The 49,430-nt window shown below is 64.2% G+C and carries 53 protein-coding genes and 1 pseudogene; 36 read left to right on the top strand and 18 right to left on the bottom strand.

From position 1 onward, the window contains the following. Nucleotides 1-349 precede the first annotated feature (349 nt). From ACLV8F_RS19245 to ACLV8F_RS19235, 3 genes are all read left to right on the top strand, one after another. Nucleotides 350-901, top strand: a complete 552-nt coding sequence (locus ACLV8F_RS19245; RefSeq protein WP_411885810.1) for a DUF3455 domain-containing protein — start codon at nucleotides 350-352, stop codon at nucleotides 899-901. Between the two features lie 380 nt (nucleotides 902-1,281). Next, complete coding sequence (locus ACLV8F_RS19240; RefSeq protein ID WP_411885808.1) at nucleotides 1,282-1,872, top strand: DUF3455 domain-containing protein; 591 nt, start codon at nucleotides 1,282-1,284, stop codon at nucleotides 1,870-1,872. 513 nt (nucleotides 1,873-2,385) lie between these two features. After that, nucleotides 2,386-2,988 (top strand): DUF3455 domain-containing protein, encoded by a 603-nt coding sequence (locus ACLV8F_RS19235; protein ID WP_411885807.1) that lies wholly within the window; start codon nucleotides 2,386-2,388, stop codon nucleotides 2,986-2,988. Between the two features lie 160 nt (nucleotides 2,989-3,148). On the opposite strand, the gene ACLV8F_RS19230 is transcribed toward ACLV8F_RS19235, so the two are convergent. After that, nucleotides 3,149-3,571, bottom strand: a complete 423-nt coding sequence (locus tag ACLV8F_RS19230) for a hypothetical protein (RefSeq protein ID WP_411885806.1) — start codon at nucleotides 3,569-3,571, stop codon at nucleotides 3,149-3,151. A 137-nt stretch (nucleotides 3,572-3,708) separates the two neighbouring features. Here ACLV8F_RS19230 and ACLV8F_RS19225 point away from each other — a divergent pair, with 137 nt between their 5' ends. From ACLV8F_RS19225 to ACLV8F_RS19200, 6 genes are all read left to right on the top strand, one after another. Then, nucleotides 3,709-5,601, top strand: a complete 1,893-nt coding sequence (locus tag ACLV8F_RS19225; RefSeq protein ID WP_411885805.1) for a glutamine--tRNA ligase/YqeY domain fusion protein — start codon at nucleotides 3,709-3,711, stop codon at nucleotides 5,599-5,601. A 19-nt stretch (nucleotides 5,602-5,620) separates the two neighbouring features. Continuing rightward, entirely contained in the window at nucleotides 5,621-5,920 is a 300-nt protein-coding gene (locus tag ACLV8F_RS19220; RefSeq protein ID WP_411885804.1) for a hypothetical protein, read from the top strand. Nucleotides 5,921-6,161: 241 nt separating this feature from the next. Further along, the gene (locus tag ACLV8F_RS19215) at nucleotides 6,162-7,718 is read left to right on the top strand and encodes a hypothetical protein (protein ID WP_411885803.1); all 1,557 of its coding nucleotides are present in this window, start codon (nucleotides 6,162-6,164) and stop codon (nucleotides 7,716-7,718) included. Nucleotides 7,719-7,803: 85 nt separating this feature from the next. Continuing rightward, nucleotides 7,804-8,151 carry a DUF938 domain-containing protein gene (locus ACLV8F_RS19210; protein WP_411885802.1) on the top strand — a complete coding sequence of 116 codons (348 nt, stop codon included), beginning with the start codon at nucleotides 7,804-7,806 and terminating at the stop codon, nucleotides 8,149-8,151. Between the two features lie 7 nt (nucleotides 8,152-8,158). Next, the gene (locus ACLV8F_RS19205) at nucleotides 8,159-8,494 is read left to right on the top strand and encodes a hypothetical protein (RefSeq protein WP_411885801.1); all 336 of its coding nucleotides are present in this window, start codon (nucleotides 8,159-8,161) and stop codon (nucleotides 8,492-8,494) included. Beyond that, nucleotides 8,443-10,314 carry a M48 family metalloprotease gene (locus ACLV8F_RS19200; RefSeq protein ID WP_411885800.1) on the top strand — a complete coding sequence of 624 codons (1,872 nt, stop codon included), beginning with the start codon at nucleotides 8,443-8,445 and terminating at the stop codon, nucleotides 10,312-10,314. Before ACLV8F_RS19205 ends, ACLV8F_RS19200 begins: the two co-directional genes overlap by 52 nt. A 9-nt stretch (nucleotides 10,315-10,323) precedes the next feature. Here the strand turns inward: ACLV8F_RS19200 and ACLV8F_RS19195 are convergent, their stop codons facing one another. After that, nucleotides 10,324-11,052 (bottom strand): SOS response-associated peptidase, encoded by a 729-nt coding sequence (locus ACLV8F_RS19195; protein ID WP_411885799.1) that lies wholly within the window; start codon nucleotides 11,050-11,052, stop codon nucleotides 10,324-10,326. 192 nt (nucleotides 11,053-11,244) lie between these two features. On the opposite strand from ACLV8F_RS19195, the gene ACLV8F_RS19190 reads away from it, so the two are divergent. Then, nucleotides 11,245-11,841 carry a pseudouridine synthase gene (locus ACLV8F_RS19190; protein WP_411885798.1) on the top strand — a complete coding sequence of 199 codons (597 nt, stop codon included), beginning with the start codon at nucleotides 11,245-11,247 and terminating at the stop codon, nucleotides 11,839-11,841. Nucleotides 11,842-11,846: 5 nt separating this feature from the next. Here ACLV8F_RS19190 and ACLV8F_RS19185 read toward each other — a convergent pair whose 3' ends face one another. After that, complete coding sequence (locus ACLV8F_RS19185) at nucleotides 11,847-12,740, bottom strand: helix-turn-helix transcriptional regulator (protein ID WP_411885797.1); 894 nt, start codon at nucleotides 12,738-12,740, stop codon at nucleotides 11,847-11,849. Between the two features lie 79 nt (nucleotides 12,741-12,819). Here ACLV8F_RS19185 and ACLV8F_RS19180 point away from each other — a divergent pair, with 79 nt between their 5' ends. The 4 genes from ACLV8F_RS19180 (at nucleotide 12,820) to ACLV8F_RS19165 (ending at nucleotide 16,170) form a co-directional block, all read left to right on the top strand. After that, nucleotides 12,820-13,710 (top strand): SDR family oxidoreductase, encoded by an 891-nt coding sequence (locus tag ACLV8F_RS19180; RefSeq protein ID WP_411885796.1) that lies wholly within the window; start codon nucleotides 12,820-12,822, stop codon nucleotides 13,708-13,710. Between the two features lie 288 nt (nucleotides 13,711-13,998). After that, nucleotides 13,999-14,409, top strand: a complete 411-nt coding sequence (locus tag ACLV8F_RS19175; RefSeq protein ID WP_411885795.1) for a GreA/GreB family elongation factor — start codon at nucleotides 13,999-14,001, stop codon at nucleotides 14,407-14,409. Nucleotides 14,410-14,444: 35 nt separating this feature from the next. Beyond that, complete coding sequence (locus ACLV8F_RS19170) at nucleotides 14,445-15,419, top strand: universal stress protein (protein ID WP_411885794.1); 975 nt, start codon at nucleotides 14,445-14,447, stop codon at nucleotides 15,417-15,419. Nucleotides 15,420-15,552: 133 nt separating this feature from the next. Continuing rightward, nucleotides 15,553-16,170, top strand: a complete 618-nt coding sequence (locus tag ACLV8F_RS19165; RefSeq protein WP_411885793.1) for a DUF938 domain-containing protein — start codon at nucleotides 15,553-15,555, stop codon at nucleotides 16,168-16,170. 132 nt (nucleotides 16,171-16,302) lie between these two features. Here the strand turns inward: ACLV8F_RS19165 and ACLV8F_RS19160 are convergent, their stop codons facing one another. Beyond that, a complete protein-coding gene (locus ACLV8F_RS19160; RefSeq protein ID WP_411885792.1) occupies nucleotides 16,303-16,653 on the bottom strand; it encodes a DUF2200 domain-containing protein in 351 nt (116 codons plus the stop codon). A 211-nt stretch (nucleotides 16,654-16,864) separates the two neighbouring features. Here ACLV8F_RS19160 and ACLV8F_RS19155 point away from each other — a divergent pair, with 211 nt between their 5' ends. The 3 genes from ACLV8F_RS19155 to ACLV8F_RS19145 all read left to right on the top strand — a co-directional run bounded on the left by ACLV8F_RS19155 (nucleotide 16,865) and on the right by ACLV8F_RS19145 (nucleotide 19,437). Beyond that, complete coding sequence (locus tag ACLV8F_RS19155) at nucleotides 16,865-17,083, top strand: hypothetical protein (protein ID WP_411882104.1); 219 nt, start codon at nucleotides 16,865-16,867, stop codon at nucleotides 17,081-17,083. A 7-nt stretch (nucleotides 17,084-17,090) separates the two neighbouring features. Then, nucleotides 17,091-17,975: a peptidoglycan DD-metalloendopeptidase family protein gene (locus ACLV8F_RS19150; protein ID WP_411885791.1), complete on the top strand. Its 885-nt coding sequence runs from the start codon at nucleotides 17,091-17,093 to the stop codon at nucleotides 17,973-17,975. A gap of 943 nt (nucleotides 17,976-18,918) precedes the next feature. Next, nucleotides 18,919-19,437, top strand: a complete 519-nt coding sequence (locus ACLV8F_RS19145; protein ID WP_411885790.1) for a hypothetical protein — start codon at nucleotides 18,919-18,921, stop codon at nucleotides 19,435-19,437. Between the two features lie 101 nt (nucleotides 19,438-19,538). Here the strand turns inward: ACLV8F_RS19145 and ACLV8F_RS19140 are convergent, their stop codons facing one another. The 3 genes from ACLV8F_RS19140 to ACLV8F_RS19130 all read right to left on the bottom strand — a co-directional run bounded on the left by ACLV8F_RS19140 (nucleotide 19,539) and on the right by ACLV8F_RS19130 (nucleotide 21,427). Then, entirely contained in the window at nucleotides 19,539-20,174 is a 636-nt protein-coding gene (locus tag ACLV8F_RS19140; protein ID WP_411885789.1) for a hypothetical protein, read from the bottom strand. 235 nt (nucleotides 20,175-20,409) lie between these two features. Next, complete coding sequence (locus ACLV8F_RS19135; RefSeq protein WP_411885788.1) at nucleotides 20,410-20,988, bottom strand: DUF2242 domain-containing protein; 579 nt, start codon at nucleotides 20,986-20,988, stop codon at nucleotides 20,410-20,412. Nucleotides 20,989-21,046: 58 nt separating this feature from the next. Next, nucleotides 21,047-21,427, bottom strand: coding sequence for an RcnB family protein (locus tag ACLV8F_RS19130; RefSeq protein ID WP_411885787.1), 381 nt, complete (start codon nucleotides 21,425-21,427; stop codon nucleotides 21,047-21,049). 155 nt (nucleotides 21,428-21,582) lie between these two features. On the opposite strand from ACLV8F_RS19130, the gene trxC reads away from it, so the two are divergent. Then, a complete protein-coding gene (gene trxC, locus ACLV8F_RS19125) occupies nucleotides 21,583-22,020 on the top strand; it encodes a thioredoxin TrxC (protein ID WP_411885786.1) in 438 nt (145 codons plus the stop codon). Here trxC and ACLV8F_RS19120 read toward each other — a convergent pair. Continuing rightward, entirely contained in the window at nucleotides 22,017-22,829 is an 813-nt protein-coding gene (locus tag ACLV8F_RS19120; protein WP_411885785.1) for an MBL fold metallo-hydrolase, read from the bottom strand. The genes trxC and ACLV8F_RS19120 overlap by 4 nt on opposite strands. 139 nt (nucleotides 22,830-22,968) lie before the next feature. Between ACLV8F_RS19120 and ACLV8F_RS19115 the strand changes: the two genes are divergently transcribed. From ACLV8F_RS19115 to ACLV8F_RS19105, 3 genes are all read left to right on the top strand, one after another. Beyond that, nucleotides 22,969-23,628, top strand: coding sequence for a GDSL-type esterase/lipase family protein (locus ACLV8F_RS19115; RefSeq protein ID WP_411885784.1), 660 nt, complete (start codon nucleotides 22,969-22,971; stop codon nucleotides 23,626-23,628). A gap of 92 nt (nucleotides 23,629-23,720) precedes the next feature. Next, on the top strand, nucleotides 23,721-24,386 hold the full coding sequence (locus tag ACLV8F_RS19110) for a transcriptional regulator (RefSeq protein WP_411885783.1): 666 nt from the start codon (nucleotides 23,721-23,723) through the stop codon (nucleotides 24,384-24,386). After that, nucleotides 24,361-24,777: a hypothetical protein gene (locus ACLV8F_RS19105; RefSeq protein ID WP_411885782.1), complete on the top strand. Its 417-nt coding sequence runs from the start codon at nucleotides 24,361-24,363 to the stop codon at nucleotides 24,775-24,777. Before ACLV8F_RS19110 ends, ACLV8F_RS19105 begins: the two co-directional genes overlap by 26 nt. A 51-nt stretch (nucleotides 24,778-24,828) precedes the next feature. Here the strand turns inward: ACLV8F_RS19105 and ACLV8F_RS19100 are convergent, their stop codons facing one another. Both ACLV8F_RS19100 and ylqF read right to left on the bottom strand, forming a co-directional pair. After that, nucleotides 24,829-25,398 carry a hemerythrin domain-containing protein gene (locus ACLV8F_RS19100; RefSeq protein ID WP_411885781.1) on the bottom strand — a complete coding sequence of 190 codons (570 nt, stop codon included), beginning with the start codon at nucleotides 25,396-25,398 and terminating at the stop codon, nucleotides 24,829-24,831. Between the two features lie 450 nt (nucleotides 25,399-25,848). After that, nucleotides 25,849-26,826 (bottom strand): ribosome biogenesis GTPase YlqF, encoded by a 978-nt coding sequence (ylqF, locus tag ACLV8F_RS19095; protein WP_411885780.1) that lies wholly within the window; start codon nucleotides 26,824-26,826, stop codon nucleotides 25,849-25,851. A 322-nt stretch (nucleotides 26,827-27,148) separates the two neighbouring features. Here ylqF and ACLV8F_RS19090 point away from each other — a divergent pair, with 322 nt between their 5' ends. Together ACLV8F_RS19090 and ACLV8F_RS19085 are read left to right on the top strand one after the other, a co-directional pair. Next, entirely contained in the window at nucleotides 27,149-27,814 is a 666-nt protein-coding gene (locus ACLV8F_RS19090; RefSeq protein ID WP_411885779.1) for a response regulator transcription factor, read from the top strand. Then, the gene (locus ACLV8F_RS19085) at nucleotides 27,811-29,229 is read left to right on the top strand and encodes an ATP-binding protein (RefSeq protein WP_411885778.1); all 1,419 of its coding nucleotides are present in this window, start codon (nucleotides 27,811-27,813) and stop codon (nucleotides 29,227-29,229) included. Before ACLV8F_RS19090 ends, ACLV8F_RS19085 begins: the two co-directional genes overlap by 4 nt. 146 nt (nucleotides 29,230-29,375) lie before the next feature. Here the strand turns inward: ACLV8F_RS19085 and ACLV8F_RS19080 are convergent, their stop codons facing one another. Both ACLV8F_RS19080 and ACLV8F_RS19075 read right to left on the bottom strand, forming a co-directional pair. Continuing rightward, complete coding sequence (locus tag ACLV8F_RS19080) at nucleotides 29,376-30,236, bottom strand: MipA/OmpV family protein (RefSeq protein WP_411885777.1); 861 nt, start codon at nucleotides 30,234-30,236, stop codon at nucleotides 29,376-29,378. Between the two features lie 82 nt (nucleotides 30,237-30,318). Further along, nucleotides 30,319-31,287: an alpha/beta hydrolase family esterase gene (locus ACLV8F_RS19075; RefSeq protein WP_411885776.1), complete on the bottom strand. Its 969-nt coding sequence runs from the start codon at nucleotides 31,285-31,287 to the stop codon at nucleotides 30,319-30,321. Nucleotides 31,288-31,562: 275 nt separating this feature from the next. On the opposite strand from ACLV8F_RS19075, the gene ACLV8F_RS19070 reads away from it, so the two are divergent. Next, a complete protein-coding gene (locus tag ACLV8F_RS19070) occupies nucleotides 31,563-31,838 on the top strand; it encodes a hypothetical protein (RefSeq protein WP_411885775.1) in 276 nt (91 codons plus the stop codon). 15 nt (nucleotides 31,839-31,853) lie between these two features. Then, nucleotides 31,854-32,060 carry an oxidoreductase-like domain-containing protein gene (locus ACLV8F_RS19065; RefSeq protein ID WP_411885774.1) on the top strand — a complete coding sequence of 69 codons (207 nt, stop codon included), beginning with the start codon at nucleotides 31,854-31,856 and terminating at the stop codon, nucleotides 32,058-32,060. Here ACLV8F_RS19065 and ACLV8F_RS19060 read toward each other — a convergent pair. Both ACLV8F_RS19060 and gshA read right to left on the bottom strand, forming a co-directional pair. Beyond that, a complete protein-coding gene (locus ACLV8F_RS19060) occupies nucleotides 32,057-32,638 on the bottom strand; it encodes a chalcone isomerase family protein (protein WP_411885773.1) in 582 nt (193 codons plus the stop codon). The two genes, ACLV8F_RS19065 and ACLV8F_RS19060, sit on opposite strands and share 4 nt — an antisense overlap. Before the next feature lie 236 nt (nucleotides 32,639-32,874). Then, nucleotides 32,875-34,446 (bottom strand): glutamate--cysteine ligase, encoded by a 1,572-nt coding sequence (gene gshA, locus ACLV8F_RS19055; protein WP_411885772.1) that lies wholly within the window; start codon nucleotides 34,444-34,446, stop codon nucleotides 32,875-32,877. Between the two features lie 365 nt (nucleotides 34,447-34,811). Here gshA and ACLV8F_RS19050 point away from each other — a divergent pair, with 365 nt between their 5' ends. The 8 genes from ACLV8F_RS19050 to ACLV8F_RS19015 all read left to right on the top strand — a co-directional run bounded on the left by ACLV8F_RS19050 (nucleotide 34,812) and on the right by ACLV8F_RS19015 (nucleotide 44,422). After that, a complete protein-coding gene (locus ACLV8F_RS19050; protein ID WP_411885771.1) occupies nucleotides 34,812-35,630 on the top strand; it encodes a hypothetical protein in 819 nt (272 codons plus the stop codon). A 560-nt stretch (nucleotides 35,631-36,190) separates the two neighbouring features. Beyond that, on the top strand, nucleotides 36,191-36,775 hold the full coding sequence (locus ACLV8F_RS19045; RefSeq protein WP_411885770.1) for a GspH/FimT family pseudopilin: 585 nt from the start codon (nucleotides 36,191-36,193) through the stop codon (nucleotides 36,773-36,775). Next, a complete protein-coding gene (gene pilV, locus ACLV8F_RS19040; RefSeq protein ID WP_411885769.1) occupies nucleotides 36,766-37,353 on the top strand; it encodes a type IV pilus modification protein PilV in 588 nt (195 codons plus the stop codon). The genes ACLV8F_RS19045 and pilV overlap by 10 nt, the downstream gene beginning before the upstream one ends. Then, a complete protein-coding gene (locus ACLV8F_RS19035; protein ID WP_411885768.1) occupies nucleotides 37,350-38,261 on the top strand; it encodes a PilW family protein in 912 nt (303 codons plus the stop codon). The genes pilV and ACLV8F_RS19035 overlap by 4 nt, the downstream gene beginning before the upstream one ends. Continuing rightward, nucleotides 38,258-38,833 carry a PilX N-terminal domain-containing pilus assembly protein gene (locus ACLV8F_RS19030; protein WP_411885767.1) on the top strand — a complete coding sequence of 192 codons (576 nt, stop codon included), beginning with the start codon at nucleotides 38,258-38,260 and terminating at the stop codon, nucleotides 38,831-38,833. Before ACLV8F_RS19035 ends, ACLV8F_RS19030 begins: the two co-directional genes overlap by 4 nt. Nucleotides 38,834-38,850: 17 nt before the next feature. Then, a complete protein-coding gene (locus ACLV8F_RS19025) occupies nucleotides 38,851-42,528 on the top strand; it encodes a pilus assembly protein (RefSeq protein WP_411885809.1) in 3,678 nt (1,225 codons plus the stop codon). A gap of 93 nt (nucleotides 42,529-42,621) precedes the next feature. Continuing rightward, a complete protein-coding gene (locus ACLV8F_RS19020; RefSeq protein ID WP_411885766.1) occupies nucleotides 42,622-43,044 on the top strand; it encodes a type IV pilin protein in 423 nt (140 codons plus the stop codon). A 97-nt stretch (nucleotides 43,045-43,141) separates the two neighbouring features. Continuing rightward, nucleotides 43,142-44,422, top strand: coding sequence for an MFS transporter (locus tag ACLV8F_RS19015; RefSeq protein WP_411885765.1), 1,281 nt, complete (start codon nucleotides 43,142-43,144; stop codon nucleotides 44,420-44,422). 13 nt (nucleotides 44,423-44,435) lie between these two features. On the opposite strand, the gene ACLV8F_RS19010 is transcribed toward ACLV8F_RS19015, so the two are convergent. From ACLV8F_RS19010 to ACLV8F_RS19000, 3 genes are all read right to left on the bottom strand, one after another. Beyond that, nucleotides 44,436-45,098, bottom strand: a complete 663-nt coding sequence (locus ACLV8F_RS19010) for an alpha/beta hydrolase (RefSeq protein ID WP_411885764.1) — start codon at nucleotides 45,096-45,098, stop codon at nucleotides 44,436-44,438. 81 nt (nucleotides 45,099-45,179) lie between these two features. Further along, entirely contained in the window at nucleotides 45,180-45,926 is a 747-nt protein-coding gene (locus ACLV8F_RS19005) for an SGNH/GDSL hydrolase family protein (RefSeq protein WP_411885763.1), read from the bottom strand. A gap of 18 nt (nucleotides 45,927-45,944) precedes the next feature. Next, entirely contained in the window at nucleotides 45,945-46,361 is a 417-nt protein-coding gene (locus tag ACLV8F_RS19000; RefSeq protein ID WP_411885762.1) for a TspO/MBR family protein, read from the bottom strand. A 108-nt stretch (nucleotides 46,362-46,469) separates the two neighbouring features. Between ACLV8F_RS19000 and ACLV8F_RS18995 the strand changes: the two genes are divergently transcribed. From ACLV8F_RS18995 to ACLV8F_RS18985, 3 genes are all read left to right on the top strand, one after another. Continuing rightward, nucleotides 46,470-47,351: a PhzF family phenazine biosynthesis protein gene (locus ACLV8F_RS18995; RefSeq protein ID WP_411885761.1), complete on the top strand. Its 882-nt coding sequence runs from the start codon at nucleotides 46,470-46,472 to the stop codon at nucleotides 47,349-47,351. Nucleotides 47,352-47,454: 103 nt separating this feature from the next. Beyond that, the gene (locus tag ACLV8F_RS18990) at nucleotides 47,455-47,919 is read left to right on the top strand and encodes a DUF4864 domain-containing protein (protein ID WP_411885760.1); all 465 of its coding nucleotides are present in this window, start codon (nucleotides 47,455-47,457) and stop codon (nucleotides 47,917-47,919) included. A 120-nt stretch (nucleotides 47,920-48,039) separates the two neighbouring features. Further along, nucleotides 48,040-49,080 carry a class I SAM-dependent methyltransferase gene (locus ACLV8F_RS18985; protein ID WP_411885759.1) on the top strand — a complete coding sequence of 347 codons (1,041 nt, stop codon included), beginning with the start codon at nucleotides 48,040-48,042 and terminating at the stop codon, nucleotides 49,078-49,080. A gap of 10 nt (nucleotides 49,081-49,090) precedes the next feature. Here ACLV8F_RS18985 and ACLV8F_RS18980 read toward each other — a convergent pair. Beyond that, a pseudogene (locus tag ACLV8F_RS18980) lies at nucleotides 49,091-49,430 on the bottom strand (nitric oxide reductase transcription regulator); the annotation flags it as partial.

The raw sequence follows: 49,430 nt of genomic DNA, 5'->3' as shown, positions 1-49,430 counted from the left end.
CTCCTCGAAGGTTGTGGACCGGCCCAGGCGGGCCGGCGTTGGTGAGACGACCGGCCTTTGTTGTGAGCGGTATGGCGGCGCGTCCTGATGGAGATACGCGGCGGAAACGGGAGTGGATTCAAAAAAAATTCCCCCTCGAGGGGGCGGCGCCTGGGGCCGGCAAAGCCGGACCCTCGGCCCCCGCTGATGAATATCCCTGGCCATGACGCCGCTTTTTTTGAATCCATCCTCAATTCCGCCGCGTATCCCCATCAGGACGCGCCGCCATACCGCTCACAACAAAGGCCGGTCGTCTCACCAACGCCGGCCCGCCTGGGCCGGTCCACAACCTTCGAGGAGTTCAAAAATGATGCTGCGTCCCTTCACAATTTCCGCTTCCCTGCTCGCCGTCTCCCTGCTCGCCGCCTGCGGCAGCATGTCGCCCATGAAACCCATGTACTCGCAGGCCAGCCTGCCCGCCGCCGTCCAGGTGCCCGCCGGCAACAAGGTCGCCATGGAAACCGTGGGCGTGGGCGAGATCACCTACCAGTGCAGCCCCAAGAAAGACATGGCCGGCCAGTTTGAGTGGGTCTTCGTCGGCCCCGACGCCAAACTGAACGACCGCGCCGGCAAACAGGTCGGCAAGTACTACGGCCCGCCCGCCACCTGGGAAAGCATGGACGGCTCCAAACTGACCGCCACGCAAATCGCCGTCGCACCCAACGGCACAGGCAACATCCCGTCCCAGCTCGTCAAGGCCAACCCGGCCATGGGCAGCGGCGCCATGAGCGGCGTCAGCTACATCCAGCGCGTGGACACCCGGGGCGGCGTCGCCCCCGCCATGGCCTGCGCCGCCGGCAATGCGGGCGCCAAACAGGTCGTGCAATACCAGGCCGACTACATCTTCTACAAGGCGATGTAAGCCACGCTTCGTTTTCTCTTAAGGGTGAGCGGCCAGTCCCGGTCAGGCGGGCTGGCTTTCAGGCCCACAGGCTGCCGCAAGGCGGCCTGTGGGCTTTTTTGCGTCTGGCCCCAGCGAGTTGTTTTAAGGCCGCAGGCCCCCATCCCAAACTTCCCCCAGCGGGGGAAGGCGTACATCCGGCGCTCATCTTCGAACCGCTTTTGCTCCCTCCCCCGCTGGGGGAGGGCAGGGGTGGGGGCCAGCGGCGGTTGATCCGAGGCCGCGCATAGAGAAGCACTGGCAGCAAGCCTGCGCGGCGTCCTACAGCAGTTCCACACCACCCGGGGTTTACTGGTTAGCGACAAACAACGACACCAACAAGCCACCGAGGAAACCCAATCATGAAAAGCACGCACAACACCCTGTGGGCCTATACCAAGAGCGCGGCGGTCACCATCGCCATGGTCACCGGCACCGCCACCCTGATGGTCGCCTGCTCGGGCGTCGCCCCGCTGCCCAAGGAATACACCCAGGACCAGCTCGACGCCACCATCACCGTGCCGCCCGGCAACGTTGTCGCGCTTGAAACCACCGCCAGCGGCCTGCTGCACTACGAGTGCAAGGCGAATGCCACCACCGCCGGCACCATAGGCTGGGTGCTGGTGCGCCCCGAAGCCGAACTGCTGGACCGCACCGGCAAGACGGTTGCGCGCTATTCCGGCCCACCCGCCACCTGGACGCACATCGACGGCTCCAGCGTAGTCGGCACCCAGGTCGCCCTGGCCCCGCGTGTGGGTGCCACCAACCTGCCGCAGCAACTCTCCACCGGCGCATCGGGTGCTACGCCCGGCGTGCTGCAAAACGTCACCTACATCCAGCGCATCAAGACCAAGGGCGGCCAGGACCTGAGCAAGGCCTGCACCCAGGCCGACCTCGGCGACAAGCTGACCACCTCTTACCAGGCTGATTACATTTTCTGGAAAGCTGCTTAAGGCAGCCGATCCGGCGCGCCCCTAGAGCCTGTTCAATGCCTAAACGGGGCCGCGTTGGGGTGCAATCGGGATGAGTGGGCCGACCAGGAACGCCGCATGGGCTAATGCCCATGCAAGGGCTTGGGCGGCTCAATCGCCCGATTTCACCCCAACCCGGAGGGCAAGCCCCTTCTCGGGCGGTCTGCGGCGTTGCGGCGCTAACCCATAGCGGTGCTATGGGCGGCGCACCGCGCCTAGCATCCCATCCCGAGAAGGGGCTTGCGCGGCCCCGTTTAGACATTGAACAGGCTCTTAAGCGCGTCTCTCCATGGTTGCCGGAGCAGCCATGGAACCAAAGCCCGCGGGACTCGTTCCGCGGGCTTTTCTCTTGGCTTTACGCGTTGCGCTTAAGCTGTGCCAGCCGCGTTACCGGTATTTCCCCGCATCCTGTCCCTCCGGCCGCCTACAGGCCGGCCCCCACGGCGCTGTTGTACTGGGCAATTGCCCCTTGCCTTCCATCCTTTGAAAGCCGCCGTGAACACCCCACAAGCCAACGCCTTTCGCCCTTCCCGTTCAGCCCTGCTGCGAAACGCCGTGCTGCTGGCCGGCGCCGTGGCCGCGCTCAGCGCCTGCGGCCTGCGCCAGCCCAGCCTCCAGCAAGCCCACCAGGCCCAGCAAACCCTGCCTGGCTCCCTGCATGTGCCCGCGGGCTACACGCCGCTGCTCGAAGCGCAAGGCCGGGGCGACCTGCTTTATGAATGCCAGGCCGTCAAACGCGCGCCTTATGAATACGCCTGGCTACTGCTGTCCCCCGGCATACGGCTCACAGACGGCGCCGGCAACCCCCTCACCTACTTCCCCGGCGCCCGCGCGCGCTGGGTGCACAGCGACGGCTCCCGCGTCAGCGCCCAGGAACTGGTCGAAGCAACCGACGCCCCGCAAAACCTGCCCCTGCTGCGCGCCATGGTCGGCCCCTCCGACACACCGGGCGCCCTCGCCAACGTCCGCTACATCCAGGCCCGCCGCACCGTGGGCGGCGTGGTCGCCAACCCGCCCTGCACCGCCTCCACCCTGGGCATGCGCGTCTCCGTGCCCTATGAGGCCGAATACGTCTTCTGGGGCGCCGCTCCCCAGTAATACATGACCAATCCTCACTACCGTTCGCCCTGAGCTTGTCGAAGGGCTTCGACAAGCTCAGCCCGAACGGTGTATGGACTGAAGTTACCCAAACATCAATAGCTTGCGCCATCAAAAAAGCCCGCATGAAGCGGGCTTTTTGCTGGCTGGGCCGGTTGGCTTAGCGCTGGTAGTACACCGGCGCTGCGCGGTAGCCGGGGCCATAACCGTTGCCGGGGCGCGGCGCCTGCACATAGTGACCGTGCGGCCTGTGGCCATGGCGAGGCGGGGCGTAGTACACAGGACGCGGCGCGTAATACACGGGCGCTGGCCTCACATACACAGGGCGCGGGTAGTACACCGGCGCAGGCTGGTAATACACGGGCGCGGGTTGCACATAGACAGGTTGCTGGTACACAGGCTGCTGGTACACGGGGTAGGCATTCGTCACGCCCACCGCCACGCCCGGAACGCCTATGCCCACGGAAAACGACACGTTGTCGCGGGCCTGGGCGGCGCCCGCAAAGCCCATGGCGGCCACGGCCAGCGTGGCGGCGGCGCCTGCCAGTGCGAGGGAGCGGTTTGCTTTGATGGCTGTCTTCATAAGATTTCTCCTTGGGAGTGAAGGGCGCGAAATGCCCATGTGTTGATTAAACGCAGCACTCTGGTAACCGCGTACCGTATGCCCCGTGAAGAGCGTAGCCAAACGTAAGTGCTTCGGGTAAGCCCTAAAATCGGTCAATGACCTCTCCCGCCTCCCCCAAAGCTGCCCCATCCCCCGCCTCCACGCCCGCCGACAAAGAAATCCACAAGCCCAGCAACTTCCTGCGCCAGATCATTGAAAAAGACCTGGCCGAGGGCACTTACGCCGAGCGCCGCTGGGGCGGCAGCCCCGGGGACGCCGCCCACCACGCGGCCGGCCAGCCCGACCCCGCCAGGGTGCGCCTGCGCTTTCCGCCCGAACCGAACGGCTATTTACATGTGGGCCACGCCAAAAGCATCTGCCTGAATTTCGGCCTGGCGCGCGACTACGGCGGCGTCTGCCACCTGCGCTTTGACGACACCAACCCCGAAAAAGAAGACACCGAATACGTCGACAGCATCATCGACGCCGTCAAATGGCTGGGTTACGACTGGGCACAGATTGGCAATGGCAAGGGCGACGACAAGCCCTACCAGGCCAGCGACTACTTCGACTTCATGTACCGCGCCGCCGAATACCTGGTTGAAAGCGGCAACGCCTACGTCGACGAACAAAGCGCCGAAGAAATGCGCCTGAACCGCGGCGACTTCGGCAAGCCCGGCACCGACAGCCCCTTCCGCGGCCGCACACCGGCAGAGAACCTGGCGCGCTTTCGCGAAATGCGCGACGGCCAACTGGCCGACGGCGCCGCCGTGCTGCGCGCCAAAATCGACATGGCCTCGCCCAACATCAACATGCGCGACCCGGCCATCTACCGCATACGCCGCGCCCACCACCACAACACCGGCGACAAATGGTGCATCTACCCCATGTACACCTTCGCCCACCCGGTCGAGGACGCGCTCGAGCAGATCACCCACAGCATCTGCACCCTGGAGTTTGAAGACCAGCGCCCCTTCTACGACTGGCTGCTGGACCGCCTCGCGGAAGGCAAACTCATCGCCACGCCCCACCCGCGCCAGTACGAGTTCGCCCGCCTGAACCTGAGCTACGTGCTCACCAGCAAACGCAAGCTCGCCCAGCTCGTCAATGAAAAGCGCGTCAGCGGCTGGGACGACCCCCGCATGCCCACCATCGTCGGCCTGCGCCGCCGCGGCTACACGCCCGAGGCCCTGCAACTGTTCGCCGAACGCATAGGCGTCACCAAAAGCGACAGCTGGATCGACTACAGCACCCTCGAAGGCGCGCTGCGCGACACCCTGGACCCCATCGCCCCGCGCGCCATGGCGGTGCTGGACCCCGTCAAGCTCGTGCTCACCAACTGGGAGGAAGTGATGGGAAAACCGGAGGACAGCAGTCAAGCTGCTGTCGGCAAGCTCGACGATTGCAGCGCCCCCGTGCACCCGCACCACGAAGAAATGGGCAAACGCCACTTCAAGATCGGCAAGGAAGTCTGGATCGAACGCACCGACTACGAAGAAACCCCACCCAAAGGTTTCTTCCGCCTCTTCCCGCCGCACGTCAACGCCAGCAAACAGGCGATAGCCGGCAGCAAGGTCCGCCTCAAATACGGCCACGTCATTGAATGCACAGGCGCTGTCAAAGACGCAGACGGCAAAGTGACGGAAGTGCACGCCACCCTGATCCCCGACACCAAGAGCGGCACCCCCGGCTCGGACAACATCAAGGTCAAGGGCGTCATCACCTGGGTAGGCGTCAACGATGCGGTCGAAGCTGAAGTGCGCCTCTACGACCGCCTGTTCACCGCCGAACACCCCGGCACCGGCGACAAGGACTTCCTCGATGAGCTGAACCCCAACAGCCTCAAGACCGTGACGGCCTATGTCGAGCCCTCACTGGCAAAGGTGCCCGCCGGCACGCGCTTCCAGTTTGAGCGGCATGGGTACTTTGTCACAGACATTGTTGACCACAAGGACGGCAAAGTCGTGTTCAATCGGGTGACGGGGATGAAAGACTCGTTCAGCAAATAAAAGCGCACAAACCTCACACATGCATCAGTTCTTTAGCCCCAAGGGTTTTAACAAGGTTCTGGTGACGTGGGGCTTGGCGTCAGCCCTGTTCGCACCGGCCGCCGGCCACGCCCGGTTCGGCCGCGCCGAATTCAGCGACGCCGGTGATTTTTCAGAATCGACCGTCATGCGCGGCGTCAAGGCCACACAGGCCCAATGCGCAACCGCCGCCAACACCGTCTGGGCCGCCACGGCCAGTTCCGCTGAATGCATCAAATACTGGAAGGCAGGCTTCCATTACGCATTGTGGCCGGGTGGTGCGCGAAAGATGTGGGACTGAGGAGATGGTGAGGCGGGCGGGTAAGGGGCTTAAGGGGTAACCATAGGTGCAGCCGTGCAAGGACAGGCTAGGCTGACACTCTTAAATCAGCGTGTGATTGCCAGCAATGGAGACGGGCTCCTCAGCACTACATACATGACGTGTCGTAAACCAGTAAAGCTGATTCCGATCAAGTCATAGTGAGAAAACCTTTTCGTGCAAGCTAGAGCCATGTCCCGTTTTTCAATAACAAGGGTGCGCAATGAGTTCGATTCAGAAGAATAGCAACAGCAATGGCACGTCTCCCATACGTGAAGTCAAAGTTTCCATTCCAAGAATTGTTCTTGAGCAACCAGATGCGCACCCATTAGGCAAGGCAATAGAAACGTTTGTATCTCGGTCAATGGACATCGCCTGGGCATGCTCAATTGCGGTTCCTAACGCTCAGACGGCTCAACTGCGTCTCCTCCGGAAAATTGCGCGCCAGCAGAAAAATCTACTAGAGCAAATAACCTCCTCGTCCGGAACTAAGCAGGCTGAAGCTACGGCTGCAATGCTCGACAACGACCGCAATATCGATTTGATTGCAAACTCCAAAATGCCATCTACGATTGTGGCGGGTCTGTTTATAGGACTTTTCTGCGAGTTCGATAATTTTGTGGGAGAGTTCATCCGCGGCGTCGCGCACTTAGATGAAACTCGGTTCTATCACTTAAAGCGCGAGGTAACTATTGGGGAGCTTAAGGGGCTAGCGACTATTGATGAACTTCGTGACGACCTGCTTGAAAAGGATATCGAATCTCTGCGAAGAGAAAGTTATCCAAAACAGTTCCAGCAACTTGAGAAAGATTACGACCTTCAACTAACCAAGTTCGACGAATGGCCAAGCTTTGTTGAAGCTAGTCAACGAAGAAATCTCTTCACTCACGCAGGAGGAGTGACAAGTGATCAGTATCGACAGGTTTGTCTTGCAAATGGCAATTTGGAAAAAGACATTCCACCCAAAGGAACGCTACTACCGCTTGATCCAACATATTTTTTTGCCGCTCACAAAGCCGTGGAACGTACTGGGGTCATGCTTGGATACACGCTCTGGCGAAAAATATTTCCTCGTGACCCAGACATCGCAGATCGGCATCTAAACGAGCTTATCTACAACAGACTAAGGCTTGAAGACTTCGCTACCGCTCTAAGGTTTTCCAACTTTGGACTTTCTCAACCCTTCGTAAAGCCAACGTCTGGGGTGATGCGGCGAATGCGAATAGTAAACAAAGCTATCGCACTTAAACGTCTGAATCGAGGAGCAGAAGCAATAAGTACGTTAGACGGAGAGGATTGGTCTGGAACTGTTCGAGATTTCAGCCTAGCTCAAGCGGTGCTTCGCGACAATTACGCTGAAGCAGCAGCGCTCATGAGAAAAATAGGAAAAGAGGGAGAGTTTGTGACCGATGGCGGGTATAGAAATTGGCCGTTGTTTTGGCATTTCAGAAAGTCAGAGGAATTCTTAAAAGCCTATAAAGACGTTTTTGGCTATTCCTTTAGCGAAACGGTGACATCTGAAGTGCGCGACAGCGAAGCTGGCACTACATCACCAAAACCAGCGGCAAAGAAAGCCCAAGGCAAGCATCAACCCGTAGCAAGAACAGGCAAAAAGGAGCCTGGCGTTACTAAAACGACAACGCGAAAAAAGACAACCGTGAGGAAGGACGCGATAGTAGAGAAGAAGAAATCACATGAGACCAAGGGGCGAACCGCAACTCCCGACAAGAAGCGGATTCATCGCCCCGTACGCGACAAGCGCTCCCGAAGTACTAGCTAACGCTTGTGCCAATAAACCGAAGAAAAAGAACGCAATTTTCTAGCTGCTTCGACAACAGGACAACCAATGCGATGGAACTCGCCTGATGACTATTCGTCTCGGCCGCAGCCGCTTGCGTCATGTCTCGCCCCATGAAAACCCCAACTTCAGCCCCGCAGCAGACCGCAACAAGCAGCCCATCCTCTATGTCCTGCTGAAGGTATTACCCAAGCAACAAGGCAGCGCACTCGAAATCGCCTCAGGCAAAGGCCTGCACGTCGCCTGGTTTGCCGCGGGCCTGCCGCAATGGGAATGGCAACCCACGGATTGCAGACCGGGCGCGCTGTCCTCGATTGCCGCCTGGGTAGCTGAGCAGGGATTACTGAATGTGCGCCCCGCCTTGGTGCTCGACGTCATGGCGCCCAGGTGGCTGCCGGGCGAGCGTGCGATCTGATCACCCCATGCCAAGCCCGAACTCCAGCGCAGCAACACCTCGCCTCATCTGCCTCAACAAGCCCTACGGCGTGCCGAGCCAGTTCACGCCCGAAGGCCTATGGCGCGGTACCAAGGGTTTCATTGACCTGCCCGGCGTCTATGTGGCGGGGCGGCTGGATGCCGACAGTGAAGGCCTGTTGCTGATCAGCGACCCGCGCTGCAAGACGCTCAAGACCTACTGGGGCTTAGCTCAATGCACGGCCACAAAGCGCCGCTATCATGGATCGATTCAATCCACAGGACCTTTCACATGGCCTCTGCACGCACGATCCACGCCGACCTCTGGCGGGTCTTTCTGCTGACCCTGGCGTCGCTCTTTCTCATTCCGGCGGCCACGCTGGTTTTCACGCACTATGTGCTGCAGACGGAGGACCGCGATTTCATCCAGCGCGTCGATGAACGCATCAACGCCGCGCGGGAGCTGACACCGGCGCAAAAGGCCGAGGAAATCGCGTTTTACGACACGCACAAGCTCTCGATGGCGTGCGGCGCGACTTCCCCCGAAGACCGGGTCTTCCACGACAAGGTGTGCAGCCCTTATTCCATGCATTGGTGGTTCCACTGGGCCGATCGTGCCGCTTTCTGGACATTGATCCTGGGCGCGGCGCTGCTGGCGGCAGCAGGCGTGCTGGGGGCGTTGGCGTTTGCCAACCGCGGCCTGCGTTATGCCAGCTTTGTGGCGGGCTGGCGGCTGATGACGGTTTCCAGCGCGGTGGAGGTCACGCTGCAAAGCGCCATGCTGGTGTTCCTCTCGTTCTGGCTCACGGCCTACTTCTGGCACAACTATTACATCAAGCTGGTGGGCCTGGCCGGCATTATGGCGGCCCTGGCGGTCTTCTATGCGATCTACACCCTGTTCAAGAAGCTGCCTTCGGGTTATGCCATTGAAGGCGAGCTGCTGAGCCAAGCCGATGCGCCCCGCCTGTGGGACCGCATTCGCCAGCTGGCCGCCCGCGTCGACACGGCGCCGCCGGACCAGATCATTGCCGGCATCGACACCAACTTCTTTGTGACCGAGGCGCCCTGCTCCGTCGCCGGACAGGCGCTGACGGGCCGCACGCTGTTTGTGAGCATTCCGCTGCTGCGCGTGCTGGACACCGCCGAGGCGGACGCCGTGCTGGCGCATGAGCTGGCCCACCTGGGCGGCGGCGACACGCGCAGCAGCGCCGCGCTGGGCCCCAAGCTCAACCAGTTCGACCTCTACACCTGGCAGATGCGCAGCGGCGGGCTGACCATCGTGGCGCACTACCTGCTGCGCCTGTACCGCATGGTGTTTGAGTTCGCGCTGGCGCGCGACAGCCGTGAGCGCGAATACACCGCGGACCGCGTGGCCGCCAAGCTCACGGCGCCGCAGTCCATCGTGCAGTCGCTGATCAAGATCTCGGCCTATTCCAGCTACCGCAACACGGTGGAACGCAAGCTGTTCGAGCAGGAGCACCAGCACAGCGGCGCCCTGGGCATTGCGGGTTTTGTGGCTGACGGCCTGCATCCCTATGCCAGCTCGGGCGAGTTTGTGACGGCCATGAAGACGGCCGCCGTGCCCCACCCCTACGACACGCACCCGCCCCTGCTGGAGCGCATGCGCAACGTGGGCCACCACCTGCAAGAGAGCAGCTACGGCGCCATCGTCACCACCGTGCCGTCGTCCACCTGGGCCGACGAGATCGCCACGGCCGGTGCCATCGAGCAACGCCTGTGGAGCGAGTACGAGCAACGCTTCGCGGCCGCGCATGAGCAAAGCCTGGCCTACCGCTATGAGCCGGCCAACGATGAAGAGCGCGAGATTGTGCTGCGCTACTTTCCGCCGGTGTCGTTTGACCTGGGCAAAGACAAGCGCATCGACATCAGCTACGAAGGCGTGCACGCCACGGCGGATGGCGGCGAGCTGACCTCATGGGACGCGGTGAAGGGCATGACTTTCAACAACAGCAGTTTCGGCAACACCCTGACCATCACCCATTTCGACAAGGGCATGCTGGGAGCGCGCACCAGCACGGTCAAGCTCAAGGGCCTGGGCAAGCAGGAGGCGCACTTCAAGGCGGTGCTGGGCAGCTACTGGCAGCGCCACCAGATCATGCGGGCGCAGCAAAAAGCCCGGGCTGAAGAAGCCGCTGCAGCCTGAGGCCTGCGCTTACCACTCCCGGCCCCTGCCGCCCTTCTGAACCGGGTTGGCCAACAACCAGTTGGCCGGATAGGCCCGCACGAACTCGCGCGCTTTCTCCGGCCTTGCGCCTAGCCAGGCGTCAAAGCCCCCCTCGTTCAAGATCGCGGGCATGCGCTTCTCATTGCCAGGTTGCTGGTATCGGCTGATCAGGGCGTGGGTGTTGGCGTTGAGTGTGAGCAGGCAAAAGCTGGTGATGACTTCACCGTCTGCGCCTGTCCAGCGCTCCCACAAACCCGCAATACCCATCGGCTTGCCATCGACCCGCGCAATGCGCGTGGGCACGGCCTTGCCACTGCGCCAGTCTTCTTCGATGAATGCCATCACTGGCACGATGCAGCGCTGGCCGGCTAGCCAGGCCTGGCGGAAGTTGGTGGACGTGGTGACGCTTTCGGATGGCGCGTTGACCAGCTTGGTTGAACGCAGCCTGGCGTCTGACGCGGACTTGACCCAGCGCGGCACCAGGCCGAACTGGCCCGTGACCAGCTCATGGGGCGGTTTGCCGGCTTCGCCGGCTTCTTCGGTGGGGTTGTCGCCCAGGCCTTCACTTTCTGCACCCGCCGGCGCCGCGGCGTGACGAATGAAGACGCCGGGTTGACGCGGCCACACCTGCAGGCCAATGGGTTGTTCGGGTGCGGCCACGCGGAACGCCTCAGGGTAAACCGTGGCGGGCCGGATGCTTTCGTATTGGGTACTCATGCGGCGATGCTATAGCAGTGGCACCGCACCAGGGCCGCGAAGGCCATTGCTGCCGTGCGCGGTGCGGGCCCGCTGGGCCTGCCACTAGAATTCCCAGCTTCTCCCTCCAGGCGGCACGCGTGCTGCGCATCTTGCGCGGGGCAAGCTGCGTTGCGTTGATGCACGCCAGACTCCATTACGATCACCAGCTTCATGCCCACCACCAACTCCACTTTGTGCGCCATGGGGGCAACGCCCCGGCTGATCTGCTTCAACAAGCCTTATGGCGTGTTGAGCCAGTTCACGGCCGAAGGCCGCTGGCGCGGGCTCAAGGACTTCATAGCCCTGCCCGGTGTCTATGTGGCCGGGCGGCTGGATGCCGACAGTGAGGGCCTGTTACTGCTGACCAGCGACGGGCAATTACAGGCGCGCATCAGCGACCCGCGCTTCAAGATGCTCAAGACTTACTGGGTGCAGGTGGAGGGCGAGCCTGGCGAGGCGGCGATGGCCGCGCTGCGCGGCGGTGTGCAGCTCAACGACGGCCCCACGCGGCCCGCCATCGCCGAGCGCATGGACGCGCCGCCCGGCCTGTGGGAGCGTGAGCCGCCGGTGCGGGTGCGCAAGGCCATCCCGACCTTCTGGATATCACTGGGCATACGCGAGGGCCGCAACCGCCAGGTGCGGCGCATGACGGCGGCCGTGGGCCACCCGACCTTGCGGCTGATTCGCGCGGCGATCGGCCCTTATGCGCTGGACGGCCTGGCGCAGGGCAGCTGGCGTGAAATTGAAGAGCGGGTGGAAGCCGGCTAAGGCTTTCAGCGCTTCCCGTTTTTTTTCAAGGGCCCGGCCTTGTTGGCCATCAGCAAGGCCACGGCCTCCACATCCGCCGGCGTCACCGGCGTGAACACAATCATGCTGAGCCCGGCCGCGCTGTCGACGGGGAAGGACTGGTATTCGAGCGTGATGGCGCCGGCCAGGGGGCGCTCGATTTGTTTGACGCCCCCGTAGTGGCTGCTGGTTTCGTTGTCGGCCCAGAGCCGGCGAAAGTCCTTGCTGGCGGCCTGCAGTTCTTCGGCCAGCGCGGCCGCTTCCGGGCTGTCGCCGGCGCGCGCCGCATCGACGCGAAAGGCGGCAAGGGCAAAGCGCGCATTGGCCTCCCAGTCGGGCAGGCTGCGCATGGCCGGGTCGGTGAACAGGCGCCTGAGCAGGTTGCGCGCGCCGGGCGGCTGCGCGGCGTAGTCGCTGAGCACCGCCGCTGCGGCGGCATTCCAGGCCACGATGTCCCAGCATTGGGTCTTGACGATGGCGGGGCTGGCCGTCAGGCCGTCCAGCACACGCTGCAGGGCGGGCGTGACGGCGGCTGATGATGTGGCGCCCCTGAGCGGCGGCGGCCGCTGCCGGGCCAGTAAAAACATGTACTCGCGGTCGGCGCCGTCCAGCGCCAGCGCGCCGGCCAGCCGCTCCAGCACCTCGTCGGACGGCGGGCCGCCGCGGCCTTGTTCGAGCCAGGTGTACCAGGTGACGCTCACATGGGCGCGCGTGGCCACTTCTTCGCGCCGCAGGCCGGGTGTCCGGCGGCGCCCGTCGGCGCCCGGCGCGGGCGGCAGGCGCGCGCGGCGGTCGCGCAGGAAGCCGCCCAGCGTGAGGGGTGCGGCCTGCGCTGCTTGTGCAGCTTGTGCGATGGGGTTGTTCAGGGTGTTAGTGCTCATACCTGTATACGCTCACGGCTTTTGCGAATCGGGGTGGCGGCGCAAGATGCGGGCTCATTGATTTTTTCAGGAGTTCAGTATGCGTGTTTTCTTGACCGGGGCCACAGGCTTCATCGGCTCGGCCATTGTGCGGGAGTTGCTTTCCGCGGGCCACGAGGTGCTGGGCCTGGCGCGCAGCGATGCGGCGGCCGAGGCGCTGGCGGGGCTGGGTGCGCAGGCCCATCGCGGTGAACTGGCGGACACCGCCGGCCTGGCCGCCGCCGCCGGGGCCTGCGACGGTGTGATCCACACCGCGTTCATCCATGACTTTTCGGCACACGCCGCTGCCGCCGAGACGGACCGGCAGGCCGTCACGGCCATGCTGGGCGCGCTGGAAGGCACGGGCAAACCATTGGTGGCGACATCCGTCACCGTGCTGCTGGCGGGCGCCCGCACGGCGACCGAAGACACGCCGGTGCCGGAAGCCTCGCCCAACCCGCGCGCAAAAGCGGAGGCCATGGTGCTGGCCGCGGCCGGCCGCGGTGTGCGCGCCAGCGTGGTGCGGCTGCCCCCCTCGGTGCACGGCGCGGGCGACTACGGTTTTGTGCCAATGCTGGCGCGCATTGCGCGGGCCAAAGGTGTGTCTGCCTTTATCGGCGAAGGCGCCAACCGCTGGCCGGCGGTGCACCGGCTGGACGCGGCAAGGCTCTTTCGCCTGGCGCTGGAGAGCGCCCTGCCCGGCGCGCGCCTGCATGCGGTGGCCGAAGAGGGACTGCCGTTTCGCGCGATTGCCGAAGCCATAGGCGCGCGGCTGGGCCTGCCGGTGCGCGGCATCGCGGCCGGCGAAGCGCCCGCCCACTTCGACTGGCTTGCGCGCTTTGTGGCGATTGACAACCCGACCTCGAGCGCGATTACGCGCAGTGCATTGGGCTGGCAACCGAGAGAGATGGAACTGCTGGCGGACATACGGGACAGCGGCTACTTTGCTTGAGAAGGGCTTCAGGGGATTCAGAGGAATAAGGCCTGGGGTCAACCATCCGACGCCGGCGCCTGGTCAGTTTCAATCTGGCAGGAAGTATGAGGCTATTGCCTGCGGCCTAAAATCCACACATGACCCGCCTCATCATCTGCTCCCTGCGTCGCCAGTTGACGCCAGCACTTTCCTAAGCCCGGCGGTCCGCTCCCTCCTTTTTCAGCGCAACCATCTACCGCCGGGCACCCGCCCCGCGCGTCCGCGAACGCCCTTCACAACCAGCGTTCGCATCGATGGAGTGCAGCCATGCATACAGTGGTTCACGGTGAGCGCACGCTTACCGATATTGATTACGCCCGTCTCAGCAAGCTGCTGAACCAGCAGCGCCCCGGCCACCCGGCCGGCCTGGTCGATTGGCTGGAAAGCGCGGAGGTGACGAGCTCCCGCGCCGCGCCCGGCGATCTGGTCACGATGAATTCCCGTGTGGAAGTCATGGATGTGCACACGCGTCACCGCCAGGTTCTCACCCTCTGCTACCCGGGCGATGCCGAGCCCGCCGCCGGCCTCATCTCCGTGCTGTCGCCCGTGGGCAGCAGCCTGCTGGGGTTGAGGGCCGGTGACGTCGCCAGGTGGCTCACGCCGCACGGCGAGGGCTGCGCCGCGCAGATCCTGGCCATCCAGTACCAGCCCGAAGCCACGGGCGACTACACCCGTTAACCCATCCGCCATTTCTGAAAAAGAAAGGAGTTCCCATGTCCCCTCGTTTCATTCTTGCCGTCACCGATTTCTCGAACCAGGGAACCCATGCGCTGGACCGGGCGGCGCTGCTAAGTGCCGAGCACGGCGCCGTGCTCACACTGGCTTGGCTGGGCTACCCCGGAGAAGCGCCACCGGCTGACGCGGCCAACCGGCTCGGCCAGCACGCATTGCAGCTTTCGCAGGTGCACGGCATCAAGGTCCGCGCAGCGGGCCGCCTTGCACACACCGCCAGAGAACTCCTGCCCGAGGTCGGCGCCGCCGACCTGGTGGTGTGGGGCGCCACGCGGGTGCGCAGCCTGCGGACATTCTTCCTGGGCCAGCCGGTCGATGAACTGCTGCGCAGCGCCCAGCGGCCGGTTCTGCTGGCGCGCCGCCGCGCCGAGCACCCCTACCGCAAGCTGCTGGTCGCGGTCGATTTCTCACCAGCCTCCCCGTCTTTGGTAGACCTTGGCTGCGCCATCAGCAAGACAGCACCGGTTGAGATCTTCCACGCGATCGACACGATCAACGAACGCAAGTTGCGGCAGGCCGAAGTCCCGGACCGCGACATCAAGGTCTACCGCGCGCAGTGCCTGCGCCACGCACAGGACCGCATGGTGCGGCTCACCGATTCCTGCGACACGAGGCGCAACCGCGTGCAGCCGGCCATCGGGCGCGGAGACCCGTCGCTGCAGGCACTGGTGCAACAACAACGCAGCGGCTCGGATTTGATCGTCGTGGGCAAGCACCCCGCCTCTGCCTTCTCAGACCTGATGTTCGAGAGCGTCTCAGCCCGGATCCTGAGCTTCCCGGCCGGCGATGACACGCGCAGCGATGTGTTGATCGTGCCGCACAACTGGCAACCCGCGCTGGGCACAGCGGCCGCCACCCAACCGGCGGCCGGGCAAACCGGCGCGCGGCGGATACGGGCCGGCGCACCGAAGGCGCCTGCCGGGCCCAATCCGGCGGCGCTGAACGCCGGTGCGTGAAGACCCGGTCAGGCGAACATCTCGCCGCCACCAGATCGGCGTAGCGATTCGAGTGCGCCTGCGGCTGCTGGGGGACATGCGGGAAAGCGGCTGTTTCGGCTGAACCGGGCATGTGTGCGGTCTAATCACCGCCATGCCAGCACCCAACTTGAGCCCCCACTTCAGCCCCGCCGCGGACCGCAACAAACAAGCCATCCTGGAGGTCCTGCTTCAGGTCTTGCCTGAACAGGGCAAGGCGCTGGAGATCGCCTCCGGCACGGGCCAGCACGTGGCCTGGTTTGCGGCGGGCCTGCCGCAGTGGACATGGCAGCCGACCGATGCGATGCAGGCCTCACTGGGATCGATTGCCGCCTGGGTGGCTGAGCAGGGTTTGCCCAATGTGCGCCCTGCCCTGGTGCTGGACGTGATGGCGCCGGAATGGCTGCCGGGCGATGCGCGCTTCGATTTGATTTATTGCGCCAACATGTTGCACATCTCCCCCTGGGCGACCTGCGCCGCGCTGATGCAGGGCGCTGCACGGTACCTGGCGCCGGACGGCGTGCTGGTGACGTATGGGCCTTATCTGGAAGATGGCGTGCCCACGTCGGAAGGCAACCTCAGCTTCAACCAGAGCCTGCGCGCGCAAGACCCGTCATGGGGCATCAGGCGCAGGGAAGATGTGGCGCAGGAAGCCGGGCGTGCCGGCCTGCGGCTGCTGGCGCGGCATGCGATGCCGGCGAACAATTTGCTGCTGGTGTGGGGCAAGGCCTAGGGTCCATACCCTTTTGATGTTTTCATAACCCAGGACATCACGCCGTTCAGGCTGAGCCTGGTTACACCGTTCGGGCTGAACTTGTCGAAGCCCTTCGATACCTCAAGGCGAACGGATTGAAAGCGCGCCGCCTTATTGCCGCAGGATTTTCTCCATCGCCTTCCCTTTGGCCAGCTCGTCCACCAGCTTGTCCAGCCAGCGGATTTTCTGCATCAGCGGGTCTTCGACCTCTTCCACGCGGATGCCGCAGACGACGCCCTTGATCAGCGAAACATTCGGGTGCATGCGCGGGGCCTGGGCAAAGAAGGTCTCGAAATCGTTTTCCTGTTTGATCTGCCGGCGCAGCCCGGCTTCGTCATAGCCCGTCAACCAGCGGATAACCTGGTCGACTTCTTCCTTTGTGCGGTTTTTGCGCTCCGCTTTCTGGACATACATCGGGTACACCTTGGCAAACGGCGTCGTGAAAATCTTGTGCGCTGGCATGGTCGTTCCTCCTGTGCTTCCAGCGAAGCGGTGTGCAACAGCTGGTCGCACGATTGTGGCCAAGACGGCAAACCCTTGGCAAGCGATTCCAGCGCGCATAGGACCGTGCCCCAAAGTGGCTGTTCGCCTACACAGGATGACCGCGAACCCGGCTTAAATGGGAGGGCACGGGCTTGTTGCCCATTTTTCCCAATCCATCCAGGAGACAGCCATGCCCCAGTTCGCCATGATTACCGGTGACGTGACCTTCACACCGGGTGACGGTGCGCCGATTGAAATCCCGCGCGTGCGCGTTGAAGTCGCGCTGGAACCCGACAGCGCCACGCTGAGCTGGGACGCCGGCGACGGCGTGGCCGCGGTGACGGCCATCCCGCGCATCCAGTTCGACGACTATGTGCGCGAGGGAAAAATCACCATGACGCCGCAATAATGGCGCCATGCATTCACGCTTTCCACACGCCACAATTTCTTCGCCCCTGACCCGCCGCTCGGCCTTGCTGGCCGCCGCGGGCTGGCTGGCTTTGCCGGCCTCGGGCATTGCCGCCACACCGTCACCCTCCACGCCCTGGCCCAATGCCTCGCAGGTGCCGGGCGGGGTGGCGCGCTTGCCCCTGGGCCCGGCCGCGCAGCGGCCTGCCGCTTATGCAGGCGAAATTCCCCTGCTGGTGCTGGGCGACGCAAACGCCTGGACGGCCCTGGTGGGCATCGCGCTTTCGGCCCCGCCTGGAGACGCCAGCATCACGGTGCAAACCCCTGACGGCGCACGGCGCGACATCCCCTACGTGGTGGCGCCCAAACGCTACCGCGAGCAGCAGCTCAAGGTAGAGCCGCGCACGGTGGACTTGTCGCCCGAAGACCTGGCGCGCTACGAACGCGAACGCGCGCACCAGGAAGGCGTGATGGCCACCTTCAGCCAGCCTTTGCCGCAGGGTTCACTGCGCATGCAGGTGCCAGTGCCGGGCCGGCGCTCCAGTTCCTTCGGACTGCGCCGCGTCTTCAACGGCCAGCCACGCAACCCGCACAGCGGCATGGACATCGCCGCCGGCACCGGCACGCCGGTGGTGTCACCGCTGCCGGCGCGGGTCATAGACACCGGCGATTATTTTTTCAACGGCAACACGGTGTGGCTGGACCATGGTGGCGGCTTGCTGAGCATGGTGTGCCATTTGAGTGCTGTCGACGTGAAGGTGGGCGATACGCTTAAAACCGGGGAGCGTGTTGGGGCTGTGGGGGCGACCGGCCGGGTCACGGGGCCGCATCTGCATTGGGGGGTGATGCTCAACCGGTGCATGGTTGATCCGGCGTTGTTCTTTGCTGGCTGATGTTCCGGCGGTGCGCTCTCCTCTGAGTCCTGCTGGCCGGGGTCGCCCGGCATGCGACTCACTTTTTTGCTTCGCCAAAAAAGTAAGCAAAAAAGGCGACCCTGGTTGCTGCGTCCCTCCGCTTCGCTACGGGCAACCTGCGGTGCTCGGTCCAGACGGGGTCAAAAACAACTCGCCTGCGGCTCAAACAAGTTTTTGCCCTGATCCGTCTGGACCTCCGCTCCTCGGCGCATCCACAAGGGGGTGGGGAACAAGGAATACCGAACAGCCGAATACCAGACAGCCGAAGACAGAAACCCTTCTTGTCCCCTCTCCCTCTGGGAGAGGGTTAGGGTGAGGGCCAGCAGCCTTCGCACCTGCAGCGACACATCAACCGCCAACGGCCCTCACCCCTGCCCTCTCCCAGGGGGAGAGGGAGTGAATTTATGGCCACCACATCGCGGGCGGCTCTTGCTCTGCCCTTTTTTTGTCCCCGCTCCCGATCCCGCTTGCCCCTTGTGGATGCGCCGAGGAGCGCAGGTTCAGGCGGATCAGGGATCGCGATTGTCTGAGCGAAGCGCAGCGTAGCGAGTTCGAGCGAGACCCCGCTTGACTCGAGCACCGCAGGTTGCCCGAAGCGAAGCGTAGGGACCCAGACTGCGGGTCGCCTTTTCTTTGGTGACTTTGGTGTTCGCGTAACTTCGCTACGCGAAGTGAGCGAACCCCGCGCGCGCAGCGCGCCTTTTGGCGAACAAAAGAAAACCCGCTTTGCGGGTTTCGCCAAAGTTACTGGCCGCCGGGCCACTCCCGGCCAGCCGCCCTCAGCAAAGAACACAGAAAAGAGCGCGCCCGCCGGCGCAAGACCCGGCCAAATCTGGACACCCCTCTCTAACCCGTTAGGTCGCCCTCACTAAGCAAAAAAGGCAAGATGACCCCATCACCAAAGCCCATTGAAGGAATCACCATGAGCGCCAAAAACCTCTCCACCGTTGCCACCGACCTGATCGGGTCTTACGGCAATACCGTCCTCAACGTCATCCATGCCTACCGCGCAGGCGGCGAGCGTGTGGTCAGCCTGCTGGAGCAGCGCTGGAACAAGGCGCTGAAACAGTCGCGCACCGAACTGACGGCTGAAACGGCCAAGAACGCTTCGGCCGCGCAAGCCGCCTTCAGCGCCTACTACACCAAGGGCCTGCTGCTGACGACCAGCGGCGCCGAGCAGGTCGTGAGCCAGCTCGTGAAAGTGGCTGAAGCCGGCGTGGAACGCGCTGCCGCGAACGCCGCCCTGTTTGAAGAAAAAACCGGCGTGACCACGCTGAACACCCTGGCCCAGGCCACCGCGCCCGGCGCCCTGGCTTTGAGCAAGCTGGCCGCGCAGATCGAGCAAAAGAGCGCCACGCTGGCCGGCAAGATCGCCGGGGACCACAAGGCAGCGACCAAGCGCAGCACGGCATTCAGCCAGCGCCGCGCCAAAGCGGCCTGATCCTTTTCCCGCACCCAAAATAAAAACCCCGGCCGGCGCCATGCGCCGACCGGGGTTTTTTCATGCCCAAGGCCTTGACGGGCCCTGGCGAACCTGGATGCTTAACCGCGCGGGTTGATGAGGCGTTCGACCTCATCGCGCAAGGCGGTCAGCTGCGCGCGCAGGTTGCTGCGCTCCTGCGGCGTCACCACGCCGTCGGACCGGTAGGCGGCCTCCTGGCGTTCGATGGCCTGCTCACGGGCCTGCAAGCGGCCGGCTTCCTGCGGGCTCAGGCGGTGGCTGCGCACGCCTTCGTCAATGCGCCGGCTGATGTTGAACTGCTGGCTGTCGATGGCGCCCAGCCTGTCGGGCTGTGCGACGGCGACGGTGCGGTTGTTGGCGATGGCGCGTTCAACTTCGGCGCTCAGCTGGGCCATGTCGTTGCGCAGTTGCTGGCGCTCCTGCGGCGTGACGCGGCCGTCGGATTTGTAGGCGGCTTCACGGTTCTGGATGTCGCTGTCGCGGCGGTAGAGCAAACGGGCTTCCGAGGGCGTGATGCGGCCGGACTGCAGGCCCTGGCGAATGCGGTCGCTGACGGCCTGCTGGGCGTTGTCGATGCCCGGCGTCTGGACCGTGGCGGGTGCGTACACCACATGCGGCGGATACGCGGGGCCGGGCTGCGCCATGGCCGGTGCGGCGGCCAGGCCAGCGGCCACTGCGGTGGCCAGGAGGGATGCGGTCAAGAGTTTCGATTTCATGGGGGCTCCTTTGCTCGATGAATGAACCTGCAAGCCCGTAAGCCTGCTTTCCGAAGCGCCGGGCCGGGATGGCCTTGTTGCTCCAGTGCTTTCATCGTGGCGCCGCAAAGTCAACGCTGTGTAAGGCACAGGTAGGGCGGGTGTAATGCAGGCCGCGTTTTACGCCCGGTTTACCGCGTGGCATCACGGGGTATCAGGATGTACAGGCGGCCTGACAGCACGCACAGGAAACGGCTTACCTGGCGCCCGGCGGCAAGTCGTCGACGGTGGCGAGGTAGCGGCTCACCAGGTCGAAGAAGCCTTCGTAAAACTCGTCCGACGAAATCGTGACGCTGCCGACTTTCACCATGGAGTCATTGCCCGAGGTGAAGGGCAAGGACACCGAGCCTATGGCGCCCACGCCCAGGCTGGCGGAGTTGTTGCTCTTTTTGAGCTGGTAGCTGTCTTGCAGCGCGGTGACAAACCCGAGGCTGATCTTGCCGTCGGGGCTTTCGGGCGCGCACACCACACGTATCACCATCTGCAGGTGCGACTCGGCCTCGGGCTGGAAACTCTTCTGGCCTTCGACGAGGTCGGTGCTGGCGGTGTTGATGATGTAGCCCTGGCTCAGCAGCGCGCGGCGCGAGGCCTCGCAGGTCTGTGCGGGCGTGGCGTCGAACAGGCGCGAATAGGTGGCGGTGGAGCCGAATTTTTCCTGCAGCGGAAACGACTTCACGCCGCTGGCGCAGGCCGTGAGCACAAAGGCCAGGCCCACGGCGCCCGCAAGGAGGGCCGTTCGCGGAACGGCCCGGTGGTGCTTCTGTGGCGGTTTCAAATTCAGTACGCTCCTTGCAACTTGAAACAGGGGCCGGTGTGGCCCCTCTCATCCTAGTTTACTGGCCCAGGTTGATCTGGAAAATGACGCCGGTATTGTTCTGCACCAACACATAGTCTGCGCCGGTTTGCACCCAGTGGTAACCGGCCGGCGGCGCGCTCAGGCGATGGCCGCGCCAGTCTTCCACCCAATAGCCTTTGGTGCGGTACTGGGCGGGCAAATGGCCGCCCTTGTAGAAGTTGTGGTCGGGGCCCGCGCCGCGCCCACCGGCCTGCGCATGCGGTGGCGGGCCATGGCGGTGGTGCTTGTCGGCTTTTTTGTAGCCGTGCTTGTTCCCGTGGCCGTTATCGTGTTTGTCATTGTCCTTGGCCATCGCCAGCCCGCTGAAGGCGAGTGATGCGGCAGCCAGGACGGCCATCAAGGTCTTGTTGTGGTTCATGGAAATCTTTCGTGGTGGGAAACCTGATTGTTCCCCCGCGAGGAGCCGGCACGCGTAGGCTAAGGGCGCGTTTGTAAGCCTTTACCCTGCGTTTGCAGTGAGTTTGCCGCGACGCCGCGCTTGAAATACCCCGCCCCGGCCCCCAGTTGCGGCGGATGTCCGACCCACTCCACATCGTCTGCCCCCACTGCCACACCACCAACCGCGTGCGCGCCGACCAGCTGGCCAGCGAACCGACCTGCGGCAGCTGCAAAAAAGCGCTGTTCGTCGCCCACTCCACCGCGCTTGACGAAGCGGCGTTTGACAAACACATCAGCCGCAACCAGATCCCGGTGCTGGTCGATTTCTGGGCACCGTGGTGCGGCCCCTGCCGGCAGATGGCACCGGCCTATGAACAGGCCGCCGCGCAGCTCGAGCCGCAAGTGCGCGTGGCCAAGGTCGACACCGAGGCCGTGCCCAATCTCGGCGCGCGCTTCAACATCCGCAGCATCCCGACACTGGCGCTGTTCAAAAACGGCCGCGAGGTGGCGCGCCAGGCAGGCGCGATGGGCACGGCGGATATCTTGCGCTGGGTGCGCGCGAATTCGGCTTAAACGCCCACGGGCGCGGCCCTCTGCGGCAGCGGGATGGCCGCGGTGGGCAGCTGGTAATGCCTGTCGTCGAACAGGTCTATGCCGCACATCAGCGATTCGGCCCAGTCGAAAAACTGGCTTATGGCCTCCCCTTCGAGCGGCGCGCCGTGCTGCGGCACCAGCATGCGGATGTCGAGCTGGCGCGCCATGCGGACCCACAGGCGCATGACCTTGTTGGATACCATATAGCGGCGGTGAAAACCTTCCATCAGGCGCAGGTGGCCTGAGTTCAGGTCTGTCACCGGCACCTGCGCACCCTGGCCCGAGGTGATGGAGACGCCCAGGTCGCCGGTGAAAAGAATGCGGCTGACCGGGTCGTAAAAATGGAAGTTGCCTTCGGAGTGCAGGAAGTGGGCGGGCAGCAGCCACAGCTCGTTGCGGCCCAGCGGCAGGCGCCCGCCGGCATCGGCCACGCCGATCACGCGCCTGTCTGTCTTGCCCACCTTGGTGAAGTGCGGCACGAAACGCTCCCACACGCGCGAGATCACAAGCTGCGCCGGGGTGGAGGTGAGCCAGCGGTCCAGCGAGGCGATGATGTCGGGGTCGGCATGCGAGGCGATGATGTAGGACAGCTTTTGCGGGCTGAAGTGGCGCGACATGCCCAGGAAGAGTTCATTGAAGGCCAGGTTGCCGCCCGGGTCGATCACGGCGCCGGTGCCGTTGTCCACGATGAGGAACTGGTTGGCCTGCACGGCCTGGTTGTCCTCCTCGACGAGGTCGGTAAACATCAGGCAGGCATGCTGCCCGTCGCGGTAGAGTTCGATTGGCATGAAAGGGGCGGCACGCGCCGGGGTGGGGAAACCCCGGACTTTAGAAGGCCTGCCCGCCGGCACGCTTGATGCAGGTCAAGCGCTGGCAAAATCCGCCCATCCCCTCCCCCATCAACACCGCCTCACCGGAGCCCGCCCCATGCCCGCATCTTCCGATCACAGCTTTCAACGCCGGCTGCTGCTGGCCGGCATGGCCTCGGCGCTTGTGCTGGCCGCCGGCTGCTCAAAGAAGGCCAAGCCGCAAGGCAAGACCTTGCCCAAGGAGGCCGTGCTGCTGTGCCTGGGCGATTCGCTGACCTATGGCTATGGCGCCACGGCCGGCGCGGGCTACCCGCAGCAGCTGGAGCAGCTGACGGGCTACGTCACCAAAAATGCCGGCATCAACGGCGATACGGCCGAAGGCGCGCTGGCCCGGCTGCCCGGCCTGCTGCAGGAGAACACGCCGGGCCTGGTGTTGATCTCGATAGGCGGCAACGATTTTTTGCGCAACATGCCGCTGGACCGCACACGCGCGGCGCTCAAAAGCCTGGTGCAGACGGCGGCCGCGAGCGCGCAGGTGGTGCTGGTCGCACAGCCCAAGCCGGTATTCTTGTCGGCGGCTGCCGGCTCGCTGAACGACCATGAGGTGTATGCCGAGGTCGCGAAGGAAACCGGCACACCGCTGTTCAGCGACGGCTGGTCTTATGTGCTGTCGCGCAGCGAGCTGCGGTCGGACCAGATCCATGCGAATGCCGAAGGCTACAAGGTGTTCGCTGAACGCCTTGCCGCCTGGCTTCGGGATATGAAGTTTTTGGCCTGAATGTGCCGTGCGACAGGATTGTCGGGCCTGCTTTACGTCACGCACGACGCCTGCATCGCGGCCGGGCAAGACAGCGGCCACATGATCGAAACTTGTTTAAAAACCCCAATAAGGGTACGATCAACCCCAATATGGGTTTTACTTCTTCGACGACCATGGCCGCCACAAGTCCGGCAAACGCCCTCTTCCCGCTGGGGCGGCAACGCGTGCTGGCGGTGCTTTTCGGCAACCCCGGCCGCAGCTTCTATTCCAATGAAGTGATTGCGCTCGCGCAGTCAGGCACCGGTGCCGTGCAACGCGAGCTTGCGGCGCTTTCCGCCGCGGGGTTGCTGACGGTCAGCAAACAAGGCAACCAGAAGCACTACCAGGCGAACACGCAGTCACCGGTGTTTGAGGAACTGCGCAGCCTGGTGCTTAAAACCATGGGCCTCGCTGACGTGCTGCGCGCGGCGCTGGCTCCGCTGGCCTCGCAAATTGAATTCGCGTTCGTCTATGGCTCGGTGGCCAGACAGCAAGACACAGCCCAGAGCGACGTCGACGTGATGATCGTGAGTTCGAGCCTGGGCTATGCCGATGTCTACAGCGCCCTTGAAAATGCCGCCGCCACGCTGGGGCGCAAGGTCAACCCGACGCTCTATACCCGCGCTGAGATCGCCAGGAGAATCAAACAGGACAACGCGTTTGTCACACGCGTATTGCAAGGCCAAAAAATATGGCTGATGGGAGCGGAGGATGACCTCAGTGCCAACTCCGCTTGAGAACCTGAGCGGCCCAGGCAAGGCGCTGCAAAAAGAGGCGCCCGATGCGAATGAACTCGCCGGATTGCTGCGCAGCGGCATTGCGAGGCTGAAAGATGCTCGCAATGAAACGCTGGCGCTGGAGAGTCGCTTTGACCTGGCCTACAACGCCGCGCATGCCTTATGCCTGGCAGCGCTGCGCCGCACAGGGTTCAGGGCGGGCAATCGCTACATCGTGTTCCAGGTATTGCCCCACACGCTGGGCCTGGGTCCGCAGGTATGGCGCATCCTGGACAAATGCCACAACACACGCAACCTCGGCGAATACGAAGGGTTGCTTGAGGTGGATGAGCGTCTGGTGGCCGACCTCATTGCGGCCACCCAGGCTGTGGCAGACGCGATGCGCGCGTGATGAAGCAGAGCCCCTTAGAAGGCTTTTAGCTACGGGACGGTAAGGCCGCCTTCACGCGTCGCCCAGCCCGATGGGCGCGGGCGCCTGCATGACGATGCGCGTGAACAGCCGGTCATACACCGGGTCGGCGGCGTGTTTGCCGGTGAGGGGGTCGCGGTTTTGCTGGAAGGCCGCATCCAGCGCCTGCCAGTCGGCATCGGTCAACACCCTTTCGGCTTCGGGCAGGATGACGGTTTCTTCCAGCCGCATGTGCTCCAGGTAGAACTGGACATAGCGCTGGCACTGCGCCTCGAACTCGGGCTTGCGCTGCTCGCCCAGGAGTTCCCAGGCCAGCAGCAGGTGCTGCAGTTCGCGCACGGCTTTCTCGCCGCTCATGTGGTCGCGCTCGAGCTGCTCCACCGTGGCCATGACGGACGGCGCGGAGCGCACCACGCGCGGAAACAGCAGGTCCGACTCCTTGGGGTGGTGCAGGCGCTCGGGGAATTCGTCGATGTAAAACAGCATGGCCCGCAGGACGTCGAAGAACTGCTGCGCGCGGTCGCCCGGGCCGCGGGCCACCATCATCTGCATGGAGCGCAGCATCGCGGAAAGGGAGGCGTGTTCATCAAGGATGATTTGCACGCTGGCATGTTTGTGAATGGCGGTCTCCGGTGGGTGAGCTACCGCCCAGAATGCCAGCCAGCACCGCTGACGGCCTTGACGAAGATCAAGCTTCCCGTTGATTCAAAAATCGCCTCGCCAGCATTCGGGTTCCTGTCTTCGGCTGTTGGCTGTTCGGTATTTCTTATCCCCGCTCCCACCCCTTGTGGATGCGCCGAGGAGCGCAGGGCCAGACGGATCAGGGCAAAAACTTGTTTGAGCCGCAGGCGAGTTGTTTTTGACCCCGTCTGGACCGAGCACCGCAGGTTGCCCGCAGCGAAGCGGAGGGACGCAGCAACCAGGGTCGCCTTTTCTTTGCCTACGTTCTTTTGGCGAAGCAAAAGAAAGTAGGTCGCCTGCCGGGGCCAGACCCGGCCAGCAGGTCTCAGCAGAGGGCAGGCGCGCAAGCCGGAGCAAGACCCGGCCCCCTCCTTACCCCTCTTCAGGCTCCGAAAATTCCGAACCCCTGGCCGGCCGCGGAATCTTCTTGAACTTGATCAACCGGTTGGTCTCGATCTTGTCTTTCTTGACCTGGCGCTCGGCGTCCAGCAGTTGCCCCGCGGCCAGCCAGCCGGCGAACTCTTCGGGGGTTTCCAGCGTGATGCGGCCCAGCGTGGCGCCGCGAAATTCGTAGATCACGATCTCGGCGGCCTTTTGCAGGTTGACGCGGCCTTTGGTGAGCACGGCGCCGCGCTTGCGGCCAATTTCTTCGAGGAGCTGCTCGTCGGTGATGCCGGGCGTGACGTCGACCTTGTAGCGCGCCTCCAGCATGGCCGGGTAGTGCTGGATCAGGTAATTGAGCAGTTCCAGCGCGACTTCTTCCTCGTCGAAGGCATTGCGGCCTATCGCGCCGCTCGCGGCGAGGTTGTAGCCGCTTTTGGCGACGATGATGCGCGGCCACAGCATGCCGGGCGTGTCCCACAAATAAAAGCCGTCGGCCAGGACCAGGCGCTGCTCGACCTTGGTGATGCCGGCCTCGTCGCCGGTCTTGGTGGCGCGCTTGCCGGTCAGGGTGTTGATGAGCGTGGACTTGCCGACGTTGGGAATGCCGCAGATCAGCACGCGCATGGGCTTGACCATGGTGCCGCGCGTGGGCGCCAGCGCGTGGCAGGCGTCGATGAGGCGGCGCGCGGGCATGGCCTCGCTGGCGTCCAGCTCGATGGCGCGGGTGTTGGGCAGGCTGTTGTAGTGGTCCAGCCAGAGCGGCGTGCGCGTGGCGTCGGCCAGGTCGCGCTTGTTGAGCACCTTGAGCGCGGGCTTGCCGCTGGTGAGTTCGGCCAGCATGGGGTTGGCGCTGGAGCCGGGCAGGCGCGCGTCCAGCAGCTCTATGACGACATCAATTTCCTTGATGCGCTCGCTGATGGCTTTTTTGGTCAGGTGCATGTGACCGGGAAACCACTGGATGGCCATCTGGATATTTTCTTTCTTGGGGTTCGGGGGTGGGCGGCATGAGCGCCGCGGCAATGGCCCTATTGTCGCCGCTGCCGCCCCCGTGCCGCCATGCCGCAAAATACCTCCTGCCCGTTTAAGACTTCGGCTGGCAAAATCAGTGGGGGCCACGGAACCGGCTTTGCCGGGCCGCAGGCGCCGCCCCCTGAAGGGGGGAACAGGCTACACGCAGTGAGCCTGGACGGGGGTGTATCTTGCTTGTTAATAAGTGATTAATCAGTTCCCGGCACGATCAGTGCATAGGCGCCCGCCGTTTCCCCCGCGACCCGACAGAGGATTTCCCGTGCATTTGCTGCTGGTAGAAGACGACGCGATGCTGGCCGAGGCGGTGTGCGATGCCGCGCGCCAGGTCGCCTGGACGGTGGACCACGTCGGCGATGCGGCGGCCGCCAAGCTGGCGCTGGTCGACCATGTGTACGAAGCGGTGCTGCTGGACCTGGGCCTGCCGGGCGATTCGGGCCTGGCGGTGCTGCGGACTTTGCGCAGCCGCTACGACGTGACGCCGGTGCTGATCCTGACCGCGCGCGGCCAGCTCAGCGAACGCATCCTGGGACTGGACGCGGGCGCCGACGACTACCTCGTCAAACCCTTCCAGCTCGATGAACTCTGGGCGCGGGTGCGCGCCGTGATACGCCGCAGCCAGGGCAAGGTGGTGCCGGTGCACACCTACGGCGACATCAGCCTGGACCGCAGCAAACGCGCGGTGACTCGCGCCGGCGCGCGCGTGGCCCTGAGCGCGCACGAGTACCGCACGCTGCTGGCCCTGCTGGAGCGGCCCGGCCACGTGGTGACGCGCGACCACCTGGAAGACGTGGTCTACGGCAGCACATCGGCGATTGAAAGCAACACGATCGCCGTCTTCATCCACCAGCTGCGCCGCAAGCTGGGCGAGCACCTGATCACCACCGTGCACGGCCAGGGCTACATGATCGGCGAGGCCAAGCCGTGAAGTGCCGCTTCGTGAGGTCGCTCAAGGGCCGCGTGCTGGCGGTGCTGGGCGCGACCATCCTGCTGTGCTGGGCCGGCGCGCTCACGGTGCTGGTGGTGTACACCCTGCGCGGGCAGAGCAGCCATTGGGACAGCAAGCTGCAGGCCATAGGCACCAAGATTTTGATGTCGATACCGAGCGGCAGGCACCTGAAACCCTCTTTCGGCCACAGCCTGCAACTGCGCGACGATTCGATTCCGCGCGACGTCAACCTGACCTTCCAGGTGTGGACGGAGCGCAAGAACCTGATCGTGCGGGCGCCCGATTCGCCGCCCACACCGCTGCTGCCGGCTTTCAACGACGGTTTTACCAGTGCCACCATAGGCGGCGAGCGCTGGCGTGTCTTCGCTGTGTCCGACAGCACCGGCGAGGTCAGCGTTCAGGTGGCCATGCGCCACAGCGTGATCGACGAGGAAATACGGCACAAGACTTTTGGCGCACTGGGCTTTGTGACGGCCTTGCTGGGTGTTGCCGGCCTGCTGATGTGGTTTGCGATGGGCAAGTCGCTGCAGCCCCTGACGGCCATCCAGGCCGCGGTGCGCAGGCGGCGCAAGTTCGACCTCACGCCGCTGCCGGTGGCGCAGTTGCCCAGCGAGATCCGGCCGCTGGTCGAGTCCTTCAACCACCTGCTGGACCAGCTCGACCAGGCCATGCAGGGCGAAAGGCGCTTCATCGGCGACGCGGCGCACGAGCTGCGCACGCCGCTGTCGGCGCTGCAGGCGCAGGCCCAGGTGGCCTTGCGCGCCACAACGCTGGAGGGCAAGGACGCCGCACTCGTCAAGCTGCTGGCGGTAGCCGAACGCAGCACGCGGCTGTCGGACCAGTTGCTGGACCTGGCTCGCATGGATGCAGGCGTGCACGCGCCGCAAAAAAGCGCGACCGATCTCAGCGAACTCATCATGCACGTGAGCCAGGAGTTCGACATGCAGGCGCAGCAGCAGCGCCGCAGCATCATCCTGGCGCTCACGCCCTGCCCGATTGAATGCGACGTCGACGAGATCGGTATCCTCTTGCGCAACCTGCTGGACAACGCGCTGCGCTACACGCCCGAGGGCGGGCGCGTGAAGATCAGCTGCGGCTACCGGGAAGAAGCAGGCCAGCGCAAGGTCTGCCTGGAAGTGGCCGACGACGGCCCGGGCGTGCCCGAGGCCGAGCAGCAGGCCATCTTCCGCCGCTTTCACCGCATCGCGGGCAACGGCGGGCGCGGCAGCGGCATAGGCCTGTCGCTGGTGGCCGGCATCGCACAACTGCACGAGGCCGCCATCCAGACCGGAACCGGGCTGGACGGCAGGGGCTTCAGCGTGCGTATCCTGTTTCCGCTGCCGGCGGGGCCCGGCTCAGCTGTGCAGGGCCTGGCGCCTGCGCAACCAGCTTAAAGAACGTATCCAGCTGCGCCAGAGGGTTTTCTTCACAAGATAGATCGTGTCAGCCAGCATGGTTCATGACTCCTTGGTGTTGCGGACCGCCGGGACTGAAATGCAGGGCCGCGGCCCGATAAGGCCCTGCAAATTTGGAGCTGCTCTCAGAAGCGGTACAGATAACCCACTCGTACACCGGTCTGGCTGGAACGGTCGACCAGCGGGCTGTCCTTGATGCTGGAGCCCAGGCTGGTGGTGCTCACATCGAGGAAAAGGCTTTGGCGCGGCGCCAGCGCATAGCCCACACGCACGCCGGCTTCCAGGTTGACGGCCGAGCCGCCCTGGTAGAAGGGCCTGCCGGCGCGCACTTCGGAGGCGTTCACGCCGTAGTAGTAGGAGACGTATTTGTCGTCCAGCCGCGTGGCGGCCAGGCGCGGTGTGATGTCGAAGCTGCCGGCCTGGAAGCGGCGGTCCAGCGTCAGCCTGAACTTCGAACCCTTGCTGTTGCCCGAGGCGTCGCCCAGCAGTTCGGCCGACAGGTTGGCGATGTCGTTGCGCCAGACCACCGCGCCGCCCAGCCAGAGGCCGTCCTTGCGCTCGTCCATGCCGGTCAGGAAGTCCGAGTCGGAAGCCTCATAGCCTTCCAGCGAATAGCGGGCGCGCAGACGGAAAGACACCGGGCCGGCCGAGGGCAGCTTCAGGTCGGCGGAAAGGCCGGCGATGCTGAACCACTGGTTTTCATAGCTGAGCAGCGGGATGCCCGTCGTCTTGTTCTTGATGCCGCGGTAAGGCTGGTGCTCGACACCGACGGCCACGCCCAGGCCCCAGGGGGTGGCGGTTTCACCTTGCGCGGGCTGCTGCTGCGCGGCCGCCGGCTGCGCGAATGCCGCCAGCAGGAACAGCGAGAACAGCGGCATCGAGGCTTTGGCCGAGGTGGTGCCTGGGCGGCCGGCAGCCTTGGGGGTGGCGGACTTGGGGATGCGCGAGGCCGGCTTGGCGGCGGGTTGCGAGGGGCGGGTGGTCATCTTCAGGTTCTCCAGGTTAAAAAAAGAAAATCAGTCAAAGAAACAGGTGAAAGGTATGGCATTGATCGACGGCGCGGTGCGGTCAAAGCCCGAAAAATTCGCAGGCCGCCTTCGGGGCGTCCAGCGCGGTGGTTTTGCGCCCCAGCAGCCGCGCGCTGCGGCCGTGGGGCTGGGGGATGACGTGGCCGCCGCGGCGCACCGAATACAGGACCACGCGAGCCTGGCGGCCCGCGGTCCAGGTCTGCTTGACCACACGGGTGCGGTCGGCGGGGTCCCCTGGCGGGAGTTCCACGGTCTGCGCCAGGTGGGCGCCGTTGAGCCGGGCGAAGTAGTCGGCCGAAGCGCGCGAGGACTGCACTTCGCCGCGGTCGCCGAAACCGAACAGCGTGACGCGACCGCCGTCATAGGGGTTGATCGGGTCGTCGGTGCCGTTCACGATCATGGCGGGCACGGCCTGGCCCAGGGGCTCGGTGATGGAGTTGCCCAGCGTGGGGATGTTGGCGGCGACCACGGCGATGGCCGCAATGCGCCCGGGCATCTCCTGCGCCAGCCGGAACGCCATGTGGCCGCCGCCGGAATAGCCGAAGACAAAGACGCGCGAGGTATCGATGCCGCGCTCGGCCGCCACGCCGGCTATGAGGGCGGCGATGAAGGCCTTGTCGTCAATGCCTTGCGCGCGGGCCGGGTGCGAAGCCGTCTTGCGCCCGTCGTTCCAGTGTTTGCCGAAGGCATTGGCGTAGACCAGCGTGAAGCGCCGCTGGCCCGCCAGGCGCTCGAAAGCGTAGCCCGTGCTCTTTTGCAGGGCCGCGGCCGTCTGCCCCGAGCCGTGCAGCACGATCACCAGCGGTGAATGCGGTTGCAGGTATTGCGGCGCATGGACCAGGTAAGAGCGTTCATGCCCATCGACCTGCAAGCTTCGCGTGCCGGTGTCGAACACCGCGTCGAGGGGCGCACCCGCAGGCGCATACAGCCAGAAAAAAGCCAGGCTGCCGGCCAGCAGGAAAAGCAGCGCCACCGACAGGACGGCCAGCGTCTGGAACCCCGGCGCCATCAGCACACGGGCACCGGCGGCAAGCCCGGCACAAGAACCTGTTCACGATCCAGCATCAACGCCCTCCAGCGGATTACCGACGGCGAAGACGTTTCGCCGTTGACTGCAGCGAATGGTGACGATGTGAATTTAAGGACTTGTTAGCGGTATTAAGGAATCGTTAAACCCGCTCCCGGCGCGATGGAGGACAATCGGGGTATCGCGGCGCCAGCCCAGCCGGAACGCCAACAGGGCCCGCTCACCAGCCGCCCGCAACCCCTACACATCGAGTCCCCATGCCCCTTCCCGCCGCCCCCGACCAAAAACCCGTGATTCCCGCCCGCCGCCTGGCCGCCTCGGCCCTCAAGGCCAACAACGAACTGATGATCAAAGGCATCCTCTGCGTGCTGATCGGCTTGGGCGTGCTGGTCTCGCCCTACTTCATCAATTCGCCGGGCATGCAGGGCATCGTCGCCAAATCGGCGCTGGTGGGCTGGTTCGCGCTGGTGCTGGGCGCAGCCTTCATCGGCCTGTACGCGCGCCGGCGCATGGCGGCCGCCGTCAAGGCCTGACATCTATCCGGGCGCATGCCGGACAACACCGACCGCGACGCCGCACTGGCGATGTTTGCCGCACTGCAGCGGCGCGCGGCAGCCGCCGCCATCACACTGCGGCACCCGCCTTCCGAGCCCGACACTTGTTGCGGCCGCGGCTGCAACGGCTGCGTGTGGGAGGGCTGGTATGAGGCGGTGGACTACTGGCGCGAAGAGGCCTTGCTGAAGCTGGGCGACTAAACAGCCTGCCCGAGCAAGGCATTCTTCAAGGCCCCATCGGCGGGCTGTTTGCCCAGCCACATCCGCAGCATCGCGTTGAACAATTCGGGCTGGCTGAAGCGTTCACCCTGCGGCCGGCCGTTGACGCTGATGGCCGTGCCCAGGCCGGGCTGCCAGTCGATCTGGAAGCTGTCGCCGGCCGCCAGCTTTTTTTGTTCGCCGAACATCTCGCCCAGGCGGAACAGCACGGGCGCCAGTTGCACAAGCTCCTCATCGCTCGCATTGGCCACCATGGCGCCGGCCAGCAGCTCGCCCATTTCGGAGGCACTGGCCTCGCGCAGCATGACGACCTTCAGTTGCCTGGCGCCGGTGTCGCCCAGCACCGCTTCGGATGTGCCCTGCTTGTGTTCGAGATAAAGGCCCGCGGTGTAGAGACCGTTCGCGCCCTGCATGCGCAGGCCCGTGCCGTTGAGTTGCAGCATGCCCGAGGTGGTTTGCAGTGTGGGCTGCCAGGCGCCAACCAGGTCTACCGCATGGGCGGGCCCGAAAGCGAACAAGGCGCATGACAGGACCAGCGTGGTGAGAGTGAAATTTTTCATACGGGCCTTTGACGTGCAGAGCAGGAGCGCTCTGAACAAAGGCTAACCGCAGGGGCGCACCTGAATTAGGGTGTGCACTCTGTCATCACGGTTTCATCCGGCGTTCTGCTTTTCAGTGCGTAAGACCGGCGTCAGACCTTGCACCAATGAGGCCCGGCGAAGGCCCGCGATGCCGGTGAAAGCGGGGCCCGCGCACCAGCGGTGCGCGGTTTGGCGCCGCGGCGCACCGAAAAGAATCAGATGACGACGGCTTCGCGGCCCGGCATGCCCAGGCGCTCGGCCGAGACGTACTGTTGCCGGTAGACCTCAAACGGCATGGTGTCCGTGGCCTCGATCTTTTTTTGCTCCTGGATGGAGGTTTCCGTCTGCGCGGCAAAGTGCGCGAGTTCTTCGGCAGTCAAAGGCTGGGCCTGCAAAGCCGCCTGGGTTTTCAGGGACTGCGCGCGGGCAAATTTGACGAAGGAATTGCCGTGCTCGCCGGCCATGGCGGCCAGCACACGGGCAGAAGGCAAGGTTGACGGATCGAGCAAGGCGGCGCTGGCGGCCGTCAGCGTATCGGCGTACTGCGTGCCGCCGTGGGCTGCGTCCAGTGCGGCGGCGATGGGCGCGCACTGGGCCAGCACCTCGGCGCCCCAGCCGGTCAACGTGACTTCGTGCCCGCCGCGCTTGAGCTTCAGGCCCGGTTCGCGGCCGCGCGCGGCGGTCTGGTGCTGGTTGTGCTTGAGCTCGGCGATTTCCTGCGGCGTGTCGTTCGGGCTGTCGCTGAGCAGGCAGTGCAGCAAAAACACGTCGAGGAAACGCATGGTCTGCGCGTTGATGCCGACCGGCTCGAAAGGGTCCAGGTCCATCAGGCGCACTTCGATGTATTCGACGCCGCGCTCGCGCAGCGCATGCAGCGGGCGCTCGCCGGGGTAGATCACGCGCTTGGGGCGTATGGTGCCGTAGAACTCGTTTTCAATCTGCAGCAGCGTGGTGGCCAGCTGGTTGTAGTCGCCGCCCGGGTTGCGGATGCCGACCGCCTCGTAGGCCGGGTAAGGCCGGGTCAGCGCGTCCTGCAGCGAGGCGCCGTAACCGTCCAGGCTGTTGTAGCTGACGGCCAGCGAAGCCTGCGCATCGCTCTGGTAACCCAGCCGCCCCATGCGCAGCGAGGTGCCGTGGGGCATGTACATGGTGCTGTCGCTCAGCGTCTGCAGCTCATGCTGGCGGCCGGCGACAAAGGTTGAACACACGGCGGGCGAGGCGCCGAACAGGTAGAGCAGCAAAAACGCCTGGCGGCGGAAGTTGCGGATCAGCGCGAAATACTGCTCGCTGGTGACCTCGGGCAGCGACCAGTTGTAGTGGATGCCGGAAATCGTCTGCATGCGCCGCCCGTAGCGGTGCGACAGGCCCATGCGGTAGACGCTTTTGGCGCGCCCGACGTTGGACGAGCCGAAACGCGCGATCGGGATGGTTTCGTCGGTCGGCAGGCCGCAGGGCATGCTGGACACCCAGAGCATCTCGTCGCCCAGCGCCTTCATGGTGCTGTAGGTGAACTGGTGCAGCTGCGTGAGTTCCTGCAGCGCGGCCTCGGGGCTTTTGTGCGCGCCCGTGACCAGTTCCACCTGCGACTCGCTGAAGTCGGTGGTGATGGTCGGGTGCGTCAGGGCCGAACCCATGGCGGCCGGATGCGGCGTGAGGGCCAGGCCGCCGCCGGGCTGGGCGCGCAGGCTTTCTTTCTCGATGCCGCGGCGCATGCCCTGGAGCCGGGCCGGGGTAAGCGCTGTCAGGCGGCCCTGTAGGGCGCCCGCGGGCGCCTGCAACTTGGTCATATCGTCATTCCCCCAGGTTCTTGATTGGCGTGGAAGTTATCACAGCCCGTCGCTTCACGCTGGCGCCGGCGGGCTTGCCAGCACAGTCCGGGTGGGGTCTGGCGCACCCGCCGGCACGGCGGCCGGATTTGGGCCATACGTTCTTCCGGCTACCCGGGATTGAGGACAAATACACACTTTAGCGATTTCGGTGTGGAAAGCGAACGACGTCCGCCGGCCAACAGGTGAAACTTCCTTGACTTGTCAGACAAGCTGAACGACTATAAAAAAACATTCAGTAACACCTCAGTTCACCCTCGCCAACCCCCTGAAACCGTAAGCCAGACCGGGGCTTGAGCCGGAGGTGGCGACAAGCCCGCACCAAAATGAAAAAATTGATAAGCAGCCTGTTTGGCCGGTCGCATGCCGCGGCGCCCAGGCGCGCGCCCGCTTCCTCCCGGGACAACCCGCTCACCATTGAAGACGGCTCGGACAACGCCACGCGCCGCCAGCTGGTGCAGGTGCTGCTGCGCGATGCGCTGCGCAAATACGGCATCCCGCCGCGCTGGATCGACTGCCAGATGCTGCTGGTGGACAGCCGCAGCAAGGGCCCGGGCATGTATGTGCGGCTGGTCGTGCGGCAATGGGACGACCGCCTGATGAACTACGCCTTCGCATTCCAGAATGCGCTGATGGTGGAAATCACCCGTTTTGAGCCCCAGGCCACCCAGTGGCTGCACGGCATCTCCTGGCAGCTGGACGTGGCCGAGACCTGCCCGCACCGCGACATGCCCGATAAATCTTTCTGGGCCGAGCCCGCCAAGCCCGCTGCCGCCGCAGGCCGGCCGGCGCCGCCGGTCCGCGCCAGCCGGCCCGCCGCCCCTTCAGCGGCGCCATCCGCCGCGCAGCCTCCGGCCCCGCCCCTGGCGCCGGCCGCGAACGCCCCCATGAGCGCAGCCACCGCCGGCGCCCTTGCCGCCCCCATACTTGCCTCGCTGGACAAGCTCCAGCAGCCACAGCCCGAGCAGAACACACCCGCCGCGGCGGACGCACCCGCACCCCGCCGCGCCTCCACCGGCCCGGACAGCGAGGCGATGAAAGACCTGGAGCGCCTCTTTCGCATCCGCGACCAGGAACTCGGCGCGCAGACCGACAGCAGCCCGGTGCCGGTCGGCTACGAGCCCACCCGGCCGTCGCCGCTCTAGGCACCGGCCTTCGGGGCCTGCTGAAAATCGCCCTGGCCGCGGCTGAAAACGCCCGGCACGCCGCACTGGCAAGCGCGCAAGACCGAACACACGCCACTGCCGCAGCCCCGCCAACGCCACCTGTCTCGCGAAAAGGCTACCTCTCGCATGCCACTCCCGTACCCATCGGCATGACACCGGGCGCGGCGCGCGCGTATGGCCGGGCTTGAAAAGCGCCCGCGCAAATTCATCGCCGCTACGCACCCAAACCCGGCGTCACCTCCAAGGCATTGTTCGCAACCACTGTGCCGCGCGTGCAAAAAGCTGTGCTCATAAACACAGAGCATCGTTCTCAACCCCTCATTTCACTATTTTCAGCAATCAAAGTTCGGCTGCGGACAATTGACTCCCGCAAGCGTGGCTGCCTCAAGTACGGTCCAAGTGTTCAAAAAACACTCGATAAACCAGCCATGAATATGCAACATCAGGCAGCCATCGCGACTCCTGCAGCAAGTAGGCCAGACGCCCCGAACAGCCGGCACGTCACGCCCTTACCAGGCGCCGCCCGCACCATTCACCGCATGCCACCGCGCGGATTCACGCTCATCGAACTCCTGGTGGTCATGGCCATCATCGCGATTTTTGCCAGCTTCGCGATTCCCTCCTTCCGCGGCCTGATCGCCAGCGCTTCCGTATCCAGCGCCGTCAATGCCTTTATCGCCGACACCCGTTATGCGCGCGGCGAAGCCATGCGGCGCGGGAAGAGCGTCACGATTTGCAGAAGCGCCAATGCAGCGGCAACGGCACCAGCCTGTTCCAGCGGCGACGGCAAGGCCGTAGGCGGCTGGATGGAAGGCTGGGTCGTTTTTGTGGACGACAACGACGACAACTCGTTCGACACAGGCGAAACCGTGCTTCGCATTCAGGAGCCTCTCACAGGGCTCAGCGATTTCCTGGCGGTCGGCAAAACATCCGTTCCCCCGGCTCCGGTCAACAGCCGCAATTACATCGCCTACGACGCCACGGGCCGCGCGGTAGGCCTGGCAGGCCGGTGGTTGGTGCATGCGTCGGGCACCTTGAGCACCGACCACACTTACACCCGGACCTTGTGCATGAACTTTGTGGGGCGCGTCCGCACGCAGCCAGGCGAGGTCATATGCCCTTGAACCCAGAACCTCTGCCTTCGGAGTCGCGCCACGCGCAGCGCGGCGCCTCCCTGCTCGAAGTGCTGGTCGCCATGCTACTTCTATCGTTCGGCATGCTGGCGCTGGCCGGCATGCAGGCCTATTCGGTCGCGGCGCAAAAAAACGCGGCCAACCGCGCTATTGCCAGCGCCCTGGCCGGTGAACTCGCGGAACTCATCAGGCTCAACCCCGACGGCCTCGCAACAAAAAAATATGACGGAATCAACATACTTCCCAATGCCGTCCTGCCCGTCATCACGAGCGCACTGTGCACGTTCCCCAATTGCACAACGGATTCCCTGGCTGCCAGGGACATCGCGACCTTCCGCAGCCGTGTACGCGAAGCACTGCCCGGGGGCGGCGTCGAACTGGTCCGCCCCGCAGGCAGCACAACACAGGCAGACATCTGGATTCTCTGGGAAGAGGCCGCGGTTTTTGACAACACCCGAACGGCGGGCGGCACCACCCAGTCGGCGGAACTCCAGTCCGACAACTGCCCCGCCGATGCCAAGGCATTGACCCCGCTGCCCCGCTGCTTTTACATGAGGGTGCAGTTATGAAGGCGGCCTCCAGGAACAATCCACGGCAGCAGGCCGGTGTCGGCCTGATTGAGCTGCTGATCTCCATGATGCTGGGGCTGGTCATCATCAGCGCGCTGGTGATCATGTATGTGGGCGGGGGCCAGGCCCTGCGCAACGTCCAGGCGCAGGGCCAGATGAACGAAGACGCCCAGATCGCGCTGTCCGTCATTACCCACGAACTGCGCCAGGCCGGCTACAACCCGCGGCGAGACGCCGCCGGCTCGAAAAATGACCTCGGCCAAGGCAACTGGAGCTTGCGCGCTTGCGATACAGGCTTCACCACTACAACGGTTAATCAACCCAGCGTCAGCGGCCTCGTGTGCAATGCCAGCGGCGGCAGCTTTGCGCTGGCCGTGGTCTATGAGGGCGACCTCAGCAGCGGCAAGAAGACGACTGCCGGCCTGCCCATGGACTGCATAGGAAACGGCGTGGCCGTGGTCCCCCTGAGCAATTTCTACGTCATGCAGGCTCGCCTTTATGTGGAGAACAATGCGCTGATGTGCCGAGGCAGCGGCAGCCTGACGGGAACTCAAGCCCTCGCCGAAAACATAGAAAGCATGACGGCGACCTTTGCGGTCGCCGATCCGGCGGTCGCCAATAACCTGGGCGCCAAAGGCTATCTCTCGGCCTCTGAAATCAACAACGTTGCGACACCCGGCCTGGCGGCGCTGACCCTGCCCGAAGATCGCTGGAACAAGGTGGTCGCCGCGCAGATCTGCATCGTGGTCATCAGTGAAAACATCGTGCTGTCGGACCTGGGCAGCTCAAGCGCAAAACCCGGCTACCAGGACTGTGGTGGCGTCAAGGTCACCATCACCGACGGCAAGTTGCGCCGCGCCTACCGCAGCACGGTGCTGCTGCGCAACCACGGCGTGGGCTATTCATGACACGTCTGAATCCAACTCCCTTCGTGAAGCGCCGGGCGCAACAAGGCGTCGTGCTGGTCATTGCGCTCATCATGCTGGCGCTGCTCTCCATCCTGGCCACCATGTCGATACGCGGCGCCTCGTCCACCGAGCAGGTTGCCAACCAGAGCCGACTGAAGGAGCTTGCCCAGCAAACCGCGGAAGCCGCGCTGTATTTTTGCGAACAGCAGGTGCGGATCAATGCGGTCGACGCCACCAAAGGCATCGTTCCCGACGATGCGCCTGTCGGTACGGGTACTCCGTATATGTGGGAAAACATGGCCACTTGGGACGCCGTATCGCCCCCGCCCAGCCTCAACACGGTTCCCGTCTCGGCGGCCGGGGACACAGGCAGCGCGGTCTATTTCGCCCGCGCGCCTGAGTGCATGTCGCAATACATGAGTCTCGACAAAAAGGTCTTCGTGACCACGGCGCGTGGATTCGGGCCCGATGTCAGCGCAAAACTTCCCAAGACTCCCACAACCCCCGCTAGCGCTTCAAATGCACCGAAAGGCACCGAAATATGGCTTCAATCTGTCGTCACCATGGAATGACTTTTCGCTTGAACTCCGTGCCGGCTCTTTTGTGCCGAATGCTTGCGGGCTGCGCCACCGCATTTCTTGCAACGAATTACACGCTGGCCGAAGTGGCGCAGGAACCGCTGCTGAGCAAGACCATCAATGTCAAACCCAATATTGCGCTATTGCTCGATACCTCCGGCTCCATGGGCCGTGACTGCGTGTACGCGCCACCTCTGGCCCGCGCCATGGACAGAGAGAACGTTGACAACTTTCCGTGCATTCTTTTCCCCAATCTCACGTATACATCTCCGCTCAGCAAACCTTTTGAAGCCGCATTTCTGCAATCCCCGTTCAACAATCCTCTGTACTACGATCCCAGGAAAACCTACACGCCGGGATACAAAAAGGGGAAACCCGTAACGTCGAAAGACGTGCCAGTTGATGCCACCTCCGTTGTGACGCTTTATCAACCAAAGGATGAAGCAACAAAAAAACTGCTCGAATCCGAAGACCCAAACAAACTCCCCACCATTCTCCAGTTCCAGACCGAATCCAATTATTCCCGCCGCGAAATCACTACGGTGCCGTTCTCAAAGAACCCGTTTGGCCCGCACAACGGCAAGCGCCGCGATTGCGCTGGCGACACCTGCACATACGAGGAAGAACGCCGCAACATTGCGAACTGGCGTGCCGCCCACCGATTCCGGCTCTTCGCGGCCAAAAACGGCTTGTCGGCGGCCTTCGCGCGCCAGGCTGACAATTTCCGTTTGACCTATACGACCATTTACCAATCTCTTTTAAGTCCGCTGACTCCCCGGATGAAAGACTTTGGCTTGGCGAAAAAAGATTTTTTTGAGTGGCTGGACGCCCTTCCGAACGACGGAGCCACCCCGCTACGCTCGTCGCTGAAGAACGCTGGAACCTATTTTTTGGACATAGACAAAAGCAAAACGGGGCCGTGGGCAAGCACGCCATGGCTCACCTCCACAGAGGACCCCAAAAATCACCTGTCCTGCCGACGCTCCCACACCATCTTGATCACGGATGGCTACTGGACAGATACAGACCCGGCTAACGGCGACTCTGATAGCGTCCCGGGGCCGGTCTACACCCATGCGCGAGACGCGACCATCACTTACCAGTACAAACCCGGCGACAAGCATCCGCTAAGTTTGGGTAAATCAGACAACAAGGACGGCACCAGCGGCGCCACATGCAGCCCCGGCCCTGGCGTCTATTGCGCCAAAGACACCCTTGCGGACATCGCCTTCTTATACTGGGCCGCCGACCTTCGGCCCGACCTGGCCAACGACGCGAGCAAAGGCGGCCAGAATGATCCGCCGTTCTGGCAAAACATGACCACCCACGCCGTCAGCTTCGGCGCACAGGGCTCACTGTCTGATGCGGATACCGAGGCGGCCAAAAAAGGTGAACGGGATTGGCCCGCTCCCAGCTTCAACACGCGTTCGACGATTGACGACCTGCGCCATGCGGCCCACAACGGCGGCGGCAAGTTTTTGATGGTCACGGATGCCGCCCAATTCAGCAAAGACCTTGGCGACATCATCGGTCAAATCGCCGGCCAGCGGCTCTCCGAATCCGGGGTGGCGGCATTGGGTACTGCGCTCGATACAAACGCCGGAAAGTTTGTACCGTCCTATAACAACGGCAACTGGTGGGGCAACCTGCAGAAAGTAAAGCCTGGCGGACCGGACGGCGGGAAGGACGTTGTCGAATGGCAGGTGATTAAAACCGATGCCGGCGGCCAACCCACCGGTGAAACCACCCTGCCCTCGCCTGCGGCGCGCAAGATTTTTGTGTGGGTGGATGCGGGCAAGCAGGCGATTGAGTTCATTTACGCCAACATCAACCTGCCTGGCAACAAGCTGAAAGGCGGCAACGACAAGCTGCAGATGAGCAACGCGGTAGACGCCGACCTTGTGAACTTCCTGCGCGGAGACCGGGCCCAAGAAGGCTCGGTTTTTAGAAGTCGCGCGGCAGTGCTGGGCGACATCGTCAATTCAACACCGGTGTTCATCAAAAACAACACCAACCCGAAGTATGAAATGCTTCCGGGTGGCACACCGGGGCTCGACCTCTACGCAAGCTATATGAAAGACAAGCGCGACCGCAGCGAAGGCGTGCTATTTGTGGGGGCCAACGACGGCATGCTGCATGCGTTCGCCGGAGGAAGTGACACCACGACGGGCGGCCGTGAACTGTTTGCTTATGTTCCCCGCTCGGTACTGGGGAAAATGGAGTCGCTGGCCAGCATCACCTACGCCCACACCTACCTGGTGGATGGCCCTTTGAATGAGGTCGATGCCTATGTGGCCGCAGGCCCCACCCCCGGATGGAAAAACCTGGTGGTGGGTACGACCGGCGCGGGCGCCAAAGCAGTCTTTGCCCTGGACGTTACAAAGCCACTGACAATGGATGGCAAGTCGGTATTGTGGGAAATCAACCCCGACCCGGCATTCCCGGTGCTACCCGGAAACGGGGCGAACTCGTTCCAGGAACTGGGCCATGTGTTGAGCGCCGTGCAAAGCGGCATCACCCAAAGCGGCAACTGGGTCACCATCTTCGGCAACGGTTATGACAGCAAGTCCGGCCAGGCCAGCCTGTTCATTGTCGAAACAGGCTCCGGCAAACTTTTAAAAGAAATCAAAACGGATAACACCTCGGGAAATGGCCTCGGCGGCGTTCGCCTGGTGCTCAACAGCATGCGGCAAATCATAGGAGCCTATGCGGGCGACCTTCAGGGTCGGCTGTGGAAGTTCGACCTCAGCGGCGCAACGCCCGACAAATGGGCGCTGGGTTATGGTGGCCGCGCAATGTTCACCGCACAGAACGAAGGTAAGGCCTTGCCGATCACGGCACAACCGGCGGTGGTGGAACGAAGCGACCAACCCAACTACAGGCCAAGCTACCTGGTGACCGTGGGGACGGGCAAGCTGTTCGAAACAGGCGATTTGGCAAGCACCACGCCGGTTCAGGCCGTCTATGGCCTGTGGGACACAGAGCTTTTCGGAGCCTCTGGCGGCAAAACCATCACGGATGATCAACTCGAGGGCATCAGGCTCGTACCAGTCACCAAAGATATTGTCGCAACCGCCGGCAGCACCCTGACCGGGGGCCCCACAACCTTCTACACGCTGGAATTTATCAATTCGTCCGTCACCAGCATTGACTGGATCCAGAAGCGCGGCTGGAAAATGAATATGAATGTTTTCCCCGGCCAGCGAAACGTCTCTCCGCTTCAAGCAATCGGCGAGGTTGTCCAGATCAACCCGATCACCCCCCCAGCCAGTGGAGAAAGCTGTCAGGCGTCATCAAGCACGTCCATCAGCATCTTTGTCAACCCACTGACAGGCGCCTGCCGCCGTGGCGGGACGCTGGACACGAATGCGGACGGAAACATCGATAACAGCGATGCGAATGTGTGCGCCCTGACCGCAGCTGCCGATGGCAGCGACGTCTTCTTTACCATTCCGAACGAGGATGGCATCGTGCGTGTCGACAATGCGTTTGGTCACGGAAAGGTTCGCATCTTCGACAAAAAACAACAAACCTGCAGCGACCCAACTTACGCCGCGGCCAATACCGATAAGTGCTCAAAACAAAACCTGGACTGCAAGGATCCTGTCTTCAGGCAAAAAAATCCTGCACTCTGCCCGGCCTCCATCATCAACCGATCCTGGCGCCAGATCTTCCCTCGCGCCAACTGACCCGGCACGCCCCGACGCTGCGAAAGTTCACTCATGTCGCCCACACCCCCAACCACACCCCGCGCTGGCGCGGGCTTCACACTCATCGAACTCATGATCGTGGTCGCCATCATCGGCATACTCGCAGCGATCGCGCTGCCGGCCTATTCCACTTACGTTGCGCGCGGGCACCGCGCCGCTGCGCGCGCGCAGATCTTGCAGGCCGCGCAGTACATGCAGCGCTTCTACTCGGCCAACGACCGCTATAACCAAGACCGTAATGGCGCCTCGGTCTGGTCGGTCATGCCGCCGGGATTGCTGCGCTCTCCAGCCGAGGGGACGCAGTTGTATGAATTGGTGACCAGCGGCACCAACCCCAGCACGGCTACAACAAGCACCTTCGAACTGATCATGGCTCCCCTGGCAGGCCAGGCCATGGAAGGGGACAAGTGCGGCGGCTTCACGATCACGCAGGCAGGCGCGAAGGGCCTGACCGGCCAGGCGAGCAATGCACCGCTCGCGGAGTGTTGGCGTTAGGCCGCAAGATTTCTTTTTTTGATAGCGGCCGACGCCTGAGCAGAGAGGCCGACGGAGGCGGCTGCAACGCCTGGCGTACTGGTGTACGCTAGCGCCGATGAGCCCCCTCCCCTACCCCACAACCAATAGATCCCAGGACCCCTCGTCACTCGTCGATTCGCGCTATGCCGTGATGCGCCTCATGGTCACGCTGGCCCTCATGACGGTGGGCGCCTGCGGCATGTATGTGGTGGCCGTGGTGCTGCCGGCGGTGCAAGCCGAGTTCGGCGTTTCGCGGGCCGATGCGTCCATTCCCTACACCTTCCTGATGATCGGCTTCGGCGTGGGCGGGATCATGATGGGCCGGCTGGCCGACCGCTTCGGGGTGATGGTGCCGCTGCTCATAGGCGCAGTCGGCCTGGGCCTGGGTTTCGCGCTTGCCGCCATGGCCAGCAATGTGTGGATGTTCTCGCTGGCGCACGGGCTGCTGATCGGTTTCCTCGGTTCTGCCGCCACCTTCGCGCCGCTGCTGGCCGACACTTCCTTGTGGTTCATGCGCCGGCGCGGCTTCGCGGTGGCGGTGTGCGCCAGCGGCAACTACCTGGGCGGCGCGATCTGGCCGCCCATCGTGCAGCACTTTGTCGAGGCCGTGGGCTGGCGGCAGACTTACCTGGGCCTGGGCCTCTTCAGTTTTGTGGCGATGACGGCGCTGGCGCTGTTGATGCGCAAGCGCCCGCCGGTGGCTGTTGCTTCCACGGTGGGCAGTAGCGGCGTAGCCGCCACGGCCAGCAACCGGCCTTTCGGCCTGACGCCCGGCGCGGCGCAGACATTGCTGTGCGTGGCGAGCGTCGCCTGCTGCGTGGCCATGGCCATGCCGCAGGTGCACATCGTGTCTTACTGCACCGACCTGGGTTACGGCGCGGCGCGCGGCGCCGAAATGCTGTCGCTGATGCTGGCTTGCGGCGTGGTGAGCCGCCTGGTGTCGGGCGTTATTTGCGACCGCATAGGCGGGCTGCGCACGCTGATGCTGGGCTCGGTGCTGCAAGGCATCGCGCTGCTGCTGTTCCTGCCCTTTGACGGGCTGGTGTCGCTCTACGTGATTGCAGCGCTGTTCGGCCTGTTCCAGGGCGGCCTGGTGCCGGCTTACGCCATCATCGTGCGCGAATACTTCGAGCCCGCCGAGGCCGGCGCGCGCGTGGGTACGGTGATCATGGCGAGCCTGCTGGGCATGGCGCTGGGCGGCTGGATGTCAGGCAAGGTGTTCGACCTGACGGGCTCCTACCACGCGGCTTTCCTCAACGGCGTGGCCTGGAACCTGCTGAACTTCAGCATCGCGTTCTTCCTGCTGTGGCGCGTGCGGCGCATGGCGCGGGATGCGCGAAGCGCGCAACCGGCCTGAACGCTCTCCCGCCTTACGCCAGGACCTTCAACAGCCACTTCTCCAGGTCGACGATTTCCTGCGGGCACACCGAGTGCTCCATGGCGTACTCATGCCACTCCACCGGGTAGCCCATGGCCGTGAGCGCATCGCGCGTGGCGGTGGCGCGCGGCAGCACGACCACGCCGTCGCGCGTGCCGTGGGCCAGGAAGATGGGCACGTCCTGATTGGCGGCGCTGCGCTCGGCGGCGGTCTTGTCGGCCAGCGGCAGGTAGCCTGAGAGCCCGGCGATGCCGGCCAGGCGCTCGCCGTGGCGCAGGCCGGTCATCAGCGCCATCGCGCAGCCCTGCGAGAAGCCCGCGATAACGATGCGATGGGCGGGAATGCCGCGTGATATTTCGTGCGCGATCAGCGCATCGATGTCGGCCTGCGACTTGCGCAGCCCGGCCTCGTCCTGCCGGCTCACCAGGTCGGCGCCCAGCAGGTCGTACCAGGCCGGCATGACATAACCGCCGTTGATGGTGACGGGAATCGACGGCGCGCTCGGGAACAGGTAGCGCACCGGTCCCACGCTGGAAAGGTCGAGCTGCTCGGCGATCGGCACGAAGTCGCGTCCGTCCGCCCCCAGGCCGTGCATGATGAGGATGGTGGCGGTGGGGTTGTCGCCCGTCTGGGCTTCAAGGACTTCTAGGGACATGCGTGGACCTGATGACGATGGATTGAAAGAGGGAAGTGACCCGGGATTCTAGGCCGCCCGGGGAGCGGGGGTGCTCTGGCCCTAGCGGCGCAAGGCGGACAAGCGCCCTGACAGATCCGCCTGCGCATTGAGTTCGTCGTACCAGAGCCGGTAACCCGCATCGCTGGGGTGCAGCCCGTCTTTGGCATTGAGCTCGTCGGGCCGCTGTGCGAAGGGGTCCTCGGCCTTGTCCTTGTAGAGGTTCACGTACAGGGCGCTGTTGTCCTTCGCCGCCTCGCGCACAAAGCCGTGCAGGACCTGCGAGCGTTTTGTCATCAGCCAAGACACCGGCGCGAAGAAAAACGGCGCACTGCCCACATTGCCGCTGGGCATGATCACCACCAGGTTGGCGTGGGTGCGCGCCAGCGCGGCGGTGTGCGCGACGTCCTGCTCCAGCACCGGGTAGCGCGTGAGCCGGATCACGTCGTTGCCGCCGCCCAGAACCAGGATGGCGTCAAAGCGCTGCTCACCCACGGCTTCAAGCTGGCGGGCGATGTCGGAGAACTTGGCGCCGTCTTTGGCGCGGTTGATGATTTTCAAACGCGGGTGGTCCCTCGCAATAAGCCCGGCCACGCTGTGCGCGGGTGAGGACGCGCCCGTGCCGACGGCGGTGCTGTCGCCCACCACCAGCAGGGTGGCCACGGCGTTTGCGGGCGAGGCCTCGAACGGCTCGCTCTGCCGGGCCAGTTCCGCCGACTGCCGGATTCGCCACGCGGCGCAACCGGAGGTCGCGAGTACAGCCGCGGCAGCGAGCAGCGATACGGCCAGCAGCATGGGAGGTCGACGCATGGTGATCTACCCGCCCTGCTACCGGTTCAGCCAGGTGATGCTGAGCTGCAGCACGGTGGCAAACGCGACCCACAGCAGATAGGGAATATTCGCCAGCGCCACCCAGCGCGCGCGGGGCCAGACAGCCAGCAAGGCCCAGACCAGTGTGCCCAGCACCAGCAGGATGTCGATGCTGGCCAGCGCATTGTTCTTCAGGCCGAACTGGATGGGCGTGTAGGCCAGGTTGAACACCAGGTTCAGGACAAAGGGCAGCAGGACGGAAAAGGGGTAACGGCGCTTGAGGGCCTGCAGCAGCACATAGCCGAAGCTGACGGCGATCACGAGGTAAAGCACCGTCCACACCGGCGCAAAGACCGACGCCGGCGGGGCAAAAAAAGGCTTGACGAGTTGCGCGTACCAGGCGGCGCTGCCGGTGCTGTCCATGGGGTCGATCATTCCGGAAAGTGGATTTATTTTTACCACCGGTTGCGCATCCCGCGCGGCCTGAAGCGCCGATACGCGGGTAGGACGCCGCCGCGATAATCTCCGGCAGGAGCCCACTTCATGACAAGCAGCCCTTCTTCATCCGGACTTGCGTATTACCAGGTCGACGTCTTCACCCACGAAGCGTTGGCCGGAAACGGCCTGTCGGTTTTCCTGCCCGAAAGCCCGCTGCCGGCGCGCCTGATGCAGCGCCTGGCGGTGGAGATGCGGCAGTTCGAAAGCATTTTCCTGACACCCGCCGGCCCCGGCAATCGCTATGAAGCGCGCATCTTCACGATGGAGGAAGAACTCGATTTCGCCGGCCACCCGCTGCTGGGCGCGGCGGGCCTGCTGCACCACCTGCATGCCGCGAAGCAGCCCGATGCCGACTGGACCTTGATGCTGGGCACGCGCGCGGTGGCGCTGGGCACCTCCCGCCTGGAAGGCTCACCCGCCACGTATGACGCCCGCATGAACCAGGGCCAGGCCACGTTAAAACCGCCGCTGGGCCGTGCCGAGAGCCAACCCTTTCTGGCCGCGCTCAACCTGGATGCGGCGCAACTGGACATCCGCTTTCCGCTGCAGGTGGTGTCGACCGGCCTGCCCTACCTGCTGGTGCCGGCCGCGGGCGGCCTGGACCGCGCGCGCATCGTGCACCCGGCTTTCGAGGCGCTGCTGGCCACCGTGGGCGCCAGGTTCGCCTATGTGCTGGACGTCGCGGCGCGCGAAGGCCGCACCTGGGACAACGCCGGGCTGGTGGAAGACATCGCCACCGGCAGCGCCGCCGGGCCTGTGGGCGCCTACCTGTTGCAGCATGGCGCGGCCGCCGCCGGCGACGTCATCACGCTGAAGCAGGGCCGCTTTGTCGGCCGCCCCAGCAAGATCACCGTGCAGGCCAATGCGGCGGGCGAGACCATGGTCAGCGGCGGCGTCGTGATGCTCGCGCGCGGCCAGTTCCTGTAGCCCAAGGCAACATCCACCGCGCCGCCGGCTGCGTACTTCCAGGCCAGGGCAAGCTGCGGCATGATGGCCATGCCGGCCCACGACAACACCTCAGGAGGACACCATGAACCCACGCGCGCACCCTGTCTCCACGCATCTGCGCAGGCTCTTCGCCGCGGCAGCCGCAATGCTCGCACTGCTGATGGCGGCCGCCCCGGCGCAGGCCGCGCCCTTCACCGCGTCGGACGAAAAAAGCGTGCGCGGCGTGATTGAGCACCAGCTGGCCGCGTTCGCCAAAGACGACGCGGCGAAAGCGTTTTCATTCGCCGCGCCCAATGTGCGCGAAGCCGTGGGCAACGCAGCCGGCTTTATGGCGATGGTGCGCAAGGACTACCCGGTGGTGTACCGGCCGGGCTCGGTGGCGTTTTTAAAAGCCGAAGGCAAGGACGACCGGGCCATCCAGCGCGTGCAAATGACGGATGCCGGCGGCGCGTCCTGGCTGGCGGTCTACAGCCTGGAGCGGCAACGCAACAAAGCGTGGCGCATCACGGGCTGCGCGGTGGTGGAAAACAAGGGGCGCATGGCCTGAGGCGCGGGTAAGCGGGGCGGCATCAACGATACGTGGCTTACACAGGGTTACCCCAGGCGAGCCCTTAGGGGACTAAGGTGTTTGTGTACTGCCGCACCCGCGGCGTCCAGGACCCACGCCATGAACATGCCAGCCCGATCCTTTGAATTCCCGCGCCTGCCCGAGGCGCTCGTGCCCAGCGCGAAGAAGCCCGCGCCCGCGCGGCCCGTGCAGCGGCCCCACAGCCCGCTGGCGCAAGAGTCGGCCATGAAAGTGCGCACACAGTGCCCCGCCTGCCTGGGCGCTTCGCTGTCCGTGCTATATGAAGAGCCCTACCGCGGCGCGGGCCTGCAGGCCTACCTGACACGCCACTACGAAGGCCACGCCACCGATGCCGCCGACGCGGGCACCTACGCGCTCGCCCGCTGCGAGGGCTGCGGCCTGGTGTTCCAGCAACAGGTGCCGGGCGATGCCCTGCTGGGCGAAATCTACAACGGCTGGGTGCCCGGCACGGACCTGGAACGCGAGCACCGCGACTACAGCCTGGACGAGTACCGCTACCTGGCCGAGCAGGTGCAGTTCATCATCCAGCACTTCGGGCTGCCGCCGGGCGAACTCGACATCCTGGACTTCGGCTTCGGCTGGGCGCACTGGTCGCGCATGGCCATGGCCTACGGCTGCAACGTCTGGGGTGTGGAGCTGTCCGAGGAGCGCGCGCAGCACGGGAAATCCGTGGGCCTGCGTGTCGTCGGCCTGGCCGACCTTCCGGCCAGGCGCTTTCGTTTCATCAATACCGAGCAGGTCTTTGAGCACCTGACCGAGCCCCGCGCCGTGCTGGCGCAATTGCGCGACGCGCTGTCCTGCGACGGCGTCATCAAGATCAGCGTGCCCGATGCGGCGGCTTCACTGAAAAAAATCGGGCAGGCCGGAGATTTCGGCGCGCTGTCGGCCCAGCAGCAGATGCCCATCGCGCCGCTGGAGCACATCAATTCCTTCAGCCACGATTCGCTGATCGCCTTCGGCAAGGAGTTTGGCCTGAAGCCGCTGCACCCGAGCTTCTACCGGCTCTACAACAGCGCCTCCGGGCTGCTGCAATTGAAGAACCTGGCGCGGGCGCTGGCCCGCCCGGTGTACCGGCACATCTTTCCGCGCAGCACTTTTGTCTATTTCGTGCGCGCCTGAAATCCGCCGTTCAAGGCTCGCGCAGGCCCAGGCGCCTGGCCAGGCGCACCAGGTTGGCGCGGTGCAAGCCGAGTTCGCGCGCGGCCGACGCCCAGTTGTTGCGGTGCCGCGCCAGGCTGGCGGTTATGCGCAGGCGCTGGTGGGCTTCGATGGAGCTGCGCAGGTCGGTACCGGTATTGGCCTCGGGCATGGCGGCGTCCGGGCTTTCAGGCTGCGCGGCGTTCACGGGCGCGGTCCCGCCCGCCAGGTCAAGGTGTGCGGTGGTCAGGCTCACGATGCGCGGCCGCCTGGCGAGACCTGTGAGCGCCTTGAGCGCGCTGCGGCCTATCAGGTGCTCGAGCTCGCGCACA

The organism is Polaromonas sp. YR568, from assembly GCF_943369675.1.
Classification (GTDB): Bacteria; Pseudomonadota; Gammaproteobacteria; order Burkholderiales; family Burkholderiaceae_C; genus Polaromonas.
Note: the sequence above shows the minus strand (reverse complement) of the source record. Positions and strands in the feature narration are given on the sequence as shown.

Coding starts and splice junctions, on each gene's coding strand:
- ACLV8F_RS19050 (WP_411885771.1), top strand. CDS start 34,812: ATGAAAAAATTGATAAGCAGCCTGTTTGGCCGGTCGCATGCCGCGGCG.
- ACLV8F_RS19200 (WP_411885800.1), top strand. CDS start 8,443: ATGGCCTCTGCACGCACGATCCACGCCGACCTCTGGCGGGTCTTTCTG.
- ACLV8F_RS18995 (WP_411885761.1), top strand. CDS start 46,470: ATGACAAGCAGCCCTTCTTCATCCGGACTTGCGTATTACCAGGTCGAC.
- ACLV8F_RS19120 (WP_411885785.1), bottom strand. CDS start 22,829: ATGCCAATCGAACTCTACCGCGACGGGCAGCATGCCTGCCTGATGTTT.
- ACLV8F_RS19045 (WP_411885770.1), top strand. CDS start 36,191: ATGCCACCGCGCGGATTCACGCTCATCGAACTCCTGGTGGTCATGGCC.
- trxC (WP_411885786.1), top strand. CDS start 21,583: ATGTCCGACCCACTCCACATCGTCTGCCCCCACTGCCACACCACCAAC.
- ACLV8F_RS19175 (WP_411885795.1), top strand. CDS start 13,999: ATGCATACAGTGGTTCACGGTGAGCGCACGCTTACCGATATTGATTAC.
- ACLV8F_RS19185 (WP_411885797.1), bottom strand. CDS start 12,740: ATGAGCACTAACACCCTGAACAACCCCATCGCACAAGCTGCACAAGCA.
- ACLV8F_RS19130 (WP_411885787.1), bottom strand. CDS start 21,427: ATGAACCACAACAAGACCTTGATGGCCGTCCTGGCTGCCGCATCACTC.
- ACLV8F_RS19060 (WP_411885773.1), bottom strand. CDS start 32,638: ATGAAAAATTTCACTCTCACCACGCTGGTCCTGTCATGCGCCTTGTTC.
- ACLV8F_RS19005 (WP_411885763.1), bottom strand. CDS start 45,926: ATGCGTCGACCTCCCATGCTGCTGGCCGTATCGCTGCTCGCTGCCGCG.
- ACLV8F_RS19015 (WP_411885765.1), top strand. CDS start 43,142: ATGAGCCCCCTCCCCTACCCCACAACCAATAGATCCCAGGACCCCTCG.
- ACLV8F_RS19155 (WP_411882104.1), top strand. CDS start 16,865: ATGCCCCAGTTCGCCATGATTACCGGTGACGTGACCTTCACACCGGGT.
- ACLV8F_RS19080 (WP_411885777.1), bottom strand. CDS start 30,236: ATGACCACCCGCCCCTCGCAACCCGCCGCCAAGCCGGCCTCGCGCATC.
- ACLV8F_RS19150 (WP_411885791.1), top strand. CDS start 17,091: ATGCATTCACGCTTTCCACACGCCACAATTTCTTCGCCCCTGACCCGC.
- ACLV8F_RS18990 (WP_411885760.1), top strand. CDS start 47,455: ATGAACCCACGCGCGCACCCTGTCTCCACGCATCTGCGCAGGCTCTTC.
- ACLV8F_RS19010 (WP_411885764.1), bottom strand. CDS start 45,098: ATGTCCCTAGAAGTCCTTGAAGCCCAGACGGGCGACAACCCCACCGCC.
- ACLV8F_RS19160 (WP_411885792.1), bottom strand. CDS start 16,653: ATGCCAGCGCACAAGATTTTCACGACGCCGTTTGCCAAGGTGTACCCG.
- ACLV8F_RS19145 (WP_411885790.1), top strand. CDS start 18,919: ATGAGCGCCAAAAACCTCTCCACCGTTGCCACCGACCTGATCGGGTCT.
- ACLV8F_RS18985 (WP_411885759.1), top strand. CDS start 48,040: ATGAACATGCCAGCCCGATCCTTTGAATTCCCGCGCCTGCCCGAGGCG.
- ACLV8F_RS19035 (WP_411885768.1), top strand. CDS start 37,350: ATGAAGGCGGCCTCCAGGAACAATCCACGGCAGCAGGCCGGTGTCGGC.
- ACLV8F_RS19105 (WP_411885782.1), top strand. CDS start 24,361: ATGACCTCAGTGCCAACTCCGCTTGAGAACCTGAGCGGCCCAGGCAAG.
- ACLV8F_RS19210 (WP_411885802.1), top strand. CDS start 7,804: ATGACTATTCGTCTCGGCCGCAGCCGCTTGCGTCATGTCTCGCCCCAT.
- ACLV8F_RS19075 (WP_411885776.1), bottom strand. CDS start 31,287: ATGGCGCCGGGGTTCCAGACGCTGGCCGTCCTGTCGGTGGCGCTGCTT.
- ACLV8F_RS19225 (WP_411885805.1), top strand. CDS start 3,709: ATGACCTCTCCCGCCTCCCCCAAAGCTGCCCCATCCCCCGCCTCCACG.
- ACLV8F_RS19230 (WP_411885806.1), bottom strand. CDS start 3,571: ATGAAGACAGCCATCAAAGCAAACCGCTCCCTCGCACTGGCAGGCGCC.
- ACLV8F_RS19020 (WP_411885766.1), top strand. CDS start 42,622: ATGATCGTGGTCGCCATCATCGGCATACTCGCAGCGATCGCGCTGCCG.
- gshA (WP_411885772.1), bottom strand. CDS start 34,446: ATGACCAAGTTGCAGGCGCCCGCGGGCGCCCTACAGGGCCGCCTGACA.
- ACLV8F_RS19030 (WP_411885767.1), top strand. CDS start 38,258: ATGACACGTCTGAATCCAACTCCCTTCGTGAAGCGCCGGGCGCAACAA.
- ACLV8F_RS19215 (WP_411885803.1), top strand. CDS start 6,162: ATGAGTTCGATTCAGAAGAATAGCAACAGCAATGGCACGTCTCCCATA.
- ACLV8F_RS19165 (WP_411885793.1), top strand. CDS start 15,553: ATGCCAGCACCCAACTTGAGCCCCCACTTCAGCCCCGCCGCGGACCGC.
- ACLV8F_RS19190 (WP_411885798.1), top strand. CDS start 11,245: ATGCCCACCACCAACTCCACTTTGTGCGCCATGGGGGCAACGCCCCGG.
- ACLV8F_RS19195 (WP_411885799.1), bottom strand. CDS start 11,052: ATGAGTACCCAATACGAAAGCATCCGGCCCGCCACGGTTTACCCTGAG.
- pilV (WP_411885769.1), top strand. CDS start 36,766: ATGCCCTTGAACCCAGAACCTCTGCCTTCGGAGTCGCGCCACGCGCAG.
- ACLV8F_RS19245 (WP_411885810.1), top strand. CDS start 350: ATGCTGCGTCCCTTCACAATTTCCGCTTCCCTGCTCGCCGTCTCCCTG.
- ACLV8F_RS19000 (WP_411885762.1), bottom strand. CDS start 46,361: ATGATCGACCCCATGGACAGCACCGGCAGCGCCGCCTGGTACGCGCAA.
- ACLV8F_RS19220 (WP_411885804.1), top strand. CDS start 5,621: ATGCATCAGTTCTTTAGCCCCAAGGGTTTTAACAAGGTTCTGGTGACG.
- ACLV8F_RS19140 (WP_411885789.1), bottom strand. CDS start 20,174: ATGAAATCGAAACTCTTGACCGCATCCCTCCTGGCCACCGCAGTGGCC.
- ACLV8F_RS19170 (WP_411885794.1), top strand. CDS start 14,445: ATGTCCCCTCGTTTCATTCTTGCCGTCACCGATTTCTCGAACCAGGGA.
- ACLV8F_RS19180 (WP_411885796.1), top strand. CDS start 12,820: ATGCGTGTTTTCTTGACCGGGGCCACAGGCTTCATCGGCTCGGCCATT.
- ACLV8F_RS19115 (WP_411885784.1), top strand. CDS start 22,969: ATGCCCGCATCTTCCGATCACAGCTTTCAACGCCGGCTGCTGCTGGCC.
- ACLV8F_RS19240 (WP_411885808.1), top strand. CDS start 1,282: ATGAAAAGCACGCACAACACCCTGTGGGCCTATACCAAGAGCGCGGCG.
- ACLV8F_RS19065 (WP_411885774.1), top strand. CDS start 31,854: ATGCCGGACAACACCGACCGCGACGCCGCACTGGCGATGTTTGCCGCA.
- ACLV8F_RS19205 (WP_411885801.1), top strand. CDS start 8,159: ATGCCAAGCCCGAACTCCAGCGCAGCAACACCTCGCCTCATCTGCCTC.
- ylqF (WP_411885780.1), bottom strand. CDS start 26,826: ATGGCCATCCAGTGGTTTCCCGGTCACATGCACCTGACCAAAAAAGCC.
- ACLV8F_RS19070 (WP_411885775.1), top strand. CDS start 31,563: ATGCCCCTTCCCGCCGCCCCCGACCAAAAACCCGTGATTCCCGCCCGC.